Annotated in this window: 37 protein-coding genes, 2 tRNA genes, 4 rRNA genes and 1 pseudogene (2 of these 44 running past the window's edge); 10 read left to right on the plus strand and 34 right to left on the minus strand. The window is 34.5% G+C overall.

Annotated elements, in window-relative coordinates; translation table 11 throughout:
• From AB3G33_RS13160 to AB3G33_RS13200, 9 genes are all read right to left on the minus strand, one after another.
• Positions 1-1,424, minus strand: a 16S ribosomal RNA gene (locus AB3G33_RS13160) (it extends 90 nt beyond the left edge of the window).
• A gap of 3 nt (positions 1,425-1,427) precedes the next feature.
• Positions 1,428-1,592 carry a hypothetical protein gene (locus tag AB3G33_RS13165; RefSeq protein ID WP_367768211.1) on the minus strand — a complete coding sequence of 55 codons (165 nt, stop codon included), beginning with the start codon at positions 1,590-1,592 and terminating at the stop codon, positions 1,428-1,430.
• A 1,237-nt stretch (positions 1,593-2,829) separates the two neighbouring features.
• Positions 2,830-2,939 (minus strand): 5S ribosomal RNA (gene rrf / locus AB3G33_RS13170).
• A gap of 163 nt (positions 2,940-3,102) precedes the next feature.
• Positions 3,103-5,988: ribosomal RNA gene (locus tag AB3G33_RS13175) — 23S ribosomal RNA — on the minus strand.
• Positions 5,989-6,172: 184 nt separating this feature from the next.
• Positions 6,173-6,246: transfer RNA gene (locus AB3G33_RS13180), tRNA-Ala, on the minus strand.
• Between the two features lie 115 nt (positions 6,247-6,361).
• Positions 6,362-6,435, minus strand: a tRNA-Ile gene (locus AB3G33_RS13185).
• Between the two features lie 127 nt (positions 6,436-6,562).
• Positions 6,563-8,076, minus strand: a 16S ribosomal RNA gene (locus AB3G33_RS13190).
• Together the 16S, 23S and 5S rRNA genes with 2 tRNA genes alongside form the textbook arrangement of a ribosomal RNA operon.
• Positions 8,077-8,079: 3 nt before the next feature.
• Positions 8,080-8,244, minus strand: coding sequence for a hypothetical protein (locus tag AB3G33_RS13195; RefSeq protein WP_367768211.1), 165 nt, complete (start codon positions 8,242-8,244; stop codon positions 8,080-8,082).
• Positions 8,245-9,263: 1,019 nt separating this feature from the next.
• The gene (locus tag AB3G33_RS13200; RefSeq protein ID WP_367770271.1) at positions 9,264-9,944 is read right to left on the minus strand and encodes a DUF4294 domain-containing protein; all 681 of its coding nucleotides are present in this window, start codon (positions 9,942-9,944) and stop codon (positions 9,264-9,266) included.
• Positions 9,945-10,024: 80 nt separating this feature from the next.
• On the opposite strand from AB3G33_RS13200, the gene AB3G33_RS13205 reads away from it, so the two are divergent.
• Together AB3G33_RS13205 and AB3G33_RS13210 are read left to right on the plus strand one after the other, a co-directional pair.
• Positions 10,025-11,113, plus strand: a complete 1,089-nt coding sequence (locus AB3G33_RS13205) for a M42 family metallopeptidase (RefSeq protein WP_367770274.1) — start codon at positions 10,025-10,027, stop codon at positions 11,111-11,113.
• 117 nt (positions 11,114-11,230) lie between these two features.
• Complete coding sequence (locus AB3G33_RS13210) at positions 11,231-11,827, plus strand: DUF2238 domain-containing protein (protein WP_367770277.1); 597 nt, start codon at positions 11,231-11,233, stop codon at positions 11,825-11,827.
• A 129-nt stretch (positions 11,828-11,956) separates the two neighbouring features.
• On the opposite strand, the gene AB3G33_RS13215 is transcribed toward AB3G33_RS13210, so the two are convergent.
• The 4 genes from AB3G33_RS13215 to AB3G33_RS13230 all read right to left on the minus strand — a co-directional run bounded on the left by AB3G33_RS13215 (position 11,957) and on the right by AB3G33_RS13230 (position 18,226).
• Complete coding sequence (locus AB3G33_RS13215) at positions 11,957-13,390, minus strand: TolC family protein (protein ID WP_367770281.1); 1,434 nt, start codon at positions 13,388-13,390, stop codon at positions 11,957-11,959.
• Complete coding sequence (locus tag AB3G33_RS13220) at positions 13,383-16,550, minus strand: efflux RND transporter permease subunit (protein ID WP_367770284.1); 3,168 nt, start codon at positions 16,548-16,550, stop codon at positions 13,383-13,385. Before AB3G33_RS13220 ends, AB3G33_RS13215 begins: the two co-directional genes overlap by 8 nt.
• 22 nt (positions 16,551-16,572) lie before the next feature.
• Positions 16,573-17,655 carry an efflux RND transporter periplasmic adaptor subunit gene (locus tag AB3G33_RS13225; protein WP_367770287.1) on the minus strand — a complete coding sequence of 361 codons (1,083 nt, stop codon included), beginning with the start codon at positions 17,653-17,655 and terminating at the stop codon, positions 16,573-16,575.
• A 169-nt stretch (positions 17,656-17,824) separates the two neighbouring features.
• Positions 17,825-18,226, minus strand: coding sequence for a hypothetical protein (locus tag AB3G33_RS13230; protein ID WP_367770290.1), 402 nt, complete (start codon positions 18,224-18,226; stop codon positions 17,825-17,827).
• A gap of 260 nt (positions 18,227-18,486) precedes the next feature.
• Here AB3G33_RS13230 and AB3G33_RS13235 point away from each other — a divergent pair, with 260 nt between their 5' ends.
• Both AB3G33_RS13235 and AB3G33_RS13240 read left to right on the plus strand, forming a co-directional pair.
• Positions 18,487-18,930, plus strand: a complete 444-nt coding sequence (locus AB3G33_RS13235) for a DUF1801 domain-containing protein (protein WP_367770293.1) — start codon at positions 18,487-18,489, stop codon at positions 18,928-18,930.
• Positions 18,931-18,962: 32 nt separating this feature from the next.
• Positions 18,963-19,502, plus strand: coding sequence for an SRPBCC family protein (locus tag AB3G33_RS13240; protein ID WP_367770296.1), 540 nt, complete (start codon positions 18,963-18,965; stop codon positions 19,500-19,502).
• A 51-nt stretch (positions 19,503-19,553) separates the two neighbouring features.
• Here AB3G33_RS13240 and AB3G33_RS13245 read toward each other — a convergent pair whose 3' ends face one another.
• The 5 genes from AB3G33_RS13245 to AB3G33_RS13265 all read right to left on the minus strand — a co-directional run bounded on the left by AB3G33_RS13245 (position 19,554) and on the right by AB3G33_RS13265 (position 24,663).
• The gene (locus tag AB3G33_RS13245; protein ID WP_367770300.1) at positions 19,554-20,675 is read right to left on the minus strand and encodes a glycoside hydrolase family 26 protein; all 1,122 of its coding nucleotides are present in this window, start codon (positions 20,673-20,675) and stop codon (positions 19,554-19,556) included.
• A gap of 35 nt (positions 20,676-20,710) precedes the next feature.
• Positions 20,711-21,661: a phosphoribosylaminoimidazolesuccinocarboxamide synthase gene (locus AB3G33_RS13250; protein ID WP_367770302.1), complete on the minus strand. Its 951-nt coding sequence runs from the start codon at positions 21,659-21,661 to the stop codon at positions 20,711-20,713.
• 144 nt (positions 21,662-21,805) lie between these two features.
• Positions 21,806-22,633, minus strand: coding sequence for an HAD family hydrolase (locus tag AB3G33_RS13255; RefSeq protein ID WP_367770304.1), 828 nt, complete (start codon positions 22,631-22,633; stop codon positions 21,806-21,808).
• 135 nt (positions 22,634-22,768) lie between these two features.
• On the minus strand, positions 22,769-23,584 hold the full coding sequence (locus AB3G33_RS13260) for an SDR family NAD(P)-dependent oxidoreductase (RefSeq protein ID WP_367770306.1): 816 nt from the start codon (positions 23,582-23,584) through the stop codon (positions 22,769-22,771).
• Positions 23,585-23,712: 128 nt separating this feature from the next.
• Complete coding sequence (locus AB3G33_RS13265; RefSeq protein WP_367770309.1) at positions 23,713-24,663, minus strand: PhoH family protein; 951 nt, start codon at positions 24,661-24,663, stop codon at positions 23,713-23,715.
• A 195-nt stretch (positions 24,664-24,858) separates the two neighbouring features.
• Between AB3G33_RS13265 and AB3G33_RS13270 the strand changes: the two genes are divergently transcribed.
• From AB3G33_RS13270 to dnaN, 5 genes are all read left to right on the plus strand, one after another.
• A complete protein-coding gene (locus AB3G33_RS13270; protein WP_367770312.1) occupies positions 24,859-25,689 on the plus strand; it encodes an S-adenosyl-l-methionine hydroxide adenosyltransferase family protein in 831 nt (276 codons plus the stop codon).
• A 54-nt stretch (positions 25,690-25,743) separates the two neighbouring features.
• Positions 25,744-26,040: a putative quinol monooxygenase gene (locus AB3G33_RS13275; protein ID WP_367753450.1), complete on the plus strand. Its 297-nt coding sequence runs from the start codon at positions 25,744-25,746 to the stop codon at positions 26,038-26,040.
• A gap of 62 nt (positions 26,041-26,102) precedes the next feature.
• A complete protein-coding gene (gldF, locus tag AB3G33_RS13280; RefSeq protein ID WP_367770315.1) occupies positions 26,103-26,828 on the plus strand; it encodes a gliding motility-associated ABC transporter permease subunit GldF in 726 nt (241 codons plus the stop codon).
• Positions 26,828-28,513: a gliding motility-associated ABC transporter substrate-binding protein GldG gene (gene gldG, locus AB3G33_RS13285; RefSeq protein WP_367770318.1), complete on the plus strand. Its 1,686-nt coding sequence runs from the start codon at positions 26,828-26,830 to the stop codon at positions 28,511-28,513. Before gldF ends, gldG begins: the two co-directional genes overlap by 1 nt.
• A 109-nt stretch (positions 28,514-28,622) precedes the next feature.
• Positions 28,623-29,741 carry a DNA polymerase III subunit beta gene (gene dnaN / locus AB3G33_RS13290; RefSeq protein ID WP_367770321.1) on the plus strand — a complete coding sequence of 373 codons (1,119 nt, stop codon included), beginning with the start codon at positions 28,623-28,625 and terminating at the stop codon, positions 29,739-29,741.
• A gap of 176 nt (positions 29,742-29,917) precedes the next feature.
• Here the strand turns inward: dnaN and AB3G33_RS13295 are convergent, their stop codons facing one another.
• The 3 genes from AB3G33_RS13295 to AB3G33_RS13305 all read right to left on the minus strand — a co-directional run bounded on the left by AB3G33_RS13295 (position 29,918) and on the right by AB3G33_RS13305 (position 33,703).
• Complete coding sequence (locus tag AB3G33_RS13295) at positions 29,918-31,690, minus strand: DNA mismatch repair protein (RefSeq protein WP_367770324.1); 1,773 nt, start codon at positions 31,688-31,690, stop codon at positions 29,918-29,920.
• A gap of 213 nt (positions 31,691-31,903) precedes the next feature.
• A complete protein-coding gene (locus AB3G33_RS13300; RefSeq protein WP_367770327.1) occupies positions 31,904-32,740 on the minus strand; it encodes a universal stress protein in 837 nt (278 codons plus the stop codon).
• A gap of 129 nt (positions 32,741-32,869) precedes the next feature.
• A complete protein-coding gene (locus AB3G33_RS13305; protein ID WP_367770330.1) occupies positions 32,870-33,703 on the minus strand; it encodes a universal stress protein in 834 nt (277 codons plus the stop codon).
• 169 nt (positions 33,704-33,872) lie between these two features.
• Between AB3G33_RS13305 and mnmE the strand changes: the two genes are divergently transcribed.
• Positions 33,873-35,273 carry a tRNA uridine-5-carboxymethylaminomethyl(34) synthesis GTPase MnmE gene (gene mnmE / locus AB3G33_RS13310; protein WP_367770333.1) on the plus strand — a complete coding sequence of 467 codons (1,401 nt, stop codon included), beginning with the start codon at positions 33,873-33,875 and terminating at the stop codon, positions 35,271-35,273.
• Here the strand turns inward: mnmE and AB3G33_RS13315 are convergent.
• The 13 genes and pseudogenes from AB3G33_RS13315 to AB3G33_RS13375 all read right to left on the minus strand — a co-directional run.
• Positions 35,235-36,008, minus strand: a complete 774-nt coding sequence (locus tag AB3G33_RS13315; RefSeq protein ID WP_367774148.1) for an exo-alpha-sialidase — start codon at positions 36,006-36,008, stop codon at positions 35,235-35,237. The two genes, mnmE and AB3G33_RS13315, sit on opposite strands and share 39 nt — an antisense overlap.
• Positions 35,954-36,343 (minus strand): annotated as a pseudogene (locus AB3G33_RS13320) (exo-alpha-sialidase). Before AB3G33_RS13320 ends, AB3G33_RS13315 begins: the two are co-directional and overlap by 55 nt.
• Before the next feature lie 181 nt (positions 36,344-36,524).
• Positions 36,525-37,859 carry a vanadium-dependent haloperoxidase gene (locus AB3G33_RS13325; protein ID WP_367770336.1) on the minus strand — a complete coding sequence of 445 codons (1,335 nt, stop codon included), beginning with the start codon at positions 37,857-37,859 and terminating at the stop codon, positions 36,525-36,527.
• A gap of 9 nt (positions 37,860-37,868) precedes the next feature.
• Complete coding sequence (locus AB3G33_RS13330) at positions 37,869-41,162, minus strand: VCBS repeat-containing protein (RefSeq protein WP_367770339.1); 3,294 nt, start codon at positions 41,160-41,162, stop codon at positions 37,869-37,871.
• 108 nt (positions 41,163-41,270) lie between these two features.
• Entirely contained in the window at positions 41,271-42,602 is a 1,332-nt protein-coding gene (locus tag AB3G33_RS13335) for a sugar MFS transporter (protein WP_367770342.1), read from the minus strand.
• A 114-nt stretch (positions 42,603-42,716) separates the two neighbouring features.
• On the minus strand, positions 42,717-43,439 hold the full coding sequence (locus AB3G33_RS13340; RefSeq protein WP_367770345.1) for a copper homeostasis protein CutC: 723 nt from the start codon (positions 43,437-43,439) through the stop codon (positions 42,717-42,719).
• A gap of 158 nt (positions 43,440-43,597) precedes the next feature.
• Entirely contained in the window at positions 43,598-45,193 is a 1,596-nt protein-coding gene (locus tag AB3G33_RS13345) for a SusD/RagB family nutrient-binding outer membrane lipoprotein (RefSeq protein WP_367770348.1), read from the minus strand.
• Between the two features lie 2 nt (positions 45,194-45,195).
• A complete protein-coding gene (locus AB3G33_RS13350; protein WP_367770351.1) occupies positions 45,196-48,270 on the minus strand; it encodes a SusC/RagA family TonB-linked outer membrane protein in 3,075 nt (1,024 codons plus the stop codon).
• Positions 48,271-48,933: 663 nt separating this feature from the next.
• Entirely contained in the window at positions 48,934-49,425 is a 492-nt protein-coding gene (locus AB3G33_RS13355) for an endonuclease/exonuclease/phosphatase family protein (protein ID WP_367770354.1), read from the minus strand.
• 530 nt (positions 49,426-49,955) lie between these two features.
• Positions 49,956-51,836 (minus strand): six-hairpin glycosidase, encoded by a 1,881-nt coding sequence (locus tag AB3G33_RS13360; RefSeq protein ID WP_367770357.1) that lies wholly within the window; start codon positions 51,834-51,836, stop codon positions 49,956-49,958.
• Positions 51,837-51,998: 162 nt separating this feature from the next.
• Complete coding sequence (locus AB3G33_RS13365) at positions 51,999-54,026, minus strand: glycoside hydrolase family 97 protein (RefSeq protein WP_367770360.1); 2,028 nt, start codon at positions 54,024-54,026, stop codon at positions 51,999-52,001.
• 7 nt (positions 54,027-54,033) lie between these two features.
• The gene (locus AB3G33_RS13370) at positions 54,034-56,679 is read right to left on the minus strand and encodes a glycoside hydrolase family 3 N-terminal domain-containing protein (protein ID WP_367770363.1); all 2,646 of its coding nucleotides are present in this window, start codon (positions 56,677-56,679) and stop codon (positions 54,034-54,036) included.
• A gap of 30 nt (positions 56,680-56,709) precedes the next feature.
• A protein-coding gene (locus tag AB3G33_RS13375; protein ID WP_367770366.1) for a GH92 family glycosyl hydrolase crosses the window boundary here: on the minus strand, positions 56,710-57,671 show its end. It continues 1,285 nt past the right edge of the window; 962 of the gene's 2,247 nt are visible here — the last part of the coding sequence; its start codon lies off the right edge, out of view; its stop codon occupies positions 56,710-56,712.

The raw sequence follows: 57,671 nt of genomic DNA on the forward strand, positions 1-57,671 counted from the left end.
GTCACCGACTTCAGGCACCCCCAGCTTCCATGGCTTGACGGGCGGTGTGTACAAGGCCCGGGAACGTATTCACCGGATCATGGCTGATATCCGATTACTAGCGATTCCAGCTTCACGGAGTCGAGTTGCAGACTCCGATCCGAACTGTGACCGGTTTTGTAGATTCGCTCCTGGTCGCCCAGTGGCTGCTCTCTGTACCGGCCATTGTAGCACGTGTGTAGCCCAAGGCGTAAGGGCCGTGATGATTTGACGTCATCCCCACCTTCCTCACAGTTTGCACTGGCAGTCTCGTTAGAGTTCCCGACATGACTCGCTGGCAACTAACAACAGGGGTTGCGCTCGTTATAGGACTTAACCTGACACCTCACGGCACGAGCTGACGACAACCATGCAGCACCTTGTAAATTGTCTTGCGAAAAGTCTGTTTCCAAACCGGTCAATCTACATTTAAGCCTTGGTAAGGTTCCTCGCGTATCATCGAATTAAACCACATGCTCCACCGCTTGTGCGGGCCCCCGTCAATTCCTTTGAGTTTCAAACTTGCGTTCGTACTCCCCAGGTGGGATACTTATCACTTTCGCTTAGCCACTGAGATTGCTCCCAACAGCTAGTATCCATCGTTTACGGCGTGGACTACCAGGGTATCTAATCCTGTTCGCTACCCACGCTTTCGTCCATCAGCGTCAATATATTAGTAGTAACCTGCCTTCGCAATTGGTATTCCATGTAATCTCTAAGCATTTCACCGCTACACTACATATTCTAGTTACTTCCTAATAATTCAAGTCTAGCAGTATCAATGGCCGTTCCACCGTTGAGCGATGGGCTTTCACCACTGACTTACTAAACCGCCTACGGACCCTTTAAACCCAATGATTCCGGATAACGCTTGGATCCTCCGTATTACCGCGGCTGCTGGCACGGAGTTAGCCGATCCTTATTCTTACGATACCGTCAAGCTCCTTCACGAAGGAGTGTTTCTTCTCGTATAAAAGCAGTTTACAATCCATAGGACCGTCATCCTGCACGCGGCATGGCTGGATCAGGCTTGCGCCCATTGTCCAATATTCCTCACTGCTGCCTCCCGTAGGAGTCTGGTCCGTGTCTCAGTACCAGTGTGGGGGATCTCCCTCTCAGGACCCCTACCCATCGTAGCCTTGGTATGCCGTTACCATACCAACTAGCTAATGGGACGCATGCTCATCTTTCACCGATAAATCTTTAATAATTAAATGATGCCACTCAATTATACTATGAGGTATTAATCCAAATTTCTCTGGGCTATCCCTCTGTGAAAGGTAGATTGCATACGCGTTACGCACCCGTGCGCCGGTCTCTAATTCCGAAGAATTATACCCCTCGACTTGCATGTGTTAAGCCTGCCGCTAGCGTTCATCCTGAGCCAGGATCAAACTCTTCATCGTATATTATGCGAGAACCATAAATGATTCTCTATTTATTTTTGACTGAAGGTCTAGTGGTTTTTTCAAATCTCTCGATTCTATTACTCTTATTCTTTTGTCTTTGAAATCTCTCTCAAAAACGGCTGTCAATTCAATATGTCTAGGAACGTGTCTTATCTTGTTTTCCACTCGTAGCAACACTTAACGTGTCGCTCGAAGCGGGTGCAAAAGTAGATATTACTTTTAAACCTCACAAGCTTTTTTGAAACTTTTTTAGAAAATAAATTTCCTAATTAATTCCGTTTGCTTGCCAGTATTTTAAAGAACGTCTGCGTTGTTGCGGGTGCAAAAATAACACCTTTATACCGTTATTCAATACTTTTAATGCCTTTTTTTTAACCTTTTCGAAACTTTGTTTTTAAGTTGTTGAAAACCCGTATTTTAAATAAAGTTTTTTTATCCATCCAATACTCCCTTATCGACAGAGAAGCTTTAATAAAGCAGTTTGAACTACCTCCGCAAAATATAGCCTTTCCCAATAGCACTTCTATCGTCCTAACAAGACAGACTAACTCCGCTCTTTCAATCGTATTTTATCCCAAAAAAGCTTCTCTAAAAAAAAGAATGACCATATGAGATACGCCCAAGCCCCTTTTAAAGTCTGATCAACCCTAAATCAAAAACCAAAAACAGACAGTAGCAACTCCCTAAAGCAAAGCAAGTCCTTAAAATCGTCAGCAATCAGTTCCAATCTTTACCCAAACCGCGCTTCATTGACATAACAAAGCAATACTCTCGTAGCTCTTATCCAAAAATATTCTTTTAAAAGAATGCAAAATGAAATTAAGAAATCCACTTTAGACAACTCCTGTTCCATTTAAATTTCAATAACAATTGGATGAACCCTTGAGAGGTCTGATTTTTTTAGTCTAACCACGAAAATCGGATACTGTCATCGAATCATTCAAAAATACCCGTAAATTGTTTGCAGTAAAAATACATTCCAAACCTTTAGTGTTATAATTCAGTGAGAATTTCGTTTATGTTCCTATTGACTTATTTACTAGAGAATAAATTAAACTAAAGTCAATTGTCAGACTAAAATATATTAAGTTGATATTCCCTTATTTAATCTCAATCAAAAACCACTTCATTACATAACAAATGCTTTCGTCACTATAAATAATAAAACTATTACCCATACCAAAATCTAATAATTACTGCTTTGGTACATTTTTATATTCAGAAAAAAAGGTGATTTACATAGCAAAATCTGCCGAACTACGGTTGGATTAGATATATTGTTCTGAAAACACATAAATCATTAGGATTACTATTTCTTCTCTAATACCCATTCCTTGAAGAAAAATCGATTTTTTTTGCGCACAAAAAAACCCTATTCACATAAATGAATAGGGTTTTTAAAGAAAGGCGACGACATACTCTCCCACATAACTGCAGTACCATCTGCGCAGGCGGGCTTAACTACTCTGTTCGGGATGGGAAGAGGTGAGCCCCGCCGCAATAACCACCTTAAGAAGTTATAATTGCTTTGGGCAATTTTTCAATGATTGTTTATCTTACGATAAAAATCTATTGAACAATATCTTAACATACTGAGATAAAGAAAAAAATATTAGTTCCTGAACGAATCTAGGAATTAGAAAGTTTCCCCAGCCTCTTGCGAGGCTGGAAAGGTGTACATAAGCTTACGGATTATTAGTACTACTCGACTATGACATTACTGCCTTTACATCTATAGCCTATCAACGTGGTCATCTCCCACGATCCTTAAAAGAAATCTCATCTTGTGGTGGGTTTCGCGCTTATATGCTTTCAGCGCTTATCCCTTCCAAACGTAGCTACTCTGCCATGCCACTGGCGTGACAACAGATACACTAGAGGTTTGTCCAATTCGGTCCTCTCGTACTAGAATCAGATCCACTCAAATTTCTTGCGCCCACAGTAGATAGAGACCGAACTGTCTCACGACGTTCTGAACCCAGCTCGCGTGCCACTTTAATGGGCGAACAGCCCAACCCTTGGGACCTTCTCCAGCCCCAGGATGTGACGAGCCGACATCGAGGTGCCAAACCCCCCCGTCGATATGAGCTCTTGGGGGAGATCAGCCTGTTATCCCCGGCGTACCTTTTATCCTTTGAGCGATGGCCCTTCCATGCGGAACCACCGGATCACTATGCTCTACTTTCGTACCTGATCGACCTGTATGTCTCTCAGTCAAGCTCCCTTATGCCATTGCACTCTACGCACGGTTACCAAGCGTACTGAGGGAACCTTTAGAAGCCTCCGTTACTCTTTTGGAGGCGACCACCCCAGTCAAACTACCCACCAAGCAATGTCCCCCGCAAAACGGGGTTAGGCCTCAGATAAACAAAGGGTTGTATTTCAACAATGACTCCACAACGCCTAGCGACGCCACTTCACAGTCTCCAACCTATCCTACACATCATTTATCCAAGGTCAATACTAAGCTATAGTAAAGGTGCACAGGGTCTTTTCGTCCCACTGCGGGTAAACGGCATCTTCACCGTTACTACAATTTCACCGAGCTCATGGCTGAGACAGTGTCCAGATCGTTACACCATTCGTGCAGGTCGGAACTTACCCGACAAGGAATTTCGCTACCTTAGGACCGTTATAGTTACGGCCGCCGTTTACTGGGGCTTCATTTCAATGCTTCTGGTTACCCATAACATCTCCACTTAACCTTCCAGCACCGGGCAGGTGTCAGGCCCTATACTTCATCTTACGATTTTGCAGAGCCCTGTGTTTTTGATAAACAGTCGCCTGGACCTCTTCACTGCGGCCAGCATTGCTGCTGGCGACCCTTCTCCCGAAGTTACGGGTCTATTTTGCCTAATTCCTTAGCCATGAATCTCTCGAGCACCTTAGAATTCTCATCTCGACTACCTGTGTCGGTTTGCGGTACGGGTACTATTAACCTGAAGTTTAGAGGTTTTTCTTGGAAGCCCTTAGGTGCACTATCTCTTTGTCCGAAGACGCCGAGTACTATCGTATTTCCCCAAAACCCGTGGATTTGCCTGCGGGTCTTATAGGTAGGTACTTCAACGAACTATTCCGTCAGTTCGCGGCACTTTCATCACTCCGTCACCCCATCACAGTTAACAGTAGTACGGGAATATTAACCCGTTGTCCATCGACTGTCCCTTTCGGGTTCGCCTTAGGTCCCGACTAACCCACAGCTGATTAGCATAGCTGTGGAAACCTTAGTCTTTCGGTGTGCGGGTTTCTCGCCCGCATTATCGTTACTTATGCCTACATTTTCTTTTCTCACCGGTCCAGCATACCTTACGATACACCTTCTACCCTGTGAGAATGCTCCCCTACCACTTACAATAAATTGTAAATCCATAGCTTCGGTAATATACTTATGCCCGATTATTATCCATGCTCGTCCGCTCGACTAGTGAGCTGTTACGCACTCTTTAAATGAATGGCTGCTTCCAAGCCAACATCCTAGCTGTCTATGCAGACAAACCTCGTTCTTTCAACTTAGTATATATTTGGGGACCTTAGCTGATGGTCTGGGTTCTTTCCCTCTCGGACTTGGACCTTAGCACCCAAGCCCTCACTGTTAGTGAACATTATATAGCATTCGGAGTTTGTCAGGAATTGGTAGGCGGTGAAGCCCCCGCATCCAATCAGTAGCTCTACCTCTATATAACTTTATAACTAACGCTGCACCTAAATGCATTTCGGGGAGTACGAGCTATTTCCGAGTTTGATTGGCCTTTCACCCCTACCCACAGATCATCCCAAGACTTTTCAACGTCAACGGGTTCGGTCCTCCACTATGTGTTACCACAGCTTCAACCTGTCCATGGGTAGATCACACGGTTTCGCGTCTAACACTACTGACTAAAGCGCCCTATTCAGACTCGCTTTCGCTACGGATCCGTGGCTTAACCACTTATCCTTGCCAGCAACGTTAACTCGTAGGCTCATTATGCAAAAGGCACGCCGTCACCCCACGAAAGGGCTCCGACCGCTTGTAAGCGTATGGTTTCAGGATCTATTTCACTCCGTTATTCACGGTTCTTTTCACCTTTCCCTCACGGTACTGGTTCACTATCGGTCTCTCAGGAGTATTTAGCCTTAGCGGATGGTCCCGCCAAATTCAGACAGGATTTCTCGTGTCCCGCCCTACTCAGGATACCACTATCAATTATATCACTTACCTATACAGGACTATCACCCTCTTTGGTTCTACTTTCCAGTAGATTCTAGTTCGTTTTACATTGAATATCGTGGTCCTACAACCCCAACATTGCCGTAACAACATTGGTTTGGGCTAATCCGCGTTCGCTCGCCACTACTTACGGAATCACTTTTGTTTTCTTCTCCTCCGCCTACTTAGATGTTTCAGTTCAGCGGGTTTGCCCACCTATCGGTGTACTAGATCTTCAATCTAGTGGGTTGCCCCATTCAGGTATCTACGGATCAATCGGTGTGTGCCCGTCCCCGTAGCTTTTCGCAGCTTATCACGCCTTTCATCGCCTCTGAGAGCCAAGGCATCCCCCATACGCCCTTATTTTGCTTATTGTACCAATCCTAAAATTAATTAGGACCGTTTTTGTTTGTTTTCTACTATAAATAGTAAAAAACGCTTTCTACTTTTTATATTTTTCTTATCTCAATATGTCAATGAACTTTTATCGCTAGTTTAATCGTTTTTTCGTTTAATCGTTTAACCGATTTAACAAATCAACGTATCAACTTTTGATTTGTGGAGAATAACGGAGTCGAACCGTTGACCTCCTGCGTGCAAGGCAGGCGCTCTAGCCAGCTGAGCTAATCCCCCGTTTCAAATTTTAAATTATGAATGGTGAATTTTGAATTAATGTATAATTCATACTCATACTTCTAAAATTTCCTTTTATTCTGAATTTATTTCAGAATCTATTTAAGTTTAATAGTTGTCTCGGACAGACTCGAACTGTCGACCCCTACATTATCAGTGTAGTACTCTAACCAGCTGAGCTACGAGACACTCTTATTCTTAAATGGTATTATTTGAACTAACAGCAAGAGTAATAAATTCTTAATCTTTGTTTCCACTTTCTCTTTTCGTCTCTTTCCCTACCGTGCTTATAAATAAGCTAACACTAAGGCTCTAGAAAGGAGGTGTTCCAGCCGCACCTTCCGGTACGGCTACCTTGTTACGACTTAGCCCTAGTTACCAGTTTTACCCTAGGCAGCTCCTTGCGGTCACCGACTTCAGGCACCCCCAGCTTCCATGGCTTGACGGGCGGTGTGTACAAGGCCCGGGAACGTATTCACCGGATCATGGCTGATATCCGATTACTAGCGATTCCAGCTTCACGGAGTCGAGTTGCAGACTCCGATCCGAACTGTGACCGGTTTTGTAGATTTGCTCCTGGTCGCCCAGTGGCTGCTCTCTGTACCGGCCATTGTAGCACGTGTGTAGCCCAAGGCGTAAGGGCCGTGATGATTTGACGTCATCCCCACCTTCCTCACAGTTTGCACTGGCAGTCTCGTTAGAGTTCCCGACATGACTCGCTGGCAACTAACAACAGGGGTTGCGCTCGTTATAGGACTTAACCTGACACCTCACGGCACGAGCTGACGACAACCATGCAGCACCTTGTAAATTGTCTTGCGAAAAGTCTGTTTCCAAACCGGTCAATCTACATTTAAGCCTTGGTAAGGTTCCTCGCGTATCATCGAATTAAACCACATGCTCCACCGCTTGTGCGGGCCCCCGTCAATTCCTTTGAGTTTCAAACTTGCGTTCGTACTCCCCAGGTGGGATACTTATCACTTTCGCTTAGCCACTGAGATTGCTCCCAACAGCTAGTATCCATCGTTTACGGCGTGGACTACCAGGGTATCTAATCCTGTTCGCTACCCACGCTTTCGTCCATCAGCGTCAATATATTAGTAGTAACCTGCCTTCGCAATTGGTATTCCATGTAATCTCTAAGCATTTCACCGCTACACTACATATTCTAGTTACTTCCTAATAATTCAAGTCTAGCAGTATCAATGGCCGTTCCACCGTTGAGCGATGGGCTTTCACCACTGACTTACTAAACCGCCTACGGACCCTTTAAACCCAATGATTCCGGATAACGCTTGGATCCTCCGTATTACCGCGGCTGCTGGCACGGAGTTAGCCGATCCTTATTCTTACGATACCGTCAAGCTCCTTCACGAAGGAGTGTTTCTTCTCGTATAAAAGCAGTTTACAATCCATAGGACCGTCATCCTGCACGCGGCATGGCTGGATCAGGCTTGCGCCCATTGTCCAATATTCCTCACTGCTGCCTCCCGTAGGAGTCTGGTCCGTGTCTCAGTACCAGTGTGGGGGATCTCCCTCTCAGGACCCCTACCCATCGTAGCCTTGGTATGCCGTTACCATACCAACTAGCTAATGGGACGCATGCTCATCTTTCACCGATAAATCTTTAATAATTAAATGATGCCATTCAATTATACTATGAGGTATTAATCCAAATTTCTCTGGGCTATCCCTTTGTGAAAGGTAGATTGCATACGCGTTACGCACCCGTGCGCCGGTCTCTAATTCCGAAGAACTATACCCCTCGACTTGCATGTGTTAAGCCTGCCGCTAGCGTTCATCCTGAGCCAGGATCAAACTCTTCATCGTATATTATGCGAGAACCATAAATGATTCTCTATTTATTTTTGACTGAAGGTCTAGTGGTTTTTTCAAATCTCTCGATTCTATTACTCTTATTCTTTTGTCTTTGAAATCTCTCTCAAAAACGGCTGTCAATTCAATATGTCTAGGAACGTGTCTTATCTTGTTTTCCACTCGTAGCAACACTTAACGTGTTTCTCGAAGCGGGTGCAAAAGTACAACTTCTCTTTTTATCTGGCAAGAAAAATTTGAAGTTTTTTAGAAAAATAAATCTTTCTTTTTCTTCTCTTCTCTTATCAACTTATCAAGGAACGTTGCGCATTTAGCGGGGTGCAAAAGTAACTATCACTTTTAAATCTCACAAGCTTTTTTGAAACTTTTTTTGAAAATAAATTTTCTGCCTTGTTTCGTTTGCTTGCCAGTATTTGAAAGAACGTCTGCGTTGTTGCGGGTGCAAAAGTAGACTCTTTAAACCGTTATTCAATACTTTTTAACCGCTTTTCTTTGCTTTATTTGCGATTTATTTTTAACACATTGGAAATGTTTAAGTTGAAAGAAATATATTTTTGCTCTATCAACTACCGTTTGATGTAAATGGTAAAATAAATGAAATAGTTTGAGATTTACTATTCAATACAACGGTATTTTTAAACATATAGGTCATAGAAGTTGGATCATATATTTCTCGCAGGTCTTGTTTTCAGTTTCTTTTAACCATATAAGACATAGAAGGACATAGAAGTTAGATTAGACATATTACTTTGCTACTTCTTGGAGATCTTATGTGATAATATTGAAAACAACTATACAATCTATGGGCTATCGCTACGCTTTTCTTTTAAACCTATAAGACATAAAAGAACATATTAGTTATATTGAAGATCTTATGACAAAATTTTTAAGCCTTTATGAAACTCGTTTGAAGAATTACTACATAAGCTACAGAAAGACATATAAGCTAAACAGAGAAAGCGACTCCTTATATATAGGAGTCAAAATTATTCTCTATTATACATTGTAATTAAAACCAATGCACCTCTAGCCCTGATAGCAGCGAAAATCCTACTGAGCCGGGTTTCGGCGAGGTAGATTGAAGCGGATAGCAGGAAATAGCTCCATATAACTGTAGTTACTAGAATGCAAAATCATGTTTTAAATTGGCTATACTATATTAGGTAGAAAAATTGGGTAAGTTATTTCTTCTTTACCTGCTCAGCTTTGGATTCCCAAAATTCATTTAGTTTATCTATATCAACAGGATTTGCGGGGGTTTGATTTACTAATCTTCCTGATTCAAAGGCTCTTTGTAATATTGTTTCTATCAAAAAATCTTCATTTACTGTATATGGAGCATATTCCGATTTTAAATTAATATCAAACATACTCGCAGCAGTATTGGACCAAAACGCTTTCCATCCGCTTTTTAGCGTTTTAACCAATTCATAAGTGGTGGTTCCGGTTTGACGATGAATCAATTTTACTAAAATTCTACCTTGACTTCGGGAAAGCTTCTTTAGTTTGGCTTCAAACTCATTATTAAGGTAATCTTCGACAATTTTAAAATACTTTTTCTTTTCTTTATTTGTAGATAAGCGATCCATACCTCTATTGAGATTGGTCAATCTTTCGGATGCGAGTTTTGCATAAGGGTATGTTTTATAAACCCTGTTTTGAAGAATTAAAAATTGTTTTTTGGCATCGGGATCTAGTTTCTCTTTTGAAACCACAATTTCCTCCAACTGTATCGTGTCATTTACTACATCATCTGATTCTTTTAATTCGTACCCCATTGGCGTAGGAGCTGGAGGAATCTCCTGAGCTTTGGCAAAAAACGATAGTAATAAAAAGAATATAGTATAGGTAGTTAACTTCATGAGGCATAATTTAATTGTAAAATTATACATTATATGTACAACTGTAATGCCAAATTTATAAATTAGCAAAAAATATTTTTATGAGCACAAAATCGATATTAAAAAAATCCTCTATCACTTTTTTAGAGCAATACTTAAACAACGCCTCTCCTACTGGGTTTGAAGCCGAAGGGCAAAAAATTTGGATGGATTATTTAAAACCATACGTTGATACTTTTATAACCGATACTTACGGAACGGCCGTAGGAATCATCAACCCTGACGCTCCTTATAAAGTAGTGATTGAAGGTCATGCCGATGAAATTTCTTGGTATGTAAACTACATTACTGATGATGGATTGATATACGTCATTAGAAATGGAGGTTCGGATCACCAAATTGCCCCTTCTAAACGTGTGAACATTCACACCAAAAAAGGAATTGTAAAAGGAGTTTTTGGTTGGCCTGCCATTCATACCAGAAATAGAGACAAAGAAGAAAATCCAAAAATCAGCAATATTTTCATCGATCTTGGTTGTGAAACCAAAGAAGAAGTAGAAAAAATGGGTGTTCATGTAGGTTGCGTGATTACTTATCCTGATGAATTCATTATTTTAAACGAGAACAAATTTGTTTGTCGCGCAATTGATAACCGTATGGGAGGTTTTATGATTGCCGAAGTAGCGCGTTTACTGCATGAAAACAAAGTAAAACTTCCTTTTGGATTGTACATTACTAACTCCGTTCAAGAAGAAGTAGGTTTGCGTGGTGCTGAAATGATCACTAAAACTATCAAACCAAATGTAGCAATAGTTACTGATGTATGTCATGACTCTACAACTCCTATGATTGACAAGAAAATCGAAGGAGATACTAAAATAGGAAAAGGACCAGTTGTAACTTATGCTCCAGCAGTTCAAAATAATCTAAGAGAACTGATCCTAGACACTGCCGAGGAAAAGAAAATTCCTTTTCAACGTCTTGCTTCTTCTCGCGTTACTGGAACTGATACAGACGCATTTGCCTACAGTAATGGTGGTGTAGCATCGGCTTTGATTTCACTTCCGTTGCGTTACATGCATACTACAGTTGAAATGGTGCACCGTGATGATGTTGAAAACGTGATTAAATTAATCTATGAAACATTATTAAAATTAGAGAATAACGAAACTTTCTCTTACTTCAAATAGGATTAGGAGCTATTCCTGCTATCTGCTTTATTCCCGATAGGAAAAACTACGGCCAAAAAGCCTTATTTTTCTCTATCGGGAGATATCGCTTCTATCAGGGCTAAAAATCACCAAAATATGAAGTATATCTACTTAATGTTAATTGTCTTTTTTGGAACTTTTCTATGGTCTGTTATCAATCCAAAAGAAGTTTTCACTTGTTTTCTTGAAATTATCCCTGCTATCATTGGTATTTTGGTTTTAGCTTTTACTTTTAATAAATTTAGATTTACCAATTTCACCTACTTCCTTATTCTTATTCATTGCATTATATTATTCATAGGTGGTCATTATACGTATGCCGAAGTTCCCTTTTTCGATTATATTAAAGACGCATTTCATCAAAGTAGAAACAATTATGATAAAGTGGGTCACTTTGCACAAGGTTTAGTACCAGCAATGATTATAAGAGAATTATTTATTCGTAAAAATGTAATCAGCAATAAAAGCTTTTTTAATTTTATTATTGTTTCCATCTGTTTAGCCATTAGTGCTGCTTACGAATGGATTGAATGGTTTGTTTCTATCGCTTCGGGAGATGAAGGTGATGCTTTTTTAGGAACTCAAGGTGATATTTGGGACACCCAATCTGACATGTTATTTGCTACTATTGGTGCAATAACTGGTTTAATACTGTTTTCAAAGATTCAGGATAAACAGCTTCAAAAAATTTAGTCTACATATAAACCTTTCTAGGTTTAATAAACTTAAATTCCACAATGCTTTTTTAGCTTTACATACTATTATAACAACAAAATCCGGATATCTCTATCCGGATTTTATTATTTATAACCTTATTCTATTTTATTTCCAACCTCCACCAAGTGCTTTATACACTTGCACAAAAGCATTCAGTTGGTCTTTTTTGGTTTCTACCAATTCCAGTTTAGCATCAAGTGCATCCCGTTGGGTCATCAAAACTTCAAAATAATCAGCTCTAGCCGATTTAAATAAATCATTGGCTACACTAATAGAAGTATTCAAAGCAGTTACTTGCTGTTGTTTAAGCGCATAACTTTTTTCTAAATTACCAATATTTGCTAATTGATTCGAAACTTCTAAATAGGCATTCAAAATCGTACGATCATAATTATACAAAGCTTGCAATTGGCGTGCATTGGCATTAGCAAACTCGGCTTTAATAGCATTTCTATTAATTAAAGGTGCAGCTATGTCACCCACTAAATTGTACAATAAAGATTCTGGAAATTTAACCAAATAGGAAGTTTTAAAAGCTTGCAGCCCAAAAGCCGCTGAAATATCAAGTGAGGGATAAAACTCAGCCCGCGCTACTTTTACATCTAGTTTAGCAGCAGTCAAATCTAATTCGGCTTGTTTTACATCCGGTCTATTAATTAATAATTGAGATGGTATACCGGACTGAATTGTTGCTGGTATTAGATTTAAAAAACTAGCACTGTCTCTGGTGATTTTTTCAGGATAACGTCCCAGCAAAAAGTTGATCGTGTTTTCAGTTTCTACAATTTTTTGGTTTATTTGAAACTCCATACTTTTAGAAGCCAAAACTTCAGCTTGAAATTTTTGAACGGCTAATTCTGTTGCTCTTGCTGCTTCTTTTTGCACTTTTACAATTTCAAGCGCATTCTGTTGCAATTGGATGTTTTGTTTTACAATTTCCAATTGGCTATCCAAAGCCAATAACTCATAATAGGAGTCAGCAACTTCAGAAATAAGATTTGTAATTACAAAATTCTTTCCTTCAATAGTAGATAAATATCTAGTCACAGCAGCTTTCTTAGAATTATGCAATTTTTTCCAAATATCAACTTCCCAATTGGCATAGGCTCCAACATTAAAATCAGTCAATGGATCTGGAAACTCTTTACCTGGCGCAATTTCAGTACTAGCATCACCAGCGCCTTGGCTGGTATATCTTCCTACTTTTTCTACTCCAGTTCCTGCTCTTAGTCCAACAGATGGCAATAATGCCCCTTTTCGAACACGGATATCATTCTTTGCCATTTCAATTTCTTGCAAAGTAATCATCAACTCCTGATTGTTTTTTAGTGCAATATCAATTAAATTGACAAGATTAGGATCTTTAAAATAGTTATTCCAACTCAGATTTGAACTATTAACTGTGTCCTTGCTAATTCCAAAACTTTCTGGAATCATTTTGTTTTCAGACATTGTTACAGCAGACGGAGCTTTACAGCTTACAACAGCAAGACAAATGCTTAAAACTATACTAAATTGTTGTAATTTGATTTTATACATGGTTGTCAATTTCTTCAGTTAATGGATTATTATTTTGTATTTTAATCATTTTAATTTTGGCAGCAATGCTACCAAAAATAAAATACAATCCGGGAATAATTAAAACACCACAAACGGTTCCTAGAAGCATTCCTCCCGCAGCTGCAGTACCGATAGTACGGTTACCAATTTTCCCTGGACCTTCGGCAAACACAAGTGGAATTAATCCTGCTATAAATGCAAATGATGTCATTAAAATTGGTCGGAACCTCACTTTTGCACCTTCCATCGCCGCTTCAAATACTGTGGCGCCAGCTTCATGCTTCTGGACTGCAAACTCAACAATTAAAACTGCATTTTTACCTAGCAAACCTATAAGCATTACAAAGGCTACCTGAGCGTATATATTATTATCTAGCCCCATAATTGAAAGTAGTAAATAGGAACCAAAAATACCCGCTGGAAGTGATAGAATTACGGCAAATGGTAAAACAAAACTTTCATATTGTGCAGCCAAAACAAAGTAAACAAATAACAAAGAAATTAGAAAAATAATAATGGCTTCGTTACCACGACCTACTTCATCCTTAGAAATACCTGCCCAGTCAATACCATAACCTCTAGGTAAGTCTTTTGCAGCGACTTCTTGAATTGCTTTAATTGCTTCACCACTACTATACCCAGGCGCGGCTTGTCCACTAATCTCAGAAGAGTTAAACATATTATGACGTGTAATCTCCGATAGTCCATAAACCTTTTCCATGTGCATGAATGCCGAAAATGGCACCATTTCATCACGATCGTTTTTTACATACAACTTTAAAACATCTTCTGGTAGCGCTCTATATTCAGGTGACGATTGAACAATTACCTTATATTGTCTATCATACTTGATGAAACTAATTTCATAATTACTTCCAATCAATGTGGAAAGTGTGTTCATAGCATTATCTATAGTAACCCCTTTTTGTTGTGCCAGATCATTATCAATTCGCAACATATATTGAGGGAAACTTGCACTATAGAAACTAAAAGTCGAAGTTAATTCAGGACGCTTATTCAATTCTTTTACAAAATCGTTATTGACTGTTTCCATCTTTTTGTAATCCCCAGAACCAGCTATATCAAGTAATCTTAATTCAAATCCTCCAGCTGCGCCATAACCTGGAACTGCAGGTGGCTGAAAAAACTCAAGAGAAGCTCCAGTAATTGTTTTTGATTTCTCTTCTAGTTCTTTCATTATCTCAACTGCAGAATGTTTCCTATCTGACCAATTTTTTAAATTTACTAGACAGGTACCTGAATTTGCTCCAGTACCTTCGGTAAGTATTTCAAAACCAGCCAAAGCAGATACAGATTGCACCCCGTCAATTTTTTCAGCAATTTTTTGAAGTTGTAAAGCGATATCATTCGTTCTCTCTAATGTAGAACCAGGAGGCGTTTGAATAATTGCATAAATTGTTCCTTGATCTTCGGTTGGGATAAATCCAGATGGAAGACTATTGTTCATAAAAAAGATCCCAATACAAAAAGCAATCAAAATTCCAAAAGTCACTAATCTTCGACTAACAATTTTCCCTAGTAAGGCGCTGTATTTTCCATTAAGACGGTTGAATTTAGAATTAAAACCATCTAAAAAATTATTAATTGGGGTCTTCTTTCTAGCTACACCATGGTTGTTTTTTAACATCATTGCACATAGAGCCGGTGTTAATGTCAATGCTACTACACCGGAAAGAATAATTCCTGATGCCATTGTTATTGAAAATTGTCTGTAGAATACTCCTACTGGACCAGTCATAAAAGCAACGGGTATAAATACTGCAGCCATCAAAAATGTAATAGCTATAATAGCACCACTAATTTCATGCATCGCTTTTTTAGTAGCTTCAATCGGTGGTAAATGCTCCTCTTCCATCTTGGCATGTACCGCCTCGATTACAACAATTGCATCATCAACAACAACTCCAATGGCTAAAACCAAAGCGAATAAAGTTACTAAGTTTATAGAAATTCCGAAAAATTGCATAAAAACAAAAGTTCCAATAAGCGAAACAGGTACTGCAATTGCTGGAATTATAGTCGAACGCCAGTCACCGAGAAACAAAAACACTACCAATCCAACTAAAACGAAAGCTTCAAGTAAAGTATGAATTACTTTTTCAATAGAAGCATCTAGGAATTTAGAAGCATCATAACTAATTTCATAATCAACTCCTTTTGGAAATGAAGTTTTCTTTATTTCTTCCAGTTTTGCTTTAACATCTTTAATAACTTGAGAAGCATTACTACCATAAGATTGTTTAATTGTTATTGCAGAGGAAGGTCTTCCATTTAAATTTGAATAAATATCATACATCGAACTTCCAAATTCTATTTTTGCAATATCTTTCAAACGAAGTATGGCACCATCAGAATTAGATTTGATGATTATATTCCCATATTCTTCAGCAGTAGTAAATCGACCAGGATATTTTAAAACATATTCAAATGTCTGAGAGCGTTTTCCTGAACTTTCTCCTGTTTTACCAGGTGCCGCTTCTAAACTTTGTTGCGATAAAGCATTCATAACTTCATCTGTAGAAACCTTAAATGCTAGCATTCTATCAGGTTTCAACCAGATACGCATAGCATAATCACGGTTTCCAATAATATCAGCATCACCTACTCCATCTACTTTTTTAATTTCAGATAATAAATTAATATCCGTATAATTAAATAAGAATTTTTGATCCATTGTTGGATCTGTACTAAACACGTTTATGTACATTAAATTATTTGATTCTTCTCTCGTAATTTTCACTCCTTCCCTAATTACTAAGGGTGGTAACTTATTTACAATAGTAGAAACTCTATTTTGAATATTTATTGCCGCTTGATTAGGATCTGTTCCTAACTTAAATACTACTTGAATTGATGCTTCACCATCATTACCTGCATCTGAAGTAATATATTTTATACCAGGAGCACCATTTAAAGCTCTCTCAATTGGAATTATGACAGATTTAACCAATAATTCATTATTTGCTCCTGGATAATCTGCAGTAACATTTACTTTTGGTGGAGATATTGATGGCAATTGTGTAACTGGCAAAGTCGTCATAGCCAAAACACCTATCAAAACAATCATCAGCGATATAACTATCGACAATACTGGTCTTTCAATAAATTTATTAAACATTTTTTATTTTTTTTAGTTAAGACTAGTTAGCTTTATACCTCAGGTGATTCAATACATCCTCTGGCTTTTGATAATCAACTTTTATTTTGTCATTATCTTTTACTTTCTGAACACCTTCTAACAAAATTCTATCATTAGCATTAATACCACTTTTAACTATATAGATATCTGGCATTTCACCAATAATTGTAATTTCTCTTACTTTCACAACATTGTTTTTATCCACTACAAAAACATATTTTTTATCTTGAATTTCATAAGTTGTTTTTTGAGGAATTACCATGGCATTTTTTATAGGATTTGTCATAATAACACTCCCTGTTTCTCCATTTCTTAATAATTTATCTGGATTTGGAAAACGAGCTCTAAAAGCAATATTGCCTGTTTCACTATCAAATTCACCTTCTACAAGTTCTACAACTCCTTTATCTTTAAACATTTCATTATTAGCCAAAAGCAAGTCTACTTTTTTATCTCCACGATCCTTAACATCCATTTGATAATTCAGATATTCAGGTTCTGATAAATTAAAATAAGCGTAAACCGCACTATTGTCTGAAAGCGAGGTCAACAAATCTCCTTCTTCAATCAGACTCCCTAACTTTTTTGGAATTCTATCAATCGTTCCTGAAAACGGAGCTTTAATTATAGTGTACGATAAATGCAAATTTGCAGAAGCTACTTCAGCTTTGGCTCCTTGAAGCTTAGTTAAAGCCATAGCTAATTCATTCTTAGATACAATATTTTTATCTGCTAAAACTTTAGTGTTTTGTAAATCAATTTCGGCGGCCTTAACTTCAGCTTGCGACTTTAACAAATCAGCTTCTTGAAATTTAGACATAATACGAAACATAATTTGGCCTGCTTTCACATACTGCCCTTCATCAACATAAATATTTTGAAGATATCCTTTTTCTTGAGATCTAATTTCGATATTTTTAACCGACTTAATTTGAGAGACATATTGTTTTGTAAATGAAGTATCCAATACCATAGGATTTGTTACCGCATATTTTACAACCTCTTCTTTTTCTTCCTTTTTTGAGTTACAACTTACAAGGAACAACGTGGCCATTAAGCCCGTAATCATGACAATTTTTTTCATGGTGTGAAAATGGAAATTTAGCAATTGATGTTTTGGAATACATAGATTCCTTTTGAAAGTAAAAAACCATCAGTTGCCTGAAAGTGACAAAATTGCCTTTCAGGAAGAATGAGCTGTATTATTAAATTTACAAGTACCGCTTAGTCTAACAACTAATGTGTACTGATTATCAAATTCTTAATACGCTTTGAGTAATATAAATAGGTGTAGATTGGCCGCTAATGGGCTTAGTAAAATAAAATCTATTGTAAGGAAAAGAAGTGATAAAAGAATTATCATTTGAAAAATACCACTTAGCAAAAAGAGTTTGTTTAAATTTAACTATTTTAGTATCCCCTGCATTTTTATAATCGTCATTACTAGAGTATTCCTCATTTAAATCAAAATCTTTATTTACAATTGTTTGGGATGAATGTCCTCTTTTAGAATGTAAAAATTTATTGTGTAATTTATAAGTACTATTAAAATTTGAAATGGGAGCGCTAGCAGTTGTATGCGTAGTAGCATGCATTTTATTCCCTCCTATAAGAAGCGAGGTGAAGAGATATGTTATAAATAGTAATGCTCTCATTTAGGAGCAAATTTATAAAAAAAACCGAATGTTAAAATAACTAGTATGTTAAAAAAAAGCCAATCTATCAAATCGTTAAATATTGAGTAAATCACACTTTTTTAAGATAACTATTACGATATAGTTTTCGAAAAATGGAAAATACTAATTATTTTTCAACATAAACAGACAAGGTAATTTACAATTTACTCGACAAAAAAATGTATTTCAACACTATAAGAATGATTTATTTCATTAATTTTATAATAAAAAATGCTAAAATGCAATCAAAAGCTAAAACAGTAGATGAATATATAACTGAACTTTCTGACGAAAGGAAAGAAGTAATAAACATGCTTAGAGAGACGATCGTAAAAAATATCCCAAGTGGTTTTGTAGAAGAAATGAATTATGGTATGATTGGGTATGTAGTTCCACATTCCTTATATCCAGATGGATATCATTGTAATCCTAAACTTCCGTTGCCTTTTATCAATATTGCCTCACAAAAAAATTTCATCGCAATATATCATATGGGAATTTATACTAATCCATCTCTTTTAAAGTGGTTTGTTGATGAATTTCCAAACTACAGTTCTTTAAAACTTGATATGGGGAAAAGTTGTATTCGATTCAAAAAAATAAAAAATATACCTTATGATTTAATTGCTCAGCTCGTTCAGAAAATGACAGTTAAAGAATGGATAAAGTGTTTTGAATCTTAAATAAAAAAGTAGTAACCTTTAAAATTTTAATTATGAAAATCATCAAACGAATTCTATTTGCAATTTTAGGAATTATTGTTTTGGCATTAATAGCAGCTTTTATTATGCCTAAAGAGTATGCTGTTGAAAGAGAAATTATAATCAATCAACAAAAAGACAGTGTATTTAATTATATCAAACATTTGAAAAACCAAGATAATTTTAGTGTTTGGTCTAAAACAGACCCAAATATGAAAAAGACTTTTTCTGGAGTAGATGGAACAGTAGGCGCTATTGCTGCATGGGAAAGTAATGATAAGAACGTAGGTTTTGGTGAGCAAGAGATTAAAAAAATAACAACAGGAGAACGTATTGATTTTGAACTGCGCTTTAAGAAACCTTTTGAGTCAACAGGTAACGCTTATTTTACTACAGAATCTATTTCGGCATCAGAAACTAAGGTAAAATGGGGATTTAATGGGAAAATGCCCTACCCAATGAATCTCATGCTACCTGTAATGAACATGGATGAAATGCTTGGAAAAGATTTAGAAAAAGGACTAAACGATCTTAAAATAATTTTAGAAAAATAATTGAATTGAAAACTCCCCTTAAATTAGGGGGAGTTTTCAATTCAATTACTCTTATTTATAGATATTCTTTATGTCTTTCTCAAAAAGAGTAAAGGGATCATTATAAAATTTAATAAAATCAGGAACACTTATTTGTCCTGGAAAAGGTGCGTAATAATGTGTTGGACTCTGAATGTCATTTCTCCAAACTAGAACATAACACAATTCCATCTTTTCTGATTTTAAAATAGGGAGTAAAGTCTCAGTCCACCAAGTTGGATTTGGTATTGATTCCAAACCCGTTTCTGTCAATGCAGCCAACTTATTGTTTTTTATACCATAATCAGAAACAATTTTAAGTTTCTTTATTGCAGTTTCAATATCATAATGACCGTCTCTTCCATAATCACCATAATTATCCATTCCTACCATATCTACATAATCATTCCCTGGAAAACGCTCTAAATACTCTGCTTCCATATTGAATTTATTATCTGGTGAAAAAGCATAAATAAAATTATGCACTCCAAGAGAATCTCTCAAATAAGAAACAGTGAACTGCCAAACGGCAATAAAATCTTCACGGGATGTATACGGTTTTCCCCACCAAAACCAATCTCCGTCAAATTCATGATAAGGTCTAAAAATAATAGGAGCCAAACTCCCATCTTTACCTTTTACCGAATGAGCAAAATCAGCTATTGTATTTAAAATTTGTTTGTATTCTTCGTGTTTTGATCCTCCTGGTTTAATTAAAGACATGGATGCAACAGAAACCCCATCTTTCCAATAGAAACCTCCTTCAGAAGCTGGGTTAGAAAAATGCCAAGCTGCAGTCGTCACTCCTCCTCGATTGTAAGTGTCTACAACATTTTTTATTAGAGCTTGTTTTGTGAGTTCAATATCTACTGCTGATTTTCCAGATAAACCATTAAAGTCAACTCCAACCATTGCAGGAAAAGAACCTGTAACTGATTTTACATCGGAACGATTGACATCACCAGACCAACCATGTCCATATTCCGTATCGTGCTGATGTGCAAAAAGGATACTTCGTTTAGAAATATCCTTTAGGTTTTTGTATAATGCTTTGGTCTCTATTGTTGCATTTTTGTCAATTTGTCCAAAAACAAAATTTCCTGTCAATGCCAATAATACCGTACATATGATTTTATAAAATGCTATTTTATTCATAATTAAAAAATTTATTTCAATTATGAAAATTAAGCTTATACCGCTAAATAAGCTGATACGTTTTTGTCAATTCGTTCATCAATATTGTCAATATCCGCTTTTACGAATTTTTCTCCAAGAATATTTTCATATAATTCAATATATCTTTCCGATACTGATTCAATATACGCTTCAGTCATTTCTGGAATTTGTTGCCCTTCTAGTCCCTGAAATCCATTTTCAATTAACCAACGACGTACAAACTCTTTAGATAATTGTTTTTGCTCTTCCCCTTTATCTTGTCTTTCTTGATATCCTTCTGAATAAAAATAACGAGAAGAATCTGGTGTATGAATTTCATCAATTAAAACAATCACTCCTTCTTTCGTTTTTCCAAATTCATATTTGGTATCTACTAATATTAATCCGCGACTTGCTGCAATCTCTGTCCCTCTTTGAAATAAAGCTCTAGTATATTTTTCTAAAACTAAATAGTCTTCTTCAGTAACAATACCTTTTGACAAAATTTCTTCACGAGAAATATCGGCATCATGTTCTCCATTATCCGCTTTTGTAGTTGGGGTAATAATTGGCTCTGGGAATTTATCATTCTCTTTTAAACCTTCTGGCATTTTTACACCACAAATTTCTCTTTTTCCTAAAGCATATTCACGAGCAGCATGACCGGATACATAACCACGAATCACCATTTCAACTTTAAAAGGTTCACATAAATGACCTACTGCTACATTGGGATCGGGAGTTGCAATCAACCAATTAGGAACTATATCTTGAGTCAATTCCATGAATTTAGTAGCAATTTGATTCAAAATTTGTCCTTTATAAGGAATCCCTTTTGGTAAAACTACATCAAAAGCCGAAAGCCTATCAGTAGCCACCATAACCAAAAGCTCGTCATTGATATTGTAAACTTCTCTTACTTTACCGCGATAAACTGATTTTTGGTTTGGGAAATTAAAATTAGTGGTTGTAATTGTATTGCTCATTATTGTTGTGTGTGTTGTGTTTTTTAATAAATGCAAATTTAGGATTATTTTAGACAGAAATGCAAAGAATACTTTGTTGTATAATTACAAAAAAAATAGATTTCACAAAAAAATTAAAACAATGACTATTTACCGAAGTTTTATTTACTCAGTACTGATTTTACTTAATAATTTGCTTGCTATATAGTTTGCTACCCCATCTTCATGGTTTGTATTAATTACTTCTAAATGAGATAATTTATTTTTCAAACTATCAGGCGCATTACCCATTAGTAGCCCTTTAGCAGTAGACTCTAACATTTTTTCATCATTGTATCCGTCACCAAAAGATATAGTTTCATGAAATTCTAACTTTTCAATTTCCAAAATTTTTGCAATAGCGACACTTTTATCAACAGATTTGTCCATAAATTCAAGACAAAGTGGCAAACTGAAAGCGTGACTAAAAAGATCCGAATGGTCAACCAAAATTTGATCTCGCAATTCCATCAATTTAGAATGCCTTTCATGCGTGAAAAATATTTTAATAGCACTAAAATCTTCAATAGTATTAAAATCTACCAATTCCGGTAAATAATTTAATTTAGTTTGAAAACTATTCAGCTTTTCATTATGTTTATTGGTTTGCCATACATTTTCTTTAAATAAAACAGTCGTAATTTCTGAATCGATTTTTAAAGATAATATGGATTTTATAGACTCACTATCGATGTCGATAGAAAATAGAAGTTCCTTTTTAGGAGAATGGATTCTTGCTCCATTGGAAGTAACTAAGTAAACTGGAAATCCCAACGTTTCAACTATAGGCAGCGCATCTAGATGATGACGACCTGTTGCTACAATTATTAAATAATTTTGATTGTATAATTCCCTAAAAACTGTTTTAGTATATTCTGATATTTTATGATCTTGATTCAGTAATGTTCCATCTAAGTCACTGATTACTACTTTTATATTATTATCTATTTTCATTATCCTAATTGATCTATTTATGGCACAAATTTATTCTAATTCAAACAAAATACAAAACAAAACAATAGGGCACCTGATGAAAATAACATCAAATTAACCTATTTAACATAAAGTAAGAAGTTTAAATAATAATCATTATTTAAAAACTGACTGCCTAATAATTCTACCAAATAATCGATATCCAATATTTGATCGAAGTATACTCAGGAAATTAGCATCGAAACCAATGGTATGTCTTTTAAAGTTATTTGATGGGTTTTCGGCAATTTTTAATATTTCTTTTATAATCTGAGGTTTTAAATCTTTGTTTTTCTTGGTCTTATTTTCTAAAATTTTTCCAATTTTATTCATTAAATAATTATAAGAAGGTAAGGAAGAGCAATCTGATTTGGTCACATTTTTTTGAAAATTAGAAGGAGTATTTCCAAATTGTACTGTAGCAACACTTACATTAAAATCAATTAATTCATAAGCCATACATTCTGAAAAACTTTCTACCGCATGTTTAGTAGAATGATAAAAACTACCCAAAGGTAAATTTACTAAACCTGCTATTGAAGTAATATTTATAAAATGCCCTTTTTTCTGGACTCTAAATAAAGGAATAAAAGACCTGCACACCTTTACAACTCCCAAATAATTCACATCAACAATATGATTAATCATTGAATCTTCAGATAACTCCACAAAACTCCTATACCCTACTCCTGCATTATTAATTACTACATCAATAGTCTTATATTCATCAATAATTTTTTCATACGCATTCTCAATACTGGAGCTACAAGTAACATCCAATAAAAAACAATTTATATTTTTTATATCTTGAAGCTCTTTTCCTTGTTCTAAGCAAATCATTGTTGCAATAACATTCCAACCATTTTCAGCAAAATGCAACGCAATTTCTTTACCTATACCACCTGAAGCACCAGTTATGACAACATTTTTCAATTCTATTTTCTTTAATTATTATACATTCTTTATTAAATATAAGATCAAAAAATTGATACTCTATTTAATAAATACGACCCCTATTTGGGGTCGTAAAAGTCTGTTATATGCCTTTTTATGGCAAATTTTTAATCTATATTCTCAGTATACTTATAAGCATCAATTACCTTTTTCACTAACCTATGTCTCACAATATCTTTATCATCAAGATATATAATTCCAATTCCTTCAATATCTTTTAATACTAATAATGCCTCTTTGAGCCCTGAAATAGTTCTCCGAGGTAAGTCAACTTGTCCTGGATCACCAGTCACCATGAATTTTGCACTTTTCCCCATACGGGTTAAGAACATTTTCATTTGTGAATGCGTTGTGTTTTGAGCTTCATCCAAAATTACAAAAGCATTATCCAGTGTTCTACCACGCATAAAAGCCAATGGTGCAATTTGAATAATTCCCTTCAAGATATAGTCTTCCAGTTTTTCATTGGGCAACATATCTCTTAAAGCATCATAAAGTGGTTGCATATACGGATCTAATTTTTCTTTCATGTCTCCTGGTAAAAAACCAAGATTTTCACCAGCTTCTACAGCGGGACGGGTTAGAATTATTCGCTTAACTTGTTTCTCTTTCAATGCTTTTACTGCCATCGCAACTCCCGTATAGGTTTTCCCAGTTCCAGCAGGACCTACAGCAAAAACCATATCGTTAGTATTAATGGTATCCACTAAAAGCTGTTGATTGGGAGTCATCGCTTTAATGATTTTACCTCCTACTCCATGAACTAGGATTTTATCATTAATAGCCATTTTTCGGTCATCTTGTGCATCACCCAAAATAACACGTTCTATAACATTGTTATCAATATTATTATAGCGGGTAAAATGCAACATTAAGCGTTGAAACCGTTTTTCGAACTCGTCTAAAATTTCTTTTTCTCCAAAAGCTTTCAAGGTGGTTCCTCGAGCTACGATTTTAAGTTTTGGATAATATTTTTTAATCATTTCAAGATGAGAGTCTTGAGCGCCCCAAAACTCTTTTGGTGCGATGTCTATGAGCTCGATTATTCTTTCGTTCAAAAGTTGTAGTTTTATATTAAAATTAATCAATCAATAAATCTAATCCGTTTTGGTTTTAAACCTTTGTAATATTTGCTTTAATAATTAGAATTTGTTTTTCTTTTTTGCTTTTTTGAATTTACTATTATTAGCTTTGCATTTCTCAAATTTAATGAAAATTAGTTTTAGATTACACCAATAGTTATAAACAAAATTATGTCAATAATTACCCTTACTACCGATTACGGCTTGAAAGACCACTTTGTTGGTGCGTTAAAAGGGAAGATTTTATCTGAATACTCTGATGCTACAATTATTGATATTTCACATCATATTGACGCATTCAACACTGTTGAAGCAAGTTACATAATTGGCGCAGCCTTTTCCAGTTTCCCAAAAGGGACTGTTCACCTGATAGGAGTGGATATGGAATTAAATAAAGAGAACCTCCATATTGTAATGCAATGGAATGATTCTTTTTTTATTGCTGCCGATAATGGAATTTTAAGCATGCTTTCGCAAAAAATTGTTCCTCAAAAAATAGTCGCCATCAACATTCATGATCGTTTACCAAGTGATGCTTCTGGTCTAGATGTTTTTGTAAAAGTGGCTTGTCATATTGCCAAAGGAGGGTTACTAAACGTAATTGGCAAAGAAATTAGTACCATAAAACAAATAACTGAATTAAAAGCAGTTGCTTCAGATGACAACAATTTATTGAAAGGACATGTGATTTATATTGACCATTTTGGAAATGTAATAACTAATATTTCCAAAAAGCAATTTCTAGAAGTGGCCAAAGGACGTCCCTATGAAATTATCATGAAAACGAAAAATATCAAAACCATTTTGCCTAATTATTCGGCAATTGCTAGTTCAGATAAATATCCAATTAAGAACTATGAAGGGGAAAAATTAGCCATATTCAACGAAGCTGGTTTCCTTGAAATTGCAATATTTAGAAGCAATCCTAATAAAGTGGGTTCGGCTAATAGTTTATTGGGACTCAATTATAGAGATGTAGTTTCTATTCAATTTAAAAATTAAGATTTTAATAAAATAGAAAAATCATCAATCGTTAATCCTAAATCAAAAATCTAAATGTTTGTACGAATAGTAAAATTGAGTTTTCACGAAGAAAAAATCCCTGCTTTTTTAGAAAATTTTGAATCCATAAAAGATAGAATTCGATCAGCACCAGGAAATAAACTATTGGAACTATATCAAGATAAAAATAATAAAAGCATCTTTTTTACGTACAGCTACTGGGAAACCGAAGCCGATTTAGAAAATTACAGAAACTCTGCCTTTTTTGATGAAGTTTGGACTTTTACCAAAAAACTATTCAATGATAAACCCGAAGCTTGGAGTGTCGATAAATTAGCTTCTTTGGTTTAAAGTTTAATGTTCGAAGTTGAGCAGCATTAAACCTTAAATCTTAAACTTTTTAAACAAAAAAAATGAAAGCAATATTATTACGAGAAATTAAATCCTTTTTTGGTTCGCCAATCGGTTATTTAGTAATCGCATTATTTCTAATTCTCAACGGATTATTTCTTTGGGTTTTTCAAGGTGATTATAATATCCTCAATACTGGATTTGCTGATATGAGTCCGTTTTTCACTCTATCTCCATGGATTTTAATATTCTTAATTCCTGCCGTTACCATGCGCAGTTTTTCGGATGAAAAGAAGCAAGGAACACTTGAATTATTACTTACTAAACCTTTGAGTATATGGGAAATTGTTAACGGAAAATTCTTTGGTGCCATGCTGCTTATTGTAATGGCTATTGTTCCAACAATTATCTATGTTTTTGTAATTTCTAGCTTAGGAATGCCCGAAGGAAATATTGATATGGGAAGTACTATTGGATCTTATTTTGGTTTATTATTTTTAATTGCAGCTTATTCCGCAATTGGAATATTTACTTCTACCCTATCCGATAATCAGATCGTCGCTTTTATTGTAGCCGTATTTTTATGCTTCTTTTTCTATTTTGGATTCGAAGGATTGGCATCAATTGTGCCTTCAGTTTCTACTTTAATTTCGGCAATAGGAATGCAAGATCATTTTAAAAGTATGGGCCGTGGTGTAATCGACACTAGAGATATTCTCTATTTTGTAAGCATCACTATTTTATTCCTTTCGTTTACTGTTTATAAACTAAAATCTTTTAAATTGTAATGGTACCAATTCAAAAAAGCAACTTAAAAACATTACTGATAACTATTGCCTTTTTATTGATTGCAAACGGAATCAGCATGCGATTTTTTCATCGTTTTGATTTAACTAAGGACAAAAGATATACCCTTTCTGAAACCTCTTTGAATATCATCAAGCAAGTACAAGAACCGCTTTCGATAAAGATATACATGCAAGGGGAATTGCCTGCTGAGTTCAAGCGATTGCAGCAAGAAACACAACAATTATTAGAAGAATTTCAAGCTTATAATAAAAATATTGTTTTCGAATTTGTCAATCCATTAGAAAATGAAGATTCGAGCATGGACAACATCAAAGAATTGTATCGAAAAGGATTGACACCAGTAAACATAACTGTTGACGACAAAGGGAAACAATCCCAAGCTATGGTATTTCCTTGGGCTATTGCTGTGTATAACAATAAGGAAGTCAACATCCCATTATTGAAAAATAAAATGGGCGCTACTACAACTGAAAAAGTTATTGGATCTGTACAACACCTAGAGTATTCTATTGCTGATGCCATTAATAAAATCACTACCGTTAAACAGAAAAAAATTGCGGTAATTAAAGGAAATGGAGAGTTGCAAGATATTTTAATGGCTAAATTTCTTTTGCAAATAAGAGAAAGTTACCACATTGGCCCATTTACATTGGATTCGGTTGCCAAAAGTCCGATACAAAGTTTAGAAGCTTTAGAAAAATATGATTTGGCTGTTATTGCAAAACCTACAGAAACCTTCTCAGACGCCGAAAAACAAGTTTTAGACCAGTATATTATTAACGGAGGTAAAACATTATGGCTTGTGGACCAAGTAGCGGTTGAAATGGACAGTTTGTACAATTCTGCTGGTGCTACTTTAGCTTATCCTAGAGAACTAAATCTAAATGATATGTTCTTTAAATACGGCTTTAGAATTAACCCAGATATTATAAAAGACGAACAAGGAAGTCCTATAAAATTGGCCACTGGTGAACAAGGAAGTGCTACACAGTATCAAGATTTCAACTGGAAATTTGCCCCATTAGTTTACCCAGAAAGTACCCATCCTATTGTAAAGAATTTAGGCGGAATAAAATTTGATTTTGCCAATCCTATTGATACTTTAAAAAATGGAATTAAGAAAACGGTGCTTCTAAAATCATCTCAATATTCCAAAAAAGTCGGTACTCCTGTCGAAGTTAATTTAGAAATTGTTGCTGAAGAAACGAGCCCGAATCATTATATCAAAACAGGGAATATTCCAATGGGAGTTTTACTTGAAGGTCAATTTCACTCGGTATTTGAAAACCGTGTTCTACCATTTGAGCAAAGCAATTTCAAAAAAGAAGGAAAAGCCAGCAAAATGATTGTGATTTCTGATGGAGATTTGATAAAAAACCAATTGGACAAAAATTTTCAACCCGTTGAATTGGGCTTTGATCAAAGATCTGGTAATTTGTATGACAACAAAGATTTCTTGTTAAATTGTGTCAATTATTTACTAGATGACACTGGACTTATTAACATTCGATCAAAGGATCTTGACCTTCCTTTATTAGACAAAGAAAAAGTATATGAAAACTATACTCAGACACAAATCATAACTATCGGGCTTCCAATCCTAATATTAACCCTTTTTGGACTTTTATTTACCTTTATTAGAAAAAGAAAATACAGTAAATAGATGTTAATAAAAAAGTTTCAATACTAGAATAGTTTACGATATATTTGTAAAATGTATTCTATTTTAGAATTTAAACTAAAAGAGAAACTCAAAAAATAAAATAAAACAGATGAAATTTATAGTATCGAGTTCGTACTTATTAAAACAGTTACAAGTTTTAGGTAGTGTTATCAATAGCAGTAATACTTTGCCAATTTTGGACAACTTCCTATTTGAATTAAACAATAATGAATTAACGGTTTCAGCCTCCGATTTAGAGACGACTATGTCTGCAAGTTTGGCGATTGATTCTACAAGTCAAGGAAGTGTTGCTGTACCTGCAAAGTTACTTTTGGAAATTCTTAAAACGTTTCCTGAGCAACCTTTAACTTTTACCGTTCAAGAGAATAGTACTATAGAAATAAGTTCAAATTCAGGAAAATATGCATTAGCATATGCTCCAGGTCAAGAATTTCCTAAAGCAGTAAATCTTGAAGAGCCTTCAGTGACTTTAGTTCCTGCTGATGTATTGGCAACCGCCATTAGCAAAACAATCTTTGCAGCAGGAAATGATGATTTACGCCCAGTAATGTCTGGAGTGTTTTTTCAATTTTCTCCGGAAGGTTTGACTTTTGTAGCAACAGATGCTCACAAACTGGTAAAATATGCTCGTACTGATGTAAAAGCATCACAAGTGGCTGATTTTATTATGCCAAAAAAACCTTTGACAATTTTAAAGAGCATTCTTTCCACATCTGATGCGGAAGTGAAAATTGAATACAATGATTCAAATGCTACTTTCTCATTCGACAACTATATTTTAATGTGTCGTTTAATAGATGGAAAATATCCAAACTATGAAGCGGTTATCCCAAAAGAGAATCCTAATAAATTAATGATTGACCGTTCTCAATTCTTGAGTTCTGTGCGTCGTGTGGCTATTTTCTCTAACAAAACAACACACCAAATTCGTTTAAAAATTGCTGGTGCTGAGTTGAATGTTTCAGCTGAAGATATTGATTACTCAAATAAAGCAGAAGAAAGATTGACATGTGATTACCAAGGTGACGATATGCAAATAGGATATAACTCTCGTTTCCTTACTGAAATGTTAACTAATCTACAATCAGACATGATTATGCTTGAAATGTCATTGCCTAATAGAGCTGGAATTCTTACTCCTGTTGATGGATTAGAAGAAGGGGAAACAGTAACTATGCTAGTAATGCCTGTAATGTTAAATAGTTAACATTAAACCTTGAAATTGTTGTATATTGATTTTTGAAATTGAAATATAATACTTATCATTGTGATTCAAAATACGCTATTAACCAAACCATTTTTATATTTAAAAAAACCGCTATTTCCTTTTGGGATATGCGGTTTTTTTTTGTGGTCAATATTTTAAGAGAAATATTTATTTTATTAAATAACTCCCATTTTTTTCATTAGAAAAGTAGCGCTTTTATTTTTACAAATTCCATCACGCAGTTTGTAATCAAAATGTAATTCATCATTCTGAATTTCAACTTCAAAACATTTATTGGTAAGTAGGTCCGGATATTCATTTGTTGTTAAGCAAACTTCGATATCATGGGTTGCAATAGCACCAATAGCTTTCTTAGCTATTACTTTCTTTACTACTTCTATAGTTCCATTTCGTTTATCATCTGAGTTGGTTCCTCTCAAAATCTCATCCAATAATACGAACGCAGGTTGCTCTTCTAAGGCGTCCATAATTTGCTTTAATCGTTTGATTTCGGCAAAAAAATACGATTCACTATCCGATAATGAGTCCGACAATCGCATGGAAACTAATATAGGTAATGGATGCACCGTAGCTTCGCTTGCGCAAACTACTGATCCCATTCCTGATAAAACCATATTGACGCCCAAACTTCTTAAAAAAGTACTTTTACCAGACATGTTAGAGCCTGTCAATATCATAAAGGATTCAGGCTGAAAACGTACCCCATTCCCCACTCTCGTTTTTTCATTTAGCAAAGGATGACTTAAATTTGAAAACGCTATTTTGAACTCAGAATTCAAATTTGGAAAAACAAAATCGGGATTATTATAGGAGAAATTACCCAAGCTACACAACATTTCAAATTCTCCGATCACTTCCAACCATTCTTCTAGCATAGCTGCATGCTCTTTTTTCCAACTCAATAATTTTTTTAATACATGAAGATTAAATAGAAAAGTTCCGTTGAACAATGATGCTGCCAACAAATTCCCAACAGTATCCATATTAGAAAACAATTCAGACAAAACTTTAAGATGATGACTTGCATTGTCAGCCTTAAACTTTAGTCTTTTTTGTAATTGCGTCAATTTTTTAGACTGAAATGATTCTTCTTCTATTTTTTTAAGTAATAAACTATATTGGCTAATGACTTTATCAATATCCTCAGCATTGGCAATTTCTATTTGGATTCGCTTAAAAAAATTACCTAAAATCGCTAAATTAACAAGAAAGATATAGGTCAAGAAGCTTAGTAAAATAACTTTAGAAGTTACTACATAAGCAATCAAAGTTCCTAAAAATAATACTGGAGTGACATATGATACTATACTAGCCCATTTAGGTAAAGGGGTTATTGGGAATTTGCTCCATTGTAGTAGTGCTTCATAACTTGATTTAGTATCCAGACTCATTTTGGCCAAAGCCAAAAAATCCTGACGCCAATCTAACTTTTCAGATAACTCATTAGTTGCTTCTTGATTGTCTAGAATTGTTTCATTAGTTGACAAAGTAAGTAACTGCTGTGCCAATGTTTTCTTTCCGATAAAAGTAACCGTTCTATTTAAATTTTGAAATAGAGAATGTTCTCCAAAAATATCTAAATCATACACATAAGGATGATGAAAATCATTAAATTCTTGTCCGTTTTCAAAAGGAAGCGCTTTGCTTTCCAAATAAGAAATCTCTTCTTGATTGATTTTTAAAAGCGCCTCGCTCTTTTTTCGTTCAAAAAGTAATTTCGAATGGAAACGCATTAATATAATAAAAGCGATAAAAAATACTGCCGCCAATCCTATAAAGAGAATAGTACTATTTTGCATATAAAAATAAAGAGAACCCAAAAAAAGCACAATACTGACTAATCTAAAAAAACTGATACTATTGTATTTTTTATTGATTGTCTTTAATTCTTCCGTAACACTTTTAACCTTTGATTTATATATTTTCATCTGACTTATTAATGAAAGACAAATATAAGATTCCCGATAGGAATACCTATCGCAACGGTTAGTTAAATTAAGAAAATAAGAGGCATTCCATCTAAAAAAAGAAAAGCAACCAAAACCAATACGGTTTCAGCTGCTGTTTCTTACTCAAAAAATATTTTGCTCCATTTCATTAGTAAATAGGTTCTAACGACAATGAATTATGTGCATTTTAAATTACTCCTCAATAGGAATGGCAAGGATTGGAACATCAAAATTATTAGCAAATTTCTTAGTCAAACTAGGATGAAATAATCCTTCAAAAAAGCTTCTTTTATAAGTTAACATTGTTAAAAGATCAATTTCTTTATATAAAATAAAGTCCAATATCGTTTCTTTCACTTCATCACTGGTAATAACAAAAAACTCGATAGGCTCATCTTCAAAGTCTTTTTCCCATTTTTTTACCGTTTCCCTAGTAACATCAGAATTTCCTGTTTTCACATAAAGGCATTTTACTTCAGCATCAGCCATTTTAGCAACCGAAAGTATTTTTTTTAATGCTTTTTTATCTTTAGGTCTAAATCGAGTAGTAAAACCAATCGTTTTTATTGGTTTGAATTTGGCATCAATCGGAATACTTAGTAAAGGAACATTAATATCAGTTAGCACATTTCCAGTATTTGTACCTGAAAAAAATGCTGACCAACCCGAAGCACCTTCCGTTCCCATTACTACATAATCAATTTTATCGTCCTTAATTGATTTTTTTATGTTATAGATTAAATCACCATCCATCAATCGATGTGTCATTTTTATTTTATCTAAATGATGTTCTTCGGCTATCGCTCTTAATTTGGGTATTTCGTCTTTAAACATATCGAACTGTGATAATTGCAATGATTCATAAATTATCATATAATTCTCTGGAAAAAACTGATTGTCAAATACAGGCAATTCAAATGTATGCAACAAAATGAGCTCACCTTGAACAATTTTCGCAAATTCTAAAGCATGAATAAAGGCATTTGTTGCTGTTTCAGAAAAATCGGTCGGGAAGAGGATACGTTTCATGTTATATAGCGTTAATTGTAATTCGTTATTCAAAGTTATACTTAAAGTTACGGTATTAATATGATAATTATCAGTAGTTTATTTTATTATTCCTTATTTTAAAAAAATACAAAATACAACTCTATAATTCTAATCACTGTGAATTGCTAAAATAGGAATGTCTAATTCCTGTTCTTCTTTTTTACCATAACTCGGAACAAACAACCCTTCAAAAAAACCTCTTTTATAAGTTAACATAGTCAGCACATCAATATTTTTTGTCGAAACAAAATCAATGACTGTTTCTTTTATGGCATCACTAAGCACAATATAAAAAGAGATCGGTTCTTTACGGTATTCTTTTTTCCATAAATCAATCGTTTCAAAAGAAACATCCGAAGTATTGGTTTTTACATATAGGCATTTTACTTTAGCATTTAGTTTCTTAGCAATTTCTAATACAGCTTGTAATGGCTTTTTATCTTTAGGCCTAAATCGTGTGGTAAAACCAATGTTTTTAATGGGACGGTATTTTGCTGACAAAGGCACACACAACATAGGAACTTCAACTCCAATAATTACAGAACCCGAATTTGAACCAACAAAAAAAGCATCCCAGCCAGTCATTCCAGAAGTTCCCATTACCACAAAGTCAATTTTATCTTCTTTGACTGCTTTTTTAATATTGCTAACCAAGTTGCCTTCCATTAATCGATGTGTCATTTTTATTTGATCCAAAGCAAGGGCTTGCGCCAATTTATGCATTTTAGGTACTTCCTCTTTAAATCGATCCAGTTCTGAAAATTCAATCGAATCATAAATCATTGAATAATTTTCATGAAAAAACTGTTCGTCAAAAGTCAATAATTCATAGGAATGCAATACAATAAGATCCGCTCCCACGGCATTGGAAAATTCCAATGCATGCACAAAAGCGTGAGTAGCGATTTCAGAAAAATCCGTTGGAAACAAGATACGTTTCATTATTACGACTATTTAAGGTAGGCTATTATAGTAAATTACATACTAAAGTTACAAATTAAATAGTTAAATATCAGTAAATTAAGTTGATTTTAACTTCTAAAAATCACTGTCATTTAAAAAAACGAATACTTCTACAGATTTACTACCTTTGCACCATATAATAAAAAATATGTTGTACAACGATTCCATAGTAGCACTGGCTACACCTTCAGGAGCGGGAGCCATAGCGGTAATCCGAATTTCCGGAAATGAAGCAATTACTATAGGTAACAGCGTTTTTAAGTCTATTAAAAACAAAGATTTACTCAAACAGAAAACACATACATTACATTTAGGACATATAGTAGATGATAATAAAACCTTAGACGAGGTTTTGGTATCTATCTTCAAAGGACCCAATTCTTATACAGGAGAGAATACCATAGAAATCTCCTGTCACGGTTCGACTTACATACAACAACAAATCATACAGTTATTGCTCCGCAAAGGATGTCGTATGGCCAATGCTGGTGAATTCACCCTTAGAGCCTTTCTAAACGGTAAACTTGATTTATCACAAGCCGAAGCCGTTGCTGATTTAATTTCGTCAGATAACGAAGCTTCTCACCAAATTGCAATGCAGCAAATGCGTGGTGGTTTCTCTAATGAAATTGCCAAATTAAGAGAGGAATTATTGAATTTTGCTTCGCTTATCGAATTAGAATTAGACTTTGCCGAAGAAGACGTAGAATTTGCAGATCGTACGCAGTTTCATGAATTATTGAACCGAATCGAATTTGTCCTGAAACGTCTTATTGATTCCTTCGCAGTGGGTAACGTTATCAAAAACGGAATTCCTGTGGCTATTGTTGGTGAACCTAATGTAGGAAAATCTACTTTGTTAAACGCATTATTGAATGAAGAACGCGCTATTGTATCTGAAATTGCTGGAACAACACGTGATACTATCGAAGACGAATTAGTTATTGGTGGCATTGGCTTCCGTTTTATTGATACAGCTGGAATTCGTGAAACTCAGGATGTAGTAGAAAGCATTGGAATCAAGAAAACATTTGAAAAAATAGAACAAGCCCAAGTGGTTTTATACTTGTTTGATAGTTTAAAATTTAAAGTTCAAAGTTCAGAATACATCATCGAAATTGAAAAAATAAAAAATCAGTTTCCTTTAAAACCATTGGTCGTTGTTATCAATAAACTGGATTTACTAACTGATCAAGAAATTACGACCATTCGCCTAGAACTTGAAACCTTAAACATTAAACTCATTTTCTTGAGTGCTAAAAATAATATAGGTGTTGATGAACTTAAAAATCAGTTACTCTCTTTTATCAATACAGGAGCTTTAAGAAATAATGAAACAATCGTTACTAATACAAGACATTACGATTCTTTACTTAAAGCATTAAATGAAATACAAAATGTAAAATACGGACTAGAAACAAATTTATCTAGCGATTTAATGGCACTTGATATTCGGGAAGCTTTGTACCATTTTGGGACAATTACTGGCCAAGTGACCAATGATGAATTGTTAGGTAATATATTTGCGAATTTCTGTATCGGTAAATAAAATCGCATTATTTAGCAAAATATCACGAAACACACTAAACCCTTTGTAAATCAAGGGCTTTAGTGTATTTTGGTGTTTTCTGAATTGGAAAAAAATCCCTTCTTCTAATACTAAAAAGGGACCCCATTTAAATATAGTCATTTTGAATTTTTGGAATTTAAAAAAGATATAATCATTCAATTCAAATGAAACATGCTTGATATACTTTCTATTATAAGTATACAAAACATGTACTTTCCCATCAGCTGTTTGAATTATGGCAGGATAGCTATATTCCCCTTTCTCTTGGTTTTCAAGATCAAATAATTTTTTCCAATGTACACCGTCTTTAGAATGTTCAACATCCAAAATATTACGACCATTAAACCAGTCTTTTCCTTGATACAAAGGATTATTGACCAATAGAAAAGACTTTTTAGAAATTGTTAATGCATCAATTCCTGAGTTTGAATTGACCACATTGATACTATCAGTACGTGTCCAGTTTTCCCCTTTATCACCAGACCAACTAGTTATTATTTTATTGCGTTTACTTCTAAACAACAGTTGAATTTTATTTTTTGAATGAATCAAAAATGTAGGCTGAATAATCTCAAAATCTTGCTTATTTTCAATTGAAATGGTACTCCATTCCCCTGTGGCTTCTACATATTTTTCAACATGTGCTCTCCATTCATTATTTATGGTACTTTCGGTACTGCTGCCACATAAAATAACACCTGGACTTGCTTCAATAGTTTATTTCTAATAGGACCTAAAATATTTTCTGGTAAATATTTAGGTTTGCTCCAAGTTAATCCCTGGTCATTAGAAGTTATCATTGCTCCAAACCATTCTCTTGGATTTTTTCCTACTCTATAGAACAAATACAGAGAGTTTCTTTTACTCTTGAACAAAACTGGATTCTAGCAAGGCAAAGTATCTTTTTCACGAATTAGCTCTTGGATCAAACATTTTGGACTAGACCACTTTTCATCTTTATAATTTGATACATAAATCCCTACATCTTTAGCTCCTTCATATTTTACTCCAAACCAAGCAGCTAGTAACACATTTGGTTTTAACTCCACAAGAGTAAAAGCATGACTATTTGTTGTTACCGGTTCTATAGCAATATATTGCTGCTTTATATGGGTCGCTGTTGGATTTTTTGGTACAGAGGTAACAACATATACCCAAGTATTAATAAAAGCAATGAGTATTTTAATTTTAAATGCATTACTTATTGTTTGGATTAAAAAATTATACAAATTATTTTATAAAATCGACATTCATCTTATCCGATTTCAATATTTTATCCCCAATGTATTTTCCAATTTGACTTCCTTGTAAAACCCCGTTTTCAATTGCATCTCTATAATGAATTCCTCCATATAATCTAGAAATAGCTGCTTCTTGTGAAGCCTGTAAAAATGATTTGAATTTTCTTTGGGACAAACCAAACTCTAATTCAGTAGTATCAGTAAATGAGAAATTAGTTCCCAAAATTTGTGTCAACACCGTTGCGGCAGCTGTCGAAATCACACTGTGGCCTGAGGTATATTCTGGAAATGGAGGTGTTTGTAAAACTGATTTCCAACGTTTATCAATCCATTTGTTGATAGCCGTTTCTGGCCTTATTCTATTGCTTCTGTATTTTTCGTCCCAACAACTTATAAAAGCATCAGACAAAGTAATTGCCACGCTGCAATGAATGAAGGCTGTTTGTGTCAAGCTAGTTCCTTTTTTCAAACAGGCAATTCCAGTAATTCCCATCCAATGTCCGCCTGGAGAAATTTTCTTTAGACCAAATTCAACATGCCCAATTTGATTTAAAATAAAAGGATTACAATCCCAAAAACTAGCAATAGCGCGTTGTTTTTTGGATAATTTATTTACAACTTTATAAACTTCATTCAATTGTATGTAAAAAGAAGAAGTCTTTGTTAAATCAAACGGCGCAGGTGGTGCTGGCTTAAATTGATCACATGACACTAGGTAAAAAGGTCTAATTTGAAACCAATTTGGCTCAATAGCCATCATATATCCAGGACCTGTAGGTTGCCAATATCCATCTCCTTCTGTAGGAGTATATTTCTTATAACTACTTAGTTTACTAAATCCATCCGCTTTTACATATTCCATCATTTGATTTACAACCAATTCTACCAGCTTAGCGGTGTATTCTACTTGTTCTTTAGAAATGCCTCTTTTTATAGCTAATTCCTTTAAAGAATTGGCTTCTGTTGCTAACAAATAGCCTGATGGTAAAAGTTTTTCAGCCATTTTGAATACCGTAAATACGGTCGCAAAAGAAGCATTACTTTTTGCGATAAGTTCATTTGGTACTTCAATTTTCTTAAATTGATTTATTGATGGTGCAAATGAATTTTTAGAATTATAAAATATTGAAGTAGCTTCATTTGAACCAAGAGTAACATACGAATAATATCTTGCTGCCGCGACAGGCGAGGTTACGTCATTTACCATTACATCTGTTACTTTTTTTAAAGCAGATACATAGTCATTTGAAGAGAACTCCTTATTTTGTGAAAAAGTTGTAGCTCCTACCAAAATGATGCTTAAAATGATATAGATTTTTTTCATAGTTTTTTATTAATAATTGTATACCTCTGGTATTTGATTGTTTACACCAAAAATGATTCTTTTTCTACCATTTGCGTCAAGAGAAATAATATCCTTAACACATCCATTTACTTTTAAACCAGAACTTAACTGGGGAACGTAAGTAAAATTACCTTTGCCATCTCCTGTTAATAAAACACCATAGTTGGCATCAATTTTTCCGATTTTTAGTCTTGTTTTTTCAATATTACCCCCCAATAAAATATCAATTTTTCCATCATTATTGTAGTCATTTAATCCAATAGCATAAACAGGTGCATAATTTGCCTGAACAGGTAAACTGTGCTTTATAAAAACGCCATTCTTGTTCTCAAACCAAAGGGTCTCAAAAGTACTGGCCTTTAATTCCTTTGCGGACTTCAATTGCTCGGGAGACAAAATTTCGGAAATAGTAGCATCAGAATAGGATTCATAATTTGGAAACCGCTGACGAAAACTAACAATTTGATCCGTAAATTCATCTCTGCTAGCCATAGGGTAAGATTTTCCTTGTACATAGCAGGAAATAAATGGATCAATCGAGCCATTTTTATCAAAATCACCATAACAAAGTGTTGCAGGTTCTTTTTCATTTACATGAATTTGGCTATTGTCACCCCAATTTCCAGCAACCAAATCAAGATCTCCATCTCCATCTAAATCAGCCAAAGCCAATCTATTCCACCAGCCATCTAAAGATTGAGGAAAGTATTTTTGTGTGGCGTCTACTAGTTTTCCATTTTTGTTTTCAAAACAACTAATTTTCATCCATTCCCCACAAACAATCAATTCTGGTTTGCCGTCTTTATTGATATCATCCCACAAAGCATCAGTAATCATTCCAACATGTTCTAATCCTGGAGCAAAAGCTGCAATTTGATTCGTAAAAACGCCCTTGCCGTCATTTATTAACAACATATTTGCTGGAGCTTCAGGATATCTACCTGGCACTACTCTGCTCCCAACAAATAAGTCTAAATCCCCATCTCCATCAACGTCCGCAGCCTTTACACAAGAACCGCTATTTGATTCAGGAGGTAATGCATTTTCTTTTCTTTCAAAAACGCCATTTGTATTAATGTACAATCGATCTTGTAATGCAGGGTCTTTTTCACTAAAAGCATATCCTCCACTTACCACATATAGATCTAAATCACCATCGTTATCAGCATCAAAAAATAAAGCATCTACATCTTCAGAAGCACGATCAGTATCAAAATCTTTTTGATTGTAAGCCATAAATTCCCCGTTGGGTTGTTGCAATACTAATTGACCTGCCTGCCCTTTTGCCCCTCCAATAAAAATATCTTCTAAATCATCCTTATTAATATCCCCTTTTGTTATACGAGGGCCACTATAGGACAGCATATTTGGCATTAAAGGTTGTACTTTAAAATCATTGGTTTCTTGCTCTAAATGACTAAAAGGAATAGTATTGCTTACTGAAGTAAAAACTGTTTTTTTAATTTCCTGAGCCGTATTTATAGCCGTATTGGTATCCTCATATTTTACGACAAAGGATTTATTTGCTGTAATATCCTTATTTATCGTCTGTATTTTTCCATCAGGCCAATAAATTGAAATAGAATCAATTGTAGCAGATGGAATCCCTAAATGCATCGGTTGTTGCATTGAACTTTGAAATCCATGCACGGGATAATTTTCTTGAGTTATAGTTCCTTTGGGGGTGAATACTTTGACCTTAGTACCCAAAGCATTTCTATTTTGTCCAAGCATTTGTAAACCAATATTCACATAATGCCCTGCATTTCCCATCTCAACTGCATTATTTCTATAAACCGCTGCAACATCATTCATTCGATTAACAACTAAATCAAGATCACCATCGTTATCAAGGTCAGTATAAACCGCACCATGAGAAAAGTTTTCATCTTCGAGTCCCCATTCCATTGACACATCTTTAAATTGAAGATTTCCTTTATTTTCAAAAACATAATTATGAAGCGGTGTTGAGGGAACTCCTTTCAACATTTGAAACATATTGTCTTCGGTTTCACCTTTAAGGTGTTTCAATCGTTCATTAGCATAAAACTTAACAAAATCTCTATTAATCATGTCTTTTGCGTAACCATTGGAGACAAATAAATCTTTGTTCCCATCATTGTTAAAATCAGCAAATAGAGCAGACCAGCTCCAATCTGTATTCGAGATCCCACTTAACTGTCCCGTCTCGCTAAAGGTGTTATTTCCATTATTTACTTGTAACATATTACGCATTAACTGATGGTAAAATCCATTTTGTAATGTGTTTTTATAGAGTTCATAATTGTCTGGAGCATATAATAATTTTTGTCTTTTATTATCGGCAGGAAGCATGTCTAAAGTGTAAATATCTGGCCAACCATCATTATTAATATCGGCTATATCAGCTCCCATTGAAAAGTTAGATATGTGTCCTATTTCATCTTTTAAATGATCCGTAAAAGTGCCATCTCCATTATTGATGTATAAATAATCTTCTTCTACATAATCATTAGAAACATACAAATCAGCCCAGCCGTCATTATTGATATCGCTCACAATTACTGACAAACCATATCCAATGGGATTTGAAAGAATATTGGCCTGAGCAGTAACATCTGTAAAATGATTGTTATCATTGCGATACAAACGGTCACCCGCATCAGGATCAATCATTTTTTTTACAAAAGAAGCGTCAAAATTACGAAGTTGTTTAATATTATGATTCAAAACATAAAGATCTAAATCACCATCATTATCATAATCAAAAAAAGCAGCCTGTGTAGAATGTCCCTCATCAGCAACACCCATCTCTACTGCTTTGTCTTTGAATGTAATTTCACCATTAGCTGAAGGTCCGTTATTGATAAACAATTGATTTCTTCTCTTTTCGGGTTCCACATCACCTGAGTAACTAACATAAATATCCAACCAGCCATCTCCATTTACATCGGCTACACTAACTCCAGTTTTCCAACCTCTTCGTCCTGTAACGCCTGCTTTTTTTGTAACATCGTTAAACTTTAAATTCCCTTGGTTGATGTATAATTTATTAGGTTGAAGATTAGAAGTAAAATACAAATCAATCAATCCATCGTTATTGAAATCACCCGATGCAACTCCGCCTCCATTATAAAAATATTCATAGGTAATAATATTAAGTTGCGGAGATTCTGGAAGTAGATTATTAAAAGTAATCCCTGTATCATTTGAAGCTAACAAAGAAAATAACTTTGTCTGCTGTGAAAAAACAGGTGATAAAACCAATAAACTTGTGCCTATAAAAAACCAAACTTTTTTCATATTTTTTATATTAAAATAAATGATGTATTGACCAAAATCATAAAATTACAAAAACTAAACTTAAAATAAATTCAATCAATTTACAGCGCGCTATGTAATTTCAATTGGTTACTTATTCTTTAAACCTACCTTATGACCTGCTATGGCATAATATAAAATTATAATATAACAAGGCAATAAAATCCAATATCCCTTAGTAGATGCCGTAGCCGTAGCTAAAGCCTCATTCATTCCTTGTGCAATAAATTGGGCTTTATTAGAATCTACCAACTTACCATATAAAGGTGGAATTATAGCTCCTCCAGAAATTGCCATAATTAACAATGCCGAAGCTGTTTTTGTAAATTTTCCTAATCCACTTAATGTTAAAGGCCATATTGCTGGCCATATTAAAGCATTTGCAATTCCTAATGCGGCAACAAATAAAATGGAAACAAATCCAGAAGAAAACACAATGCAAAAGGAAAGAACAATGCCTAAAATGGCACTAATTCTTAATGCTAAAGCTTGAGTAATGTATTTTGGAATTAAAAAAACACCCAATGTATAAGTTGCTACCATAGCCATTAAGGTAAAAGTGGTGAAAAATTTAGCATCAGCGACAGGAAATCCTAAAGAAATACCATACGCAATAATTGTATCACCAGCAATAACTTCAACACCAACATACATGAAAAGTGTTAATACCCCTAACCATAAGTGAGGAAACTGAAAAATACTTGTTTGTGTGGTTTCTCCATCATTTACTTTTTTTATTGGTTCCGCTTCCACATCAGGTAAGGGAGCCTTTCTTATCAAAACACCTAACACAAATAAAACAATTGCCATTACTAAATAAGGAATAACCACACTATCGGCCATTGTATCTAGTAATTGTGCCTTTTCGCTAGCATCTACTACATTTAATTTCTCTTTAACCTCATCAATACCAGATAATAAAATGGCTCCAAAAACAAGAGAACCTAAAGCTCCTGCTACTTTATTAGCAATTCCCATTATTGAAATGCGTTTAGCGGCACTTTCAATAGGTCCTAAAATAGTTATGTATGGATTTGATGCCGTTTGTAATAAAGTCATTCCGGCTCCTTGAATAAAAATACCTGATAAAAACATCCAATATGTTCTTGCTTCGGCTGCTGGTATAAAAACTAAAGCGCCAAATCCCATTATAAACAAACCTAATGACATTCCTTTTTTATAACCAACCTTTGATAAAATATAAGAAGCAGGTAAAGCCATAATGACAAAAGAAATATAAGATGCTGAGGCGACCAAAAGAGATTGCGCCGAAGTTAATTCGTTTATGGTTTTCATAAATGGAATTAATGCGCCATTAATCCATGTAACAAATCCAAAAATAAAAAATAATCCCCCAATTATCATAATTGGAATTAATGTGGTGTTTTTTTCCTGAGTTGATGATAAAGTACTAGCTGACATATATCTTATTTTAAAAATTTAATTTTATATTATAATGTTCAAACCATTTATAATACGATTTGACTCTAAATCTTATCTCTGAAATTCTTATTCTTTCGTTTTAACTTTAATTATCTAATTTATACTTTCTAAAATAGATTTAATTTTATTGTAATCAGACTGAATAATTATGTGTTCATCAAAAAAAATACTATTATTCATTGGGATTTTTACAACCTCAATTCTATTAATAATTGATGTAGCTGAACAATGAATTTCTTTAAAACCTGCTGTTTTAAATAAGCGCGCATTTTCGATATTAATTCCACCTGCAGGCAGTATTATAAGTTTATCATTTGCTATTTCGTTTAAACTTTTAAGATATTCTATACCTTTTTCAGCTGTATTATTACCTCCTGACGTTAAAACCCTTGTAACTCCTATATCAATTAGTGCTTGTAATGCTTTGTGAGAATTTTCAACCTGATCAAAAGCCCTATGAAAGGTAAATTCTAAAGGCTTTGACAATTCAATTAATTCTTGAGTTCTTTTATTATCAATTGTATTATTAGCGTGTAAAACACCTGAAACAATACCTTTACAACCTAATTCTTTACATATTTTAATATCCGCTTTCATGCAATTAAATTCATCTTCAGAATAGTTGAAATTACCACTTCTTGGTCGGATTAATACATGAACTGGAATAGTAACTTTCTCTAAAACATTTTTAAGTAAACCATATGAAGGTGTTATGCCTCCAACAGCTAATTCAGAACATAATTCAATGCGATGTGCTCCGCCATTTTGTGCATTTATAGCTGATTGATGTGACGATGTACAGATTTCTAACAACATATTTTTTAAAATAAAATTAATTCACAAAAAATTATTACCCCTAAATTTCTAAAAAATTAAATAGAAAAGCAGTTTTTTTATACGCAAGTAAACTAGTTAAAAAGTTAAAAGGAGAGTTTCCTCTCCTTTTAACAGAATTACTTTTCTGAAACAAAATATTATTTATCCCACCACATTTTTGTAATCCAAGTGTCTCCACCCATGTTAGAAACAGCTTGAGTATAACTGGCAGTATTATTACTTCCTTCTGTTGAAGGATAAATTTGCCTTCTAGGAATTTGTCCTGAACTAAAGTTTCCAGGGTAATTTACTGGAGTAAGAACAGGAAAATCAGATCTTTTCCAGTTATTCCAAGCTTCAACCCAGTTACCAGTTAAACCAGCTGTAGCCCAGATTTGCTCATTAATCATTTTTAAAGAAGCAGCAGTTGAAGTTATGTTCAAAGGGTGTGCCGCAGCATAAAATACAGCATCTGCATTTGTAATTTGAGTTCCACCAAATTTATTCAAAGTTACCATTGCTCCAACTAATCCATTATTGAAGTATTGAGAAGCAGTTCCAGAAACAGAATAACCTCTTACAGCAGCCTCAGCCATTAATAGTTGTACTTGTGCGTAAGTAAGAATAAAAACTGGAGTAGTTCTATTCCTATACATAGGAGTAGGTCTAGAATAATTACCAATTGCAGCAGCATCAGAACCTGAACCTGAAGCACCAGGATAATTCGGCTCTAAACTTACATCTCTAGATCCTCCTTTAGTATCATATCCATTAGGAAAACCTATTTGAGCAGTTGTACTTGTGTTTCCTCCTGTATATAAATAATTTGCAGTAAGTCCCGCAGCTGGAACTTCGGCTACAACAGGAAGACGCAAGTCATTGTTTGATTTCAAATAATCAATCAATGTTTTTGACCAGCGAACTTCATAAACATCCGCAGATACAGTGAATGAAGCACCATTACCATTATCAAAACCATCAGCATCATCAGTAGGAGAAATAGCTTCATCAGCGACAGAAGCAAAAACACCCCCTGCAGCCGCTTTTTCAGCATATGTTTTAGCAGTTGCAGCATCGACAGCAGTTAATCGCATTGCCATTTTCAACATCAATGAATACCCAAAAGAACGCCATTTCGCTACATCACCACTATAATAAATATCACTTGTTGGTTTGTCTTTAGAAACATCCAAAGTCATAATTGCAGCATCTAAATCAGCTAACATTTGAGGATATAAATCTTGTTGCTTGTCGTATTTTGGTTGAGAAACACCTTGATCTAACATTAAAGCTTCTGAATAAGGAACGTCACCGTATACATCTGAGATATAAGAAATAGCCATTATCTTTACGATTTTTCCAATTGCAGCTAAATTTGGCATGTTTTTTTGAGTTGCTAATATGGACATTTGATTTGCTGTTGAAGCCGCGGTGTAAACGCCATTCCAAATTCTTTGATCATAATCAGAAGTACCACTAGTGGTCACATATTTATCACCACCATCATAATAATTAGCTCCTCCTGTTGAAGGTGATGCCAAAAGTTGAGCCCACATACTTTGAAATAAGATTGGACCTTCGTAACCAACAGTTCTTTGTCCATAATCATAAAGAGCTCTTGGTAAAAGTAGATTTGGATCAAATATTTCTGAACCCGCTTTAGTTGGATCTGTATTAATTTGTTCGAAATCACTATCGCATGAAATTAGCAAACCACTAACGACCACGAATAATATTTTAATATATTTAGTCATAATTATTTTATTTTAAAGTTAACATTTAGACCAAAAGACCTTGTTGAAGGTAAACTAGTCCCTTCAATTCCATAATATTTAACGTTAGAACCAAAACTACTTTCTGGATCAATATTATCCGCTTTACGCATTAGGATGGCAAGGTTTCTAGCTACAAATGAAATATCAATTCCTTCTAAGAATGAGATTTTACCCATTACACTTTTTGGGAAAGCATATCCAAATGATAATTGTCTCAATTTGATGAAATCTCCACTCACAACACTTGTACTTGTAATGTTACGAGCTTCTGCTTGATAGAAATCTTCCGCTGAAGCAGTAATTCCACTATTTGTAACTCCTGTTTCTCTCCCAACTAATGTAGCTTGGTTCAATCCTCTTATACGAGAATAGTATTCAGTTGCAGAAATTACTTTATTACCATAGTTGAAATCAATTAAGAATGCCAGATTAAAGTTTTTGTATTTGAATTCATTATTCCATCCACCATAAAATGTTGGTAAAACGGAACCGAAATTTTTAAACTCACCTCTTACTGGTAATCCAGCAGCATCTACTTGAATACTTCCGTCTGCATTGTATGCATAATCATATGCTCTGATTTGTGGCCCAGCAGCGCCTACAACATAAGCTGTGACAGCATTTCCTAGGGTTCCACGGTTACTTCCTAAAACGATTGGAGTGGCATCCGCATTAGTAGCTAATACTTTATTTTTAAAATTTGTTGTATTTAAACTAGTTGTCCAAGTAAAATTATCTGTTTTTACTGGTACACCAGTTACAGCAATTTCTAGCCCTTTATTTTCTATAGAAGCACTTGCAACTACACCTGTAGCAAATCCAGTAGACCTACTATACTCTGCATTCAAAATCTCATCATGAGATGTTTTCTTGTAGTAAGAAGCATCAAATGTTAACCTACTTTTGAAAAATCTAAGTTCCAAACCTACTTCTACCTCGTCTACTGTAAATGGTTTTAAAAGAGTAGGAAGCGTAGATGGAATAGAACCCGTTGCATAACTTACTCCATTATTCACTAATGAATTCCCTGAATTGAAATACAAAGAATTAGCGTAAGGAGTTGCTTCACCACTTGTTACTGCATATGATAATCTTAATTTACCGAAATTTAATGCATCAATATGTAATAAATCGTTAAAAACAAATGCTCCTGAAACTGAAGGAGTAAATACTCCATTTTCTGTTGAAGCAGCGGAAGACAATGAAGAATAAACATCGTAACGTCCTGTTGTAGATAATGTTAAATATTTTTTATATCCTAAATCAAAAGAATAAAATGCAGAGTGACTTTCACTACCAGTATAGTTATATTCTCTATTAATATTAACTACATTGTTTGGCGTATATAAATAAGGTAAAACAAATGGACCTCCTCCTATTTTAATTCTTTCATATTTATTTTGTCTAATATTAGCACCTGCTAACGCATCTACTGAAAAATCTTCCGTTATTTTAAATTTAGCACCAAAAAGTCCATCCAAATTTAACTCTGAACGAGTAGATTGCCCTTTACTATCTAAACTTCCTTTTTTATTAGTAGTATAATCTAATCCCCATGGATTAACACTAAATTCAGTATCATTAGAAACATCATTTCCTAATCTTACCATTGCATAGATATTATCTGTAAAGCTATATTTAGTCGATAATACAGAAATGGTTCTTTTTCTTGTAGGATCTTCAACACCTTGATTCACTATAAAATAAGGATTTGTAGCGTAATTATCATCACTAAAAACTAGTTCATTACCCGTAACAGGGTCATAACCTGGAGCAAAAATATTATGATCTACGTTAGGAGCTAAGAATAAAAAGTTATTTGGATTTTTAGGACCATCACTTAAAAAAGGTCTGTTTTTTGAACTTTCATCTGTATAATTAACAGAAGCAGCTACATTTAACTTACTTGTAATATTTTGATCCGCACTTAAATTGATTGTAGTACGTTTAAGACCACTATTTGGCACAATAGATTTCGAATCTAAATTAGATACTGACAAACGAAAAGCACCATCACCCATTCCTTTAGAAACTGAAAGGCTATTTGTAAGGTTTGTTCCAGTTCTATAAAAATCAATATAACTTTCTTTAGCTTTACTATACGTATATTGTTTACCATCAAAACCAATTACTGAACTACCATCTAATCTACCTCCCCAAGAATTTCTGTTTGAAGCTAATGCCGCTCCAGCGGTCAAAGGTTTTGATCCCCCTGTACCTTGACCATATTGATCTTGAAAATTAGTATAATCAACTGGTGCATCGGCCATAAAATTTGAATTATATGTAATAGAGTAATCGCCACCCTTTTTACCTTTTTTAGTAGTTATGATAATAACTCCATTTACAGCTCTAGATCCATAAAGTGCAGAAGCTGATTGCCCTTTAAGAACAGTCATTTTATCAATATCATCAGGATTGATATTACCAATACCATCTCCTTGATCCGCTCCACCCCATTCTCCAGCAGAACCTCTTTGAGTATTATCAATTGGAATACCATCAATTACAAATAAAGGAGAACCTCCACTAGTAATTCCTGATATCCCTCTCAAAAGCACTTTTGAAGTTCCACCAGCACCACTATTGGTCCCTCTAACTACAAGACCTGAAACACGACCTGCTAAACCATTGGCTACGTTCGTTTCTCTAGCTTTGTCTAGGTTATCACCACCTACAGTCGTTACAGCATACCCTAATTTTCTTTGATCTTTAGAAATACCCAAAGCCGTTACAACGACTTCACCTAACTGATTTGCATTTTCTACTAAGGCTACATTTACAGTTGTTGAACCAGAAACGGCAACTTCTTTTACAACATAACCTAAATAAGTAAACACTAATATTGCTGACTTATTAGGTATTTTAATACTGTATTTCCCATTCAGATCTGAGGACACACCATTTGCTGTTCCTTTAACATTAACATTTGCCCCAGGTAGCGGAAAACTACTATTGACATCTGTTATTGTTCCCGATACTGTTGTTTGAGCTTGAACACCGTGAAAACTGAACAAGCAAAACACAAACAGTACTTTTAGCACGTTTTGAATCATAAATTTAATTTTTAAGTTAATAGAATGTTTTTTAAGTTAATCATAAGTTAATCATAAGTTAAAAGTAAGGATCCAATGCATTACTTTAATCATAATTTCGACCAATAACAATTTTTAAAAGGTGTTGGGTTATTTTTAACAAATTTTTCGACAAACAAACCAAATCACAGAACATATGCAGGTGTTTTTGGAGATCTTTTTATATGAAATTTTAACAGAAATAATTAATAAAATAAACCAAAAAACTAAATAATTACAATTAAAAAAAGCAAAAAAAATAATTTTAATGTTAAAAAACAAAATACTAGCAAATGAAAAATACGTTCATATTTATAATCAAAAATTGACTAAACCCTATTAACGCAAAGCTAAATACTTATTAAAATGATAAAGTATCTAATGGTAAGAATTAGGTCAAAACCTCAAAAAATTTAGCAACAATTTACAAAGGTCAATACATCGAGTATCTAAGTCCATTAGTTTTATGTTGTTGTCCTACTAAAAAATAGATTAATCAATTACTGAAGTTCTTTTTCGACTAAAAATATATTCAGATTCATTATTTTTTTGCGTTATTTCTTAAAAAGCTTTACAATGAATTACCATTGCTAAATCAACAATCTTCTTTATGTAGAAATTTATCATGAATATTTACTCCTCCTATTAATGAATTTCAATTTCAACAAAAACAGGTAAATGATCTGATGGATATTTGCAATCTTTAGAGTCACTTAAAATTGCAAACTTTTGAACTTTTATATTTTGTTTGCTAGCAAAAATATAATCAATACGTTCTTTTACAGCTTCGTTATGCTTACATGCATTAAAAGTTCCTGAAGGTCCAAAAGGCTTAGTAATACTTACCATTTTAGAATCATTAAAAACGGATGAAAGATATTGAATGGGTTTACTTTCTGGCTCAAAATTAAAATCACCCATTTCAATCACAAGCAAATTCACTGTATTGAATTGCTTAATTTTATCCACAATCAATTTAGCGCTTTGAATTCTCGCTTCATTACCTATATGATCAAAATGAGTATTGAATACCCAAAATTTTTGTTTTGTTTTCTTATCTTCTAATAAAACATAAGTACAAATACGCTCCATTGCGGCGTCCCAACCAACAGAAACTTTATCAGGTGTTTCAGACAACCAAAAAGTCCTTTGTTTTACTAGATTTAATTTTTTTATATTATAAAAAACAGCACTAAACTCTCCTTTTTTCAAACCATCATCTCGGCCTACACCCGCATATTTATAATCTACAAACGTACTTTCAATGTATGCAACTTGATGATGCTATCCTACTTGAATACCAAAAACATCGGGATTATAAAATGTGATTTGACTACACAAAAAGTCTTTTCTTTTTGATCATTGATTTTCTCCATCTCCTGTGTTATCATATCGAATATTATAGGTAAAAAATTTATAATTTTGTCTAAATATAGCATTAGGTAAAACTATAAATGCTACGACTAACCATATTATTTTTTTCATGAACTACTATTGAATTGGTCTAAAACGAATGGCTTTACTACCACCAGCAGCCAGCTTAATATTTAAAATACTTTTTGAATCTACATCTTTTTGAATAATTGAAATATCTTGTGGATTCGTTTTCTAACAAAAAATAACTTTTACAATTAATTCGAAAAACTACTTACTTATTTTCATCATTATTACTCCTTATTTTTGGATGAAATAAAAACATCATCAATATAATAAGTGGATAACTTTTGCTTTTCATCCGATCCTTTTAATGGAGGATAATCTACCTCGTTTGGCGTCTGTCTATTAGGCATATTAGTATAAGTACCCGTTCTAAATGAAATTCTTTCCACTGATTTTACAGCCACTACTGCATTAAGGTTTTCATCAATTTTTTTACCATCAATAAAAATCGAATACTTCCCAATTCCATTAGTATCATATTCAACTTTAAACGAATACCATTTATCTACATCAAACTTGATCAATGGTTTCATTGCTACTCCAGCTGCCGCTTTGATATAACCGTCAGTATCGAATGAGATTTGTATTGGTCTGTTACCAAACTTATCCGCAATATCAATATCAAATTGAGTCGTATCTGTAGCAACAACTTTTACCTTGAAACTTGCTGTAACTGTTTTCCCTTCCTGAAATACACGTATTGCACGGCAATAATCATAAGGATCCTCATCATTCATTTGCAAGATGTAATTGCCATTGTTTTCTTTTATCAAACTTGCTTTTGCCCACATTGGAGAATGAATATTCCAATCGATTATGGAGCCATTAACATCCATTTTTTCAAAATCATCGGTAACATCTACATTTACTTTGTATTTAATAGGTGTTGGAATTCGTGATATCCATATGTCTTCCTTATTCATGCTGTAGGTCATCCACATATCAGTACCTGGAGGGTTTCCATTTCCCGGACTAATTCCTCGCATATAACAAGGACCAAAATCCTTCCATATACCGTAGAATCGTCGTACTGGAACTTCGGCTTGTACAAGAAGTAGATTATCATAAATAATTCCATCATCACTAGTAACAATTGATAATGGAAAACGATATTGTGTTTGGTCAATTGGATTATACGAAATTGCATATCTCCCATCATCCGTTTGTTGTCCCCACATTTTACCGCCAGACATTACCAAAGTATTTGCTTTTACAGGATCTGAAAAGGTTTTACCACCATCATCAGAAAGTGCTGAAAAAGATTTTTTCCAAAGTCCAACAATCTTACCGTCTTTTCGCTTATACCAGTTAAAAGCCTGTTCGCCCTTGTTAAAAGAATAAAAACTATCCACTCCCTTATCTTCTTCAAACCATTGTAAGGTCATTAATTTATTATCCAAAAGAGCATCACAAGCGGCAAGAAATCCTTTGTCTTTTGATTTTTTATAGAATGGATAGGAAGTATTAGATCCATTCCAATTGGTTTGGCTGTCGTATCGAATAAAATAGATTGGGCTCATGCTTCCATCTTTATAGATTTCACGAACCACGCGCCCGATACCATTTTCTTTAAATGGATTTTCGGTATGTCCATAAAAAGCTAAAGTAAGCAAGCGACCATTGGGTGCCACATAAAACCCCATACGTTGGTGCATCATATATCCAGTTGAACCTTCAGGAATTTTTACGCCTTGTGGTGCTTTGTAAGGAGGGAAAATTTCTTTAGGAAAACTCCATTTTTTCCCATCCTTTGAAGTAATCAACATGGTATGAACCGGTGCTCGGTGTTCATCCTTTTCTCCACTGATGTATTGTTGATAAAATTGACCATTCCAATAAGCCAGATTAGATGCATGATTGTATGTCCAGCCATAGCCATCACTTAATTCAGGATGGGTACGATTTGCACGTAATGTTTGTATATTTTCTACTCCAATTGCATATTGTAAACCAGCTTCATGGGTAAATGGATCAATATGTGTACCTCCAATATAGCGTACAGGTTCGTTAACACTGCCTGTTTGTGCATTTACATTATGAAAATTTATAACTAAAAGAATCATAATGCATTTTACTAACGTGATTTTTCGTAGTGAAACTAATTTCATTTTTTTAGGGGTTTTTATCATTTTCATATTGTATATTAAAAATTTGTCTGTTCTATTTTAATTCATAAAACAATTTGGGAACCTTTTTTGATAACCAATAATCATCTTTAGGATCCCCAAACAGCTCTTTATTTCAAACTGAAATTAATCAATTATCAAAAACTATTTTATTGGTGTAAATCGGATGGCTTGACCACCACCAGCAGCCAGATTAATATCTAGTATGCTTTTTACATCTACATCTTTTTGAGTAATTGAAATCTCTTGTGGATTTGTTTTCCAATCTGCATTGGGTCCGTCTGCATAAATTTCAGCACGGTATTTTTTTCCTTTTTCTAAAAATGATAAGGAAACTTTTAAATCTCTGGTATTTTCATCGGAAATACTACCTAAAAACCAATTGTCACTAAACTTATCTTTTCTAACAATTGTAATATAATCCCCAATTTTTCCGTTTAAGATTTTTGATGTTTCCCAATCAGTACCAAAATCTTCAAAAAATTTAAATGCTGGTTGGTCCTCGTAATTTTCAATCAAATCTGAAACCATTTGCAACGGACTGTACAACACAACAAATAAAGCCAATTGTTTTGCCAAAGTTGTATTTACTCTCGAAGTTCCATCATCAAGATCATTCCATTTTACTCTATTTTTGGCATTTTTATATAAAATATCAAATATTCCTGGAGTATAATCAAAAGGACCGCCCAAGCCTCTAGTAAATGGTATGATAGTATGATGCTCCGGAGGATTACCAGAACTCCAACCGTTCCACTCCATTCCTCTTGCCCCTTCTCTAGTCATAAAATTTGGATATGTTCTTCGGAGACCTGTCGCTTTTATAGGTTCATGAGCATCAATCATAATATGGTATTTGGCTGCAACTTTTACTACGGCATCATAATGATTAACCATAAATTGTCCGTGATGAAATTGACCGGGTGTTTGTATTCCACCTGCATAACCTGTTTTCAAGGTTTTAACTCCTATGTTATGAAACATAGAAAATATCTTGTCAAAATTATCTTGAAATGCCTGTGCATCGCCTCCAGTTTCTACATGACCTATGTAACTAACATTGTTTTCTTTTGCATAAGCTGCAATTCCATTCAAATCAAAATCGGCGTAGGGTGTTACAAAATCAAAAGCTCCTTTTTTACCCCAATTTTCCCATCCGGTATTCCAACCTTCCGTTAATACACCTTGAATGTTATGTTTTTTTGCAAAATCAATATATCTTTTGGTATCTATTGTGTTCGCACCATGACGTGGTCCCATAGACCAAGTTTGAGTCCCAATATGCATTCCCCACCAAATACCTATGTATTTCATAGGTTCAATCCAAGAGGTATCTTCTATTTTATTAGGTTCATTTAAATTCAAAATGGTATTTGATGCTACTAAATCGGCTGCTGTATCAGTAATTAAAATCGTTCTCCAAGGTGTTTCCATCGGTGCAGTCGTTTTCACCTTTACTCCATCTGGCCATGGCACTAAATTACATTCGAATGAAAGTGGATCCGTTTTAGATTTCAACAAAGTCATATCGGCATAATTGGTCAAATTTGCTTCGTGAATACTGGCAAAAAAACCATCCGTTGTTTCGAATGTTATAGGCGTATTAGCAGAAGGAACGTCAGACACCAAAGCTTTTTTATATAACATTTCATAAGAATCAAAATTGGCTGGATTGTACCAAGCAGTATGATTTTTTATAAAATTAAACTGAGTTAACTCTTTGGTTATATTGATGCTATCAACTCCTTTTTGTTCTGGAATTTCATACCTAAATCCTACTCCATCATTATAGACTTTGAAAATAATATTCATCTTTCTTTTCAAGCCTTCTTTCTCTTGCAAATGAACTATCAGTTTATTGTAATCATCAACAATTTTTTGGTTTTCTCCCCAAACCTGCATCCAAGTAGTATTAGAATGACTGTTTTCAAAACCAATAATTTCTAAATTTTTATCTAATGATTGCGCTTCTTTAAATTCAAAACCCAATTTTGAAGCTTTGATAAATGGTTTGTTTTTAAACTTTACAGAATATTGAACAGCGTCAACATTTACTTCAATACTAACTTCTATATGTTTGTTTGGAGATTTAACTTTTAAAGCATTGCTTTTAGTAAAACTGGCTAGAAATACTATAAAAAACAAGGGGTAATATTTTCTTAAATTTTTCATTTGAATATTATTTTACCACCGTAAATTTTGTTTTTAATAAATCTGTTGAATTCCCTCCAACCATCACTTCAAAATCACCTGGTTCTACTACTCTTTTCATCTCACGATTCCATAATGCTATTTCATCAGCAGTCAATGTAAATTCTAGATGTTGGGTTTCTCCTTTTTTAATAAAAACACGTTTGAAACCTTTTAATGTTTTTCTTGGTGTAGTTACAGTACTATAAATATCATTAATGTACAATTGCACTACTTCGTCTCCGTCATAATTACCCGTATTTTTAACATCGATACTTACTTTTATTTCTCCATCGATTTTAATTTCATTGGTATTTAAAGCTAAATTCGAATATTCAAAAGTCGTGTAACTTAATCCATATCCAAAAGTATATAACGGACTTTCACTCTCACTTACATATCGATGTATTGCTGATGGTTTTTGATTGTAATAAATTGGCAATTGCCCAACCGATTTTGGAAAAGTAATCGGTAATCTTCCTCCTGGATTGTAATCGCCAAATAAAACATCGGCAACAGCTTTTCCTCCAGCTTCACCTGGAAACCATCCTTCAACAATAGCAGGAATATTATCATTAATCCAATTTACAGAAAGCGGACGACCATTTAACAACACACAAACTACTGGAGTTCCTGTTTGCTGAATTGCCTCTATCAATTCTTGCTGCATTCCGTGCAAGTCTAAAGTAGCAACATCTCTATTCTCTTCTACTAATTCATTCGATTCTCCTAACACTACAATAGCAACATCGGCTTTTTTAGCAATATCAATGGCGGGTTGCAAGTTGATCTTATCTAAGTTCCAACGCAAATGGGCTCTGGCTCCCCAGCCTCCTTCCCACATTTCGATGCGGACTTTGTATTTTTTACCTGCTTCAATATTTTTGGGAGTCGTAACGATACTCGTTGCTCCTTTGGTCCAGTTGTCAATAACCAATTGATCGTCCACCCACATTCTGATTCCATCATCAGAACTTAAACCCAACCATCCATCAAATGATTTTTCGGATTGGATATAACCTGTCCAACGAATCGAGAAATCATCATCATTCACTCCTGCCCCTGGATTCCAAGGCCAGTCAAATTCCAACTGACTATCAATTCGAGTCAATGCTGGCGTTCCTTCTATATTTCTATTATTGAAATATTCTCCTTTTAATCCGTGTTGCGAACCATCAGGTGTAAATAAATATTTGGATGGAATTATTTGTCCTTTTACAATTAGTGGAACTCCTTCTTCATAAAGTACATTAGCCTTATCGCCAACCACTTGTTGAATTCCTTCTAAAACAGTAGTTCCCACTTTATTTTTTACAGCATAACCACCCAATCTTGACTCATTGGCATTTGGTCCAATAACTGCAATGGTTTTGATATCCTTACTAAGAGGCAATAGGTTGTTTTGATTTTTCAACAATACAATCGATTTATGTCCTGCTTCTAAAGCTACTGCTTGGTTTTCTTTCGAATGAAAACGTAACTTAATTAAACTTTTATCGGTATAAGGATTTTCAAAAAGTCCTAATAAAAACTTCAATCGCAACACACCTCCCGCAGCACGGTCAATATTTGCCATGGTTAATTTTTTCTCGTTTACCAATTCAATCAGTGTTTGTTGCCAGAACTCATTGGTAAAATCATAAAACTGCATATCTACACCAGCTGCAACCGCTTGATGAATACTTTCTTTTGGAGAATCGGTAACATAATGCGTCGTTTGAAGGTATTTTATCGCACCCAAATCAGAAACAACAATTCCTTTAAAACCCCATTCGTCTCGCAAAACATCCGTTAATAACCAATGATTTTCAGCACAAGGAATTCCGTCTAATTCGGAATAAGCACACATTGTTCCCAAAGCACCACCTTTTCTAAATGCTTTTTCAAAAGAGGGAAGATGATCTTCACGCGCCGAACGCTCTCCAACTAAAATAGGAGACGAATTTCCTCCAGCTTGCGGAATTCCGTGAACAGCAAAGTGTTTTGGCTCAGCAATTATAGAACGGTCAGAAGTTAAATCATCTCCTTGCATTCCTTTAATCATTCCCAATCCAATTTCGCTATTCAAATACGCATCCTCACCAAAAGTCTCCGCTACTCTTCCCCAACGCGGCTCACGGCCTAAATCTAAATTGGGGCCTAAACCAAAATGAACTCCGTGAGCTCTGGCTTCCGTACCAATAACTTGCCCCACTTTACCCATTAAATTGGTATCCCAAGTAGCTCCCAAACCAATATTCATTGGAAAAGCCGTACTTCCTTCATCTAAATAACCGTGAAGCATCTCACACATAATCAGCGCTGGAATTCCCCAACGGTTATTTTTAATTACTTCTTTTTGAAGATCATTAATCATTTTTGCCGAACGAGGATAAATATCGTGAATAGCACCTATTCCCAGTTTTCCAATTTTAGCATCCGATTTTGTTTTCGAAAAATCTTCATTTTCTTTAAAGTATTCGCCTTTGTACATATCCATTTGACGCACTTTCTCTTCCAAAGTCATTCGGCTCAACAAATCTTGCAGTCTATTTTCGACAGGAAGTTTAGCATCTTGATAAGGATATTTTTTTTGTGCAAAGCCTTGGTTTAAAAAACCGAGTAGCATTACTAAAATAAAGGGTATTCTTTTCATTATTTGGTGGTATTTTGGGTAGTGTATTAATTAATTCTGAATCACTTTTAGCGTATTTCCATTCACAAATTCATCATGTGAAATAAAGAAACTATCGTGTTTTTTTCCGTCTAATAGAATGGCTTTTATTTTACCATCAGTATTAATTTCTCTTTCAATGACTATACTTTTCTTTTTATAGTATTTTGGATCCAATTCTATCGTGATTTTATCAAAAAGTGGGGTAGTAATCGCATACAATGGCTCGCCTGGAGCAATGGGATAAATCCCCATCATAGAATACACTAACCAAGCTGACATCGTTCCTGTATCATCATTACCAGGTAATCCATTGGGTTTGTTTTGAAAGTATGTAGCAACTAGTTTTTTAACCAATTCTTGGCTTTTCCATTCTTCTCCTTTTAGATAATTAAACAAATAAGGATAAGCGATATCTGGTTCATTTGCCATATCAAATTGCTTGCTATCAAATACTTTTTGCAACTGATTACTGAACGATTTATTTCCTCCCATTAATTTTATCAAGCCTTTAATATCGTGGGGCATCATAAAAGCATATTGCCAAGCATTGCCTTCAATAAAACCTATATTTTCTTCAAAATTAGCTCCTGACAATGGATCGAAAGGTTCGTACCATTTCCCATCTGGAGTTCTAGGATGCAATAATTTTAAATTTTTATCGAATAATTTACGGTAGGATAAGGAACGTTTTCCAAAACGATCTGCATCTTCTTTTTTCCCTAAGGCTTTCGCCAAAAGTGAAATAGCAAAATCAGATGCATTGTACTCTTGTGTTGTAGAAATAGGTCCTCTATCTTTAGTCGTTAAATATCCTTTTTCAATATAATCTTTCAGTCCTGGACGTAATGGATTATTTTCAATTTGATCTGCGCCTTTCAACATCGCTTCGTAGGCTTTTTGCACATCAAAATCCTGAATGCCTTTTAAGTACGTGTCAGCAATTACGATACTAGCAGGGTCACCCACCATGG

Source organism: Flavobacterium sp. WC2421, assembly GCF_040822115.1.
In the GTDB taxonomy this organism is placed as follows: Bacteria; Bacteroidota; Bacteroidia; order Flavobacteriales; family Flavobacteriaceae; genus Flavobacterium.

Excerpts from the sequence above, each read along its gene's own strand:
- AB3G33_RS13345 (WP_367770348.1), bottom strand. The coding sequence starts at position 45,193 with ATGACTAAATATATTAAAATATTATTCGTGGTCGTTAGTGGTTTGCTA.
- AB3G33_RS13250 (WP_367770302.1), bottom strand. The coding sequence starts at position 21,661 with ATGAGCAATACAATTACAACCACTAATTTTAATTTCCCAAACCAAAAA.
- AB3G33_RS13270 (WP_367770312.1), top strand. The coding sequence starts at position 24,859 with ATGTCAATAATTACCCTTACTACCGATTACGGCTTGAAAGACCACTTT.
- AB3G33_RS13215 (WP_367770281.1), bottom strand. The coding sequence starts at position 13,390 with ATGTATAAAATCAAATTACAACAATTTAGTATAGTTTTAAGCATTTGT.
- AB3G33_RS13225 (WP_367770287.1), bottom strand. The coding sequence starts at position 17,655 with ATGAAAAAAATTGTCATGATTACGGGCTTAATGGCCACGTTGTTCCTT.
- AB3G33_RS13335 (WP_367770342.1), bottom strand. The coding sequence starts at position 42,602 with ATGTCAGCTAGTACTTTATCATCAACTCAGGAAAAAAACACCACATTA.
- AB3G33_RS13350 (WP_367770351.1), bottom strand. The coding sequence starts at position 48,270 with ATGATTCAAAACGTGCTAAAAGTACTGTTTGTGTTTTGCTTGTTCAGT.
- gldF (WP_367770315.1), top strand. The coding sequence starts at position 26,103 with ATGAAAGCAATATTATTACGAGAAATTAAATCCTTTTTTGGTTCGCCA.
- AB3G33_RS13245 (WP_367770300.1), bottom strand. The coding sequence starts at position 20,675 with ATGAATAAAATAGCATTTTATAAAATCATATGTACGGTATTATTGGCA.
- AB3G33_RS13220 (WP_367770284.1), bottom strand. The coding sequence starts at position 16,550 with ATGTTTAATAAATTTATTGAAAGACCAGTATTGTCGATAGTTATATCG.
- AB3G33_RS13300 (WP_367770327.1), bottom strand. The coding sequence starts at position 32,740 with ATGAAACGTATCCTCTTCCCGACCGATTTTTCTGAAACAGCAACAAAT.
- AB3G33_RS13330 (WP_367770339.1), bottom strand. The coding sequence starts at position 41,162 with ATGAAAAAAGTTTGGTTTTTTATAGGCACAAGTTTATTGGTTTTATCA.
- AB3G33_RS13305 (WP_367770330.1), bottom strand. The coding sequence starts at position 33,703 with ATGAAACGTATCTTGTTTCCAACGGATTTTTCTGAAATCGCTACTCAC.
- AB3G33_RS13275 (WP_367753450.1), top strand. The coding sequence starts at position 25,744 with ATGTTTGTACGAATAGTAAAATTGAGTTTTCACGAAGAAAAAATCCCT.
- AB3G33_RS13235 (WP_367770293.1), top strand. The coding sequence starts at position 18,487 with ATGCAATCAAAAGCTAAAACAGTAGATGAATATATAACTGAACTTTCT.
- AB3G33_RS13295 (WP_367770324.1), bottom strand. The coding sequence starts at position 31,690 with ATGAAAATATATAAATCAAAGGTTAAAAGTGTTACGGAAGAATTAAAG.
- dnaN (WP_367770321.1), top strand. The coding sequence starts at position 28,623 with ATGAAATTTATAGTATCGAGTTCGTACTTATTAAAACAGTTACAAGTT.
- AB3G33_RS13325 (WP_367770336.1), bottom strand. The coding sequence starts at position 37,859 with ATGAAAAAAATCTATATCATTTTAAGCATCATTTTGGTAGGAGCTACA.
- AB3G33_RS13240 (WP_367770296.1), top strand. The coding sequence starts at position 18,963 with ATGAAAATCATCAAACGAATTCTATTTGCAATTTTAGGAATTATTGTT.
- AB3G33_RS13205 (WP_367770274.1), top strand. The coding sequence starts at position 10,025 with ATGAGCACAAAATCGATATTAAAAAAATCCTCTATCACTTTTTTAGAG.
- AB3G33_RS13370 (WP_367770363.1), bottom strand. The coding sequence starts at position 56,679 with ATGAAAAGAATACCCTTTATTTTAGTAATGCTACTCGGTTTTTTAAAC.
- mnmE (WP_367770333.1), top strand. The coding sequence starts at position 33,873 with ATGTTGTACAACGATTCCATAGTAGCACTGGCTACACCTTCAGGAGCG.
- AB3G33_RS13210 (WP_367770277.1), top strand. The coding sequence starts at position 11,231 with ATGAAGTATATCTACTTAATGTTAATTGTCTTTTTTGGAACTTTTCTA.
- AB3G33_RS13365 (WP_367770360.1), bottom strand. The coding sequence starts at position 54,026 with ATGAAAAATTTAAGAAAATATTACCCCTTGTTTTTTATAGTATTTCTA.
- gldG (WP_367770318.1), top strand. The coding sequence starts at position 26,828 with ATGGTACCAATTCAAAAAAGCAACTTAAAAACATTACTGATAACTATT.
- AB3G33_RS13230 (WP_367770290.1), bottom strand. The coding sequence starts at position 18,226 with ATGAGAGCATTACTATTTATAACATATCTCTTCACCTCGCTTCTTATA.
- AB3G33_RS13340 (WP_367770345.1), bottom strand. The coding sequence starts at position 43,439 with ATGTTGTTAGAAATCTGTACATCGTCACATCAATCAGCTATAAATGCA.
- AB3G33_RS13255 (WP_367770304.1), bottom strand. The coding sequence starts at position 22,633 with ATGAAAATAGATAATAATATAAAAGTAGTAATCAGTGACTTAGATGGA.
- AB3G33_RS13200 (WP_367770271.1), bottom strand. The coding sequence starts at position 9,944 with ATGAAGTTAACTACCTATACTATATTCTTTTTATTACTATCGTTTTTT.
- AB3G33_RS13360 (WP_367770357.1), bottom strand. The coding sequence starts at position 51,836 with ATGAAATTAGTTTCACTACGAAAAATCACGTTAGTAAAATGCATTATG.